Annotated in this window: 55 protein-coding genes and 1 tRNA gene (2 of these 56 cut by a window edge); 22 read left to right on the top strand and 34 right to left on the bottom strand. The window is 62.2% G+C overall.

Translation table 11 applies throughout. The annotated features are described in order from the left end of the window. Together LL253_RS11130 and thyA are read right to left on the bottom strand one after the other, a co-directional pair. On the bottom strand, positions 1 to 1,121 hold the 5' portion of the coding sequence (locus LL253_RS11130) for a 3-methyl-2-oxobutanoate dehydrogenase (2-methylpropanoyl-transferring) subunit alpha (protein WP_228222571.1). Its footprint begins 169 nt before the window's first position; 1,121 of the gene's 1,290 nt are visible here — the first part of the coding sequence; its start codon is at positions 1,119 to 1,121; its stop codon lies off the left edge, out of view. A 120-nt stretch (positions 1,122 to 1,241) separates the two neighbouring features. Further along, positions 1,242 to 2,189: a thymidylate synthase gene (gene thyA, locus LL253_RS11125; RefSeq protein ID WP_228227182.1), complete on the bottom strand. Its 948-nt coding sequence runs from the start codon at positions 2,187 to 2,189 to the stop codon at positions 1,242 to 1,244. Positions 2,190 to 2,350: 161 nt separating this feature from the next. Between thyA and LL253_RS11120 the strand changes: the two genes are divergently transcribed. From LL253_RS11120 to LL253_RS11075, 10 genes are all read left to right on the top strand, one after another. After that, entirely contained in the window at positions 2,351 to 2,650 is a 300-nt protein-coding gene (locus LL253_RS11120; protein WP_228227181.1) for a JAB domain-containing protein, read from the top strand. A 106-nt stretch (positions 2,651 to 2,756) separates the two neighbouring features. Further along, positions 2,757 to 2,833 (top strand) — tRNA-Pro (locus LL253_RS11115). 277 nt (positions 2,834 to 3,110) lie between these two features. Further along, complete coding sequence (locus tag LL253_RS11110; protein WP_037542257.1) at positions 3,111 to 4,745, top strand: TldD/PmbA family protein; 1,635 nt, start codon at positions 3,111 to 3,113, stop codon at positions 4,743 to 4,745. A gap of 21 nt (positions 4,746 to 4,766) precedes the next feature. Beyond that, the gene (locus LL253_RS11105; RefSeq protein ID WP_228227180.1) at positions 4,767 to 6,101 is read left to right on the top strand and encodes a TldD/PmbA family protein; all 1,335 of its coding nucleotides are present in this window, start codon (positions 4,767 to 4,769) and stop codon (positions 6,099 to 6,101) included. A 16-nt stretch (positions 6,102 to 6,117) separates the two neighbouring features. Then, the gene (locus LL253_RS11100; RefSeq protein WP_228222422.1) at positions 6,118 to 6,816 is read left to right on the top strand and encodes a DUF4159 domain-containing protein; all 699 of its coding nucleotides are present in this window, start codon (positions 6,118 to 6,120) and stop codon (positions 6,814 to 6,816) included. Positions 6,817 to 6,943: 127 nt separating this feature from the next. Beyond that, positions 6,944 to 7,933 (top strand): AAA family ATPase, encoded by a 990-nt coding sequence (locus LL253_RS11095; protein ID WP_228227179.1) that lies wholly within the window; start codon positions 6,944 to 6,946, stop codon positions 7,931 to 7,933. A 35-nt stretch (positions 7,934 to 7,968) separates the two neighbouring features. After that, on the top strand, positions 7,969 to 8,832 hold the full coding sequence (locus LL253_RS11090) for a DUF58 domain-containing protein (protein ID WP_228227178.1): 864 nt from the start codon (positions 7,969 to 7,971) through the stop codon (positions 8,830 to 8,832). 5 nt (positions 8,833 to 8,837) lie between these two features. After that, positions 8,838 to 9,986: a BatA domain-containing protein gene (locus tag LL253_RS11085; protein WP_228227177.1), complete on the top strand. Its 1,149-nt coding sequence runs from the start codon at positions 8,838 to 8,840 to the stop codon at positions 9,984 to 9,986. After that, on the top strand, positions 9,983 to 12,082 hold the full coding sequence (locus LL253_RS11080; RefSeq protein ID WP_228227176.1) for a DUF4175 family protein: 2,100 nt from the start codon (positions 9,983 to 9,985) through the stop codon (positions 12,080 to 12,082). Before LL253_RS11085 ends, LL253_RS11080 begins: the two co-directional genes overlap by 4 nt. Continuing rightward, complete coding sequence (locus tag LL253_RS11075; protein ID WP_228227175.1) at positions 12,079 to 13,872, top strand: carboxypeptidase regulatory-like domain-containing protein; 1,794 nt, start codon at positions 12,079 to 12,081, stop codon at positions 13,870 to 13,872. Before LL253_RS11080 ends, LL253_RS11075 begins: the two co-directional genes overlap by 4 nt. On the opposite strand, the gene LL253_RS11070 is transcribed toward LL253_RS11075, so the two are convergent. Continuing rightward, complete coding sequence (locus LL253_RS11070; RefSeq protein ID WP_009821768.1) at positions 13,848 to 14,306, bottom strand: hypothetical protein; 459 nt, start codon at positions 14,304 to 14,306, stop codon at positions 13,848 to 13,850. The genes LL253_RS11075 and LL253_RS11070 overlap by 25 nt on opposite strands. A 170-nt stretch (positions 14,307 to 14,476) precedes the next feature. Between LL253_RS11070 and LL253_RS11065 the strand changes: the two genes are divergently transcribed. The 3 genes from LL253_RS11065 to LL253_RS11055 all read left to right on the top strand — a co-directional run bounded on the left by LL253_RS11065 (position 14,477) and on the right by LL253_RS11055 (position 17,625). Then, positions 14,477 to 15,148 (top strand): spermidine synthase, encoded by a 672-nt coding sequence (locus LL253_RS11065; protein WP_228227174.1) that lies wholly within the window; start codon positions 14,477 to 14,479, stop codon positions 15,146 to 15,148. A gap of 69 nt (positions 15,149 to 15,217) precedes the next feature. Next, a complete protein-coding gene (locus tag LL253_RS11060; protein ID WP_228227173.1) occupies positions 15,218 to 16,846 on the top strand; it encodes an alpha-D-glucose phosphate-specific phosphoglucomutase in 1,629 nt (542 codons plus the stop codon). Between the two features lie 95 nt (positions 16,847 to 16,941). After that, on the top strand, positions 16,942 to 17,625 hold the full coding sequence (locus LL253_RS11055; RefSeq protein ID WP_228227172.1) for a DUF2490 domain-containing protein: 684 nt from the start codon (positions 16,942 to 16,944) through the stop codon (positions 17,623 to 17,625). A 9-nt stretch (positions 17,626 to 17,634) separates the two neighbouring features. On the opposite strand, the gene LL253_RS11050 is transcribed toward LL253_RS11055, so the two are convergent. From LL253_RS11050 to LL253_RS11000, 11 genes are all read right to left on the bottom strand, one after another. Continuing rightward, on the bottom strand, positions 17,635 to 18,426 hold the full coding sequence (locus LL253_RS11050) for a LysR family transcriptional regulator (protein ID WP_228227171.1): 792 nt from the start codon (positions 18,424 to 18,426) through the stop codon (positions 17,635 to 17,637). Further along, on the bottom strand, positions 18,423 to 18,830 hold the full coding sequence (gene apaG / locus LL253_RS11045; RefSeq protein ID WP_228227170.1) for a Co2+/Mg2+ efflux protein ApaG: 408 nt from the start codon (positions 18,828 to 18,830) through the stop codon (positions 18,423 to 18,425). The genes LL253_RS11050 and apaG overlap by 4 nt, the downstream gene beginning before the upstream one ends. Positions 18,831 to 18,861: 31 nt before the next feature. Continuing rightward, positions 18,862 to 20,070 carry a trans-sulfuration enzyme family protein gene (locus LL253_RS11040; RefSeq protein ID WP_228222412.1) on the bottom strand — a complete coding sequence of 403 codons (1,209 nt, stop codon included), beginning with the start codon at positions 20,068 to 20,070 and terminating at the stop codon, positions 18,862 to 18,864. Beyond that, a complete protein-coding gene (locus LL253_RS11035) occupies positions 20,067 to 21,065 on the bottom strand; it encodes a threonine dehydratase (RefSeq protein ID WP_228227169.1) in 999 nt (332 codons plus the stop codon). Before LL253_RS11035 ends, LL253_RS11040 begins: the two co-directional genes overlap by 4 nt. Positions 21,066 to 21,126: 61 nt before the next feature. Next, positions 21,127 to 21,546 (bottom strand): hypothetical protein, encoded by a 420-nt coding sequence (locus LL253_RS11030; protein WP_228227168.1) that lies wholly within the window; start codon positions 21,544 to 21,546, stop codon positions 21,127 to 21,129. An 84-nt stretch (positions 21,547 to 21,630) separates the two neighbouring features. Continuing rightward, entirely contained in the window at positions 21,631 to 22,674 is a 1,044-nt protein-coding gene (gene leuB, locus LL253_RS11025) for a 3-isopropylmalate dehydrogenase (RefSeq protein ID WP_009821778.1), read from the bottom strand. Between the two features lie 50 nt (positions 22,675 to 22,724). Then, positions 22,725 to 23,459 (bottom strand): DNA repair protein RecO, encoded by a 735-nt coding sequence (gene recO, locus LL253_RS11020; RefSeq protein WP_228227167.1) that lies wholly within the window; start codon positions 23,457 to 23,459, stop codon positions 22,725 to 22,727. Positions 23,460 to 23,512: 53 nt separating this feature from the next. After that, the gene (locus tag LL253_RS11015) at positions 23,513 to 24,871 is read right to left on the bottom strand and encodes an NAD-dependent succinate-semialdehyde dehydrogenase (protein ID WP_228227166.1); all 1,359 of its coding nucleotides are present in this window, start codon (positions 24,869 to 24,871) and stop codon (positions 23,513 to 23,515) included. 447 nt (positions 24,872 to 25,318) lie between these two features. Next, positions 25,319 to 25,957, bottom strand: a complete 639-nt coding sequence (locus LL253_RS11010) for a TetR/AcrR family transcriptional regulator (protein WP_083951070.1) — start codon at positions 25,955 to 25,957, stop codon at positions 25,319 to 25,321. A 125-nt stretch (positions 25,958 to 26,082) separates the two neighbouring features. After that, entirely contained in the window at positions 26,083 to 26,925 is an 843-nt protein-coding gene (locus tag LL253_RS11005; protein ID WP_062731359.1) for an NAD(P)-dependent oxidoreductase, read from the bottom strand. Positions 26,926 to 27,053: 128 nt separating this feature from the next. Further along, positions 27,054 to 29,516, bottom strand: a complete 2,463-nt coding sequence (locus LL253_RS11000; protein ID WP_062731360.1) for a TonB-dependent receptor — start codon at positions 29,514 to 29,516, stop codon at positions 27,054 to 27,056. 313 nt (positions 29,517 to 29,829) lie between these two features. Here LL253_RS11000 and LL253_RS10995 point away from each other — a divergent pair, with 313 nt between their 5' ends. Next, on the top strand, positions 29,830 to 30,738 hold the full coding sequence (locus LL253_RS10995) for a helix-turn-helix domain-containing protein (RefSeq protein ID WP_009823696.1): 909 nt from the start codon (positions 29,830 to 29,832) through the stop codon (positions 30,736 to 30,738). A gap of 99 nt (positions 30,739 to 30,837) precedes the next feature. Here the strand turns inward: LL253_RS10995 and LL253_RS10990 are convergent, their stop codons facing one another. Continuing rightward, a complete protein-coding gene (locus LL253_RS10990) occupies positions 30,838 to 32,058 on the bottom strand; it encodes a cytochrome P450 (protein ID WP_228227165.1) in 1,221 nt (406 codons plus the stop codon). Between the two features lie 119 nt (positions 32,059 to 32,177). On the opposite strand from LL253_RS10990, the gene LL253_RS10985 reads away from it, so the two are divergent. Beyond that, positions 32,178 to 32,543 carry a hypothetical protein gene (locus LL253_RS10985; RefSeq protein ID WP_009823698.1) on the top strand — a complete coding sequence of 122 codons (366 nt, stop codon included), beginning with the start codon at positions 32,178 to 32,180 and terminating at the stop codon, positions 32,541 to 32,543. Between the two features lie 36 nt (positions 32,544 to 32,579). Here LL253_RS10985 and LL253_RS10980 read toward each other — a convergent pair whose 3' ends face one another. From LL253_RS10980 to LL253_RS10970, 3 genes are all read right to left on the bottom strand, one after another. Then, positions 32,580 to 33,383 carry an SDR family NAD(P)-dependent oxidoreductase gene (locus tag LL253_RS10980; protein WP_083951073.1) on the bottom strand — a complete coding sequence of 268 codons (804 nt, stop codon included), beginning with the start codon at positions 33,381 to 33,383 and terminating at the stop codon, positions 32,580 to 32,582. 74 nt (positions 33,384 to 33,457) lie between these two features. After that, positions 33,458 to 35,851 carry a TonB-dependent receptor gene (locus LL253_RS10975; RefSeq protein ID WP_062731362.1) on the bottom strand — a complete coding sequence of 798 codons (2,394 nt, stop codon included), beginning with the start codon at positions 35,849 to 35,851 and terminating at the stop codon, positions 33,458 to 33,460. A gap of 147 nt (positions 35,852 to 35,998) precedes the next feature. Further along, positions 35,999 to 36,886, bottom strand: a complete 888-nt coding sequence (locus LL253_RS10970) for a helix-turn-helix domain-containing protein (protein WP_062731363.1) — start codon at positions 36,884 to 36,886, stop codon at positions 35,999 to 36,001. A 174-nt stretch (positions 36,887 to 37,060) separates the two neighbouring features. On the opposite strand from LL253_RS10970, the gene LL253_RS10965 reads away from it, so the two are divergent. Further along, positions 37,061 to 38,407: an MFS transporter gene (locus LL253_RS10965; protein WP_009823702.1), complete on the top strand. Its 1,347-nt coding sequence runs from the start codon at positions 37,061 to 37,063 to the stop codon at positions 38,405 to 38,407. A gap of 53 nt (positions 38,408 to 38,460) precedes the next feature. On the opposite strand, the gene LL253_RS10960 is transcribed toward LL253_RS10965, so the two are convergent. The 3 genes from LL253_RS10960 to LL253_RS10950 form a co-directional block, all read right to left on the bottom strand. Beyond that, a complete protein-coding gene (locus tag LL253_RS10960; protein ID WP_009823703.1) occupies positions 38,461 to 38,853 on the bottom strand; it encodes a carboxymuconolactone decarboxylase family protein in 393 nt (130 codons plus the stop codon). Further along, complete coding sequence (locus LL253_RS10955; RefSeq protein ID WP_062731364.1) at positions 38,850 to 39,701, bottom strand: NAD(P)-dependent oxidoreductase; 852 nt, start codon at positions 39,699 to 39,701, stop codon at positions 38,850 to 38,852. Before LL253_RS10955 ends, LL253_RS10960 begins: the two co-directional genes overlap by 4 nt. Before the next feature lie 128 nt (positions 39,702 to 39,829). Beyond that, the gene (locus LL253_RS10950) at positions 39,830 to 41,158 is read right to left on the bottom strand and encodes a spinster family MFS transporter (RefSeq protein ID WP_009823705.1); all 1,329 of its coding nucleotides are present in this window, start codon (positions 41,156 to 41,158) and stop codon (positions 39,830 to 39,832) included. Between the two features lie 143 nt (positions 41,159 to 41,301). Between LL253_RS10950 and LL253_RS10945 the strand changes: the two genes are divergently transcribed. Beyond that, positions 41,302 to 41,574 (top strand): PRC-barrel domain-containing protein, encoded by a 273-nt coding sequence (locus LL253_RS10945; protein WP_062731365.1) that lies wholly within the window; start codon positions 41,302 to 41,304, stop codon positions 41,572 to 41,574. Between the two features lie 70 nt (positions 41,575 to 41,644). Continuing rightward, positions 41,645 to 42,274 (top strand): TetR/AcrR family transcriptional regulator, encoded by a 630-nt coding sequence (locus LL253_RS10940; protein ID WP_037543843.1) that lies wholly within the window; start codon positions 41,645 to 41,647, stop codon positions 42,272 to 42,274. 27 nt (positions 42,275 to 42,301) lie between these two features. Here the strand turns inward: LL253_RS10940 and LL253_RS10935 are convergent, their stop codons facing one another. The 12 genes from LL253_RS10935 to LL253_RS10880 all read right to left on the bottom strand — a co-directional run bounded on the left by LL253_RS10935 (position 42,302) and on the right by LL253_RS10880 (position 53,390). Continuing rightward, positions 42,302 to 42,835 carry a VOC family protein gene (locus tag LL253_RS10935; protein WP_062731366.1) on the bottom strand — a complete coding sequence of 178 codons (534 nt, stop codon included), beginning with the start codon at positions 42,833 to 42,835 and terminating at the stop codon, positions 42,302 to 42,304. Next, positions 42,832 to 44,100 carry a hypothetical protein gene (locus LL253_RS10930; RefSeq protein ID WP_062731367.1) on the bottom strand — a complete coding sequence of 423 codons (1,269 nt, stop codon included), beginning with the start codon at positions 44,098 to 44,100 and terminating at the stop codon, positions 42,832 to 42,834. The genes LL253_RS10935 and LL253_RS10930 overlap by 4 nt, the downstream gene beginning before the upstream one ends. Beyond that, positions 44,097 to 44,873 (bottom strand): SDR family NAD(P)-dependent oxidoreductase, encoded by a 777-nt coding sequence (locus LL253_RS10925; RefSeq protein WP_009823710.1) that lies wholly within the window; start codon positions 44,871 to 44,873, stop codon positions 44,097 to 44,099. Before LL253_RS10925 ends, LL253_RS10930 begins: the two co-directional genes overlap by 4 nt. 25 nt (positions 44,874 to 44,898) lie before the next feature. After that, complete coding sequence (locus LL253_RS10920) at positions 44,899 to 46,086, bottom strand: sulfotransferase family protein (protein WP_228227164.1); 1,188 nt, start codon at positions 46,084 to 46,086, stop codon at positions 44,899 to 44,901. Between the two features lie 124 nt (positions 46,087 to 46,210). Next, entirely contained in the window at positions 46,211 to 47,341 is a 1,131-nt protein-coding gene (locus LL253_RS10915; protein ID WP_062731369.1) for a phosphotransferase family protein, read from the bottom strand. 2 nt (positions 47,342 to 47,343) lie between these two features. Then, positions 47,344 to 48,426, bottom strand: a complete 1,083-nt coding sequence (locus tag LL253_RS10910) for a TIGR03857 family LLM class F420-dependent oxidoreductase (RefSeq protein WP_009823713.1) — start codon at positions 48,424 to 48,426, stop codon at positions 47,344 to 47,346. Between the two features lie 60 nt (positions 48,427 to 48,486). Continuing rightward, positions 48,487 to 48,942 (bottom strand): nuclear transport factor 2 family protein, encoded by a 456-nt coding sequence (locus tag LL253_RS10905; protein ID WP_062731370.1) that lies wholly within the window; start codon positions 48,940 to 48,942, stop codon positions 48,487 to 48,489. Positions 48,943 to 48,953: 11 nt separating this feature from the next. Beyond that, entirely contained in the window at positions 48,954 to 50,234 is a 1,281-nt protein-coding gene (locus LL253_RS10900) for a DUF1214 domain-containing protein (RefSeq protein ID WP_228227163.1), read from the bottom strand. A gap of 19 nt (positions 50,235 to 50,253) precedes the next feature. Further along, positions 50,254 to 51,018: a tyrosine-protein phosphatase gene (locus LL253_RS10895; protein ID WP_062731371.1), complete on the bottom strand. Its 765-nt coding sequence runs from the start codon at positions 51,016 to 51,018 to the stop codon at positions 50,254 to 50,256. Positions 51,019 to 51,022: 4 nt separating this feature from the next. Continuing rightward, on the bottom strand, positions 51,023 to 51,535 hold the full coding sequence (locus tag LL253_RS10890; RefSeq protein ID WP_062731372.1) for a VOC family protein: 513 nt from the start codon (positions 51,533 to 51,535) through the stop codon (positions 51,023 to 51,025). Between the two features lie 63 nt (positions 51,536 to 51,598). Then, the gene (locus LL253_RS10885) at positions 51,599 to 52,390 is read right to left on the bottom strand and encodes an SDR family NAD(P)-dependent oxidoreductase (protein ID WP_062731373.1); all 792 of its coding nucleotides are present in this window, start codon (positions 52,388 to 52,390) and stop codon (positions 51,599 to 51,601) included. 121 nt (positions 52,391 to 52,511) lie between these two features. Continuing rightward, positions 52,512 to 53,390, bottom strand: a complete 879-nt coding sequence (locus LL253_RS10880; RefSeq protein ID WP_062731506.1) for a helix-turn-helix domain-containing protein — start codon at positions 53,388 to 53,390, stop codon at positions 52,512 to 52,514. Positions 53,391 to 53,541: 151 nt separating this feature from the next. Here LL253_RS10880 and LL253_RS10875 point away from each other — a divergent pair, with 151 nt between their 5' ends. The 3 genes from LL253_RS10875 to LL253_RS10865 all read left to right on the top strand — a co-directional run bounded on the left by LL253_RS10875 (position 53,542) and on the right by LL253_RS10865 (position 55,781). Continuing rightward, positions 53,542 to 54,831: a sulfotransferase family protein gene (locus LL253_RS10875; RefSeq protein WP_062731374.1), complete on the top strand. Its 1,290-nt coding sequence runs from the start codon at positions 53,542 to 53,544 to the stop codon at positions 54,829 to 54,831. A 90-nt stretch (positions 54,832 to 54,921) separates the two neighbouring features. Beyond that, a complete protein-coding gene (locus tag LL253_RS10870; protein ID WP_062731375.1) occupies positions 54,922 to 55,239 on the top strand; it encodes a 2Fe-2S iron-sulfur cluster-binding protein in 318 nt (105 codons plus the stop codon). A 38-nt stretch (positions 55,240 to 55,277) separates the two neighbouring features. After that, positions 55,278 to 55,781, top strand: a complete 504-nt coding sequence (locus tag LL253_RS10865) for an ester cyclase (protein ID WP_062731376.1) — start codon at positions 55,278 to 55,280, stop codon at positions 55,779 to 55,781. Between the two features lie 32 nt (positions 55,782 to 55,813). Here the strand turns inward: LL253_RS10865 and LL253_RS10860 are convergent, their stop codons facing one another. After that, on the bottom strand, positions 55,814 to 56,467 hold the full coding sequence (locus LL253_RS10860) for a TetR/AcrR family transcriptional regulator (RefSeq protein ID WP_228227162.1): 654 nt from the start codon (positions 56,465 to 56,467) through the stop codon (positions 55,814 to 55,816). Positions 56,468 to 56,545: 78 nt separating this feature from the next. Here LL253_RS10860 and LL253_RS10855 point away from each other — a divergent pair, with 78 nt between their 5' ends. Next, on the top strand, positions 56,546 to 56,575 hold the start of the coding sequence (locus LL253_RS10855) for a Rieske (2Fe-2S) protein (protein WP_009823724.1). 909 nt of this gene lie beyond the right edge of the window; only the first 30 of its 939 coding nucleotides appear in the window; the start codon lies at positions 56,546 to 56,548; the stop codon falls past the right edge of the window.

The following is a 56,575-nucleotide window of genomic DNA, read 5'->3' as shown; positions in this document are numbered from 1 at the left end:
GCCAGTTCTTTGTCCATCGCGGCATGGCGGTCTTCGTCCCAGATACCGAGCGCAATGCAGTGCTGCTTCAGCCGCGCAACCGGATCGCCAAGCGGCCATTGGCTGCTTTCCTCGGCCGAGCGGTAGGCACTGGGGTCATCCGACGTGCTGTGGCCCTCGACGCGATAGGTAAAATGTTCGATCAGGGTCGGGCCGGCATTGGCGCGCGCGCGATCGGCCGCCCAGCGCGTTGCGGCATAGACGGCCAGTACGTCATTGCCGTCGACGCGAAGCCCCGCAATGCCATAGCCCACGGCGCGCGCGGCGAAGGTCGTCGCCTCCGCTCCGGCAAATCCTGAAAAGCTGCTGATAGCCCACTGATTATTCACAACATTCATGATGACGGGCGCGCGATAGACGCTGGCGAAGGTGCAGGCCGAATGGAAATCGCCCTCGGCCGTCGATCCCTCGCCGCACCAGGTCGCCGCGATCCGCGTATCCCCCTTCGCAGCGCTCGCCATCGCCCAGCCGACGGCCTGGGGATATTGAGTCGTCAAATTGCCGGAGATCGAGAAGAATCCCGCCTCGCGCGCGGAATACATGATGGGCAACTGGCGGCCCTTCATCCGGTCGCCCTTATTGGAATAAATCTGGTTCATCATGTCGACGAGGGACCAGTCGCGTGCAATCAGGATACCTTGCTGACGATAGCTGGGGAAGCACATGTCGTCGCGCGACAATGCCATCGCTGCGCCGATCGACACCGCTTCCTCGCCCGTCGACTTCATGTAAAAACTGGTCTTGCCTTGCCGCTGGGCGCGAAACATCCGGGCGTCAAATGCGCGGGTCAACGCCATATAGCGCAGCATCTTGAGCAATGTTTCGGCGGGCAGGCGCGGGTCCCAGGGGCCGACGGCCTGTCCATCGTCATCCAGCACACGAACCAGCCCATAGGCCATATCGCGCATGTCTGCCGGCTGAGCCGCCTCATCGGGTCGCGGCTGCGCGCCAGCGGCAGGGATGTCGAAATGGGTGAAGTCCGCCGCCTCACCTGGCCGCGCCGGCGGCTCGGGAACGTGCAACTTTAATGGAGGCAGGTTGCGCCCGGCCTGTCCTTCCACTGATCCAATGGGATCGCTCATCCTGGCTCCTATCGTGCATTGCAATAATATTGCTTTAGGCGGATATTATATTTCAATGCACCGGAAGGCAAGCCTTGCTGACCCAAATTACTCTTTACCTGTCGCTGTCGATGTCGGTTTTCACACGGCGACCGGCGCAGCGATATGGGCTTGCGGGCTGTAATCCAGCACCTCGAAATCTTCGATCCTGTAATCGAAAATGGATGAAGGCTGCCGATTGATCCGTAATGTCGGCGCGCCTTGCGGAATACGCGATAACTGCTCCTCCACCAGCGGTGCGTGGTTGAGATAGAGATGCACGTCCCCGCCCTGCCAAATGACTTCACCCGGCTCCAGATCGCACTGCTGCGCCAGCATCCGAGTGATCATCGTCAGCCCGAAAATGTTGAAGGCGAATCCAAGTCCCAGGTCGCAGCTACGCTGAAAAAGCAGGCCATTGAGCTTTCCGTCCGCGACCTGGAACTGATAGGTCATATGACAGGGGGGAAGCGCCATCTGCGGCACCTCCGCGACATTCCAGCCGGTAAACAGCAATCGGCGCGATCCGGGGGTGGAGCGGATTGCATTGACCAGTTCCGCTATCTGGTTTCGTCCCATCTCGGCTTTGCGATACAGCCCGTCGCCTGCCGGTTCATAGATCGGCCAATTCACCCATTGCGCACCATAAACCGGCCCCAGATCGCCCCATCTCCGGGCAAAATCGGCATCCTCGATGATGCGCGCCTCGAACGAGTCGCGGTCGATCGCCTCACCAGTCGCCCGGCGATAGGCGTCGAGCGGCCAGTCGGTCCAGATATGCACGCCTTGGCGCACCAGTTCGCGAATATTAGTGTCGCCGGTCAGAAACCAGAGCATCTCGCGCGCAGCCACCTTCCAGTAGACCCGCTTGGTAGTCAGCAGCGGCACTGCATCCCCTGCCAGCGAAAAGCGCAGCGTCGCCCCCAATATCGATCGCGTGCCAACGCCAGTCCGATCGATCCGCTCATTACCATGCAACCAGATATGCCGCATCAGGTCGAGATATTGCTGCTCATAATGGGGCGCTGGCGCACCATGTGCCTCGGTCAAAACGACATCCTGTGAAATTGAGTCTCGTTGGGCTCGCTCTATATCAGCGGGGACGCTCCGCCAATGCCGGGTCCGAAACGGATATTATTGGGGCGCGTTACTCCCGAAGTGGATCGGCTTGGGTCTGGCCATGCGCCTCCCGCCGACCCCACAGTCGCGGCATGTCTGGCCCCAGCGCTTTTGCCGTGACGATCCTGGATAATGGGTGGCGCCCCCGGCGCATTCTGCCCGTCCGCCATCACTGGACGGCGGTCCTGCCCGACCTGGTAGTCGACGGCCACCACTGGATTGCCCTCATACAGCGCCGCCCGCCGCATCAGGCCGCGTCGCCAGGACCTGACGACATCACCCTGACCCGCGCGATTATCCGCAGCGTCGGACCACTTGACCTGCGGGTGGCGGATCACCTTATCGCCGCCGGGGATCAGTGGTTCAGCTTTCGCGCCGCCGGTCTCCTCTAAAACGCATAAAAAAAGCGCGCCTGCCCGCTTGCCAGCCCGCAAAGCCGTCTCTATAGGCGCACTCCTGCCTTACGGGGCCGCTTTCGAAAGCGGCTTCGGCATCGGTCGGGGAATAGCTCAGCCTGGTAGAGCACTGTCTTCGGGAGGCAGGGGCCGGAGGTTCGAATCCTCTTTCCCCGACCACATTTCTTTTCGGCAAATGACGCGGAAATCACGGCGGACCGGCTTCTTGCCGTGCCCGCTATTCGCTGTTGGGCGCGCCTTCATCCGGTATAACTGTTTTCGACAGATGACATGTGTCGAAAGCGGCGGAACCAAAGTTGTCCGATCGTAAAAGATGTTTGACCCCGCCTGTCCCGGCGGCAATGATGCCGTCTTATCAAGCCAATACGGCCAGTGGCCAGATATTCGGCATAATCCGACCCGCATCATGCGGGCATGGGCAGGTGGGAGACACATCTTGCATAGACGCGATTTTCTGGCCTTCGGGGCCATGGGCGTGGGCGGCCTCATGCTGCCGGCTGCTTTCGGGCGAGTGATCGCCGCAGAAGCGCTGGATAGCGCCATCGACGTTGCGGTGAAGAAGCAATTGGCGGACGCCGCGATGAATGCGGCCAAGAGCGCCGGCGCCACTTATACCGACGTGCGGATCGGCCGCTATCTCCGCCAATTCGTCATCACGCGCGAACGCAATGTCGAAAACATCGTCAACACCGAATCGACCGGCGTTGGCGTCCGCGTCATCGCTGACGGCGCGTGGGGCTTTGCCGCCACCAACGACATGACCGCTGACGCCGTCGCCAAGGCTGCGCGCGAAGCCGTCGCCATCGCCAAGGCCAATGCGCCGGGTCAAAGCGCGCCGGTTCAACTCGCGCCGGTCAAAGGCGTGGGCGAAGTCAGCTGGCGCACACCGATCGTCAAGAACAGCATGACCGTGCCGATCAAGGACAAGGTCAATTTGTTGATGGGCGTCAATGCAGCCGCGCTCGACGCAGGCGCCAGCTTCATTCGCTCCACGCTGTTCCTCGTCAACGAACAGAAATATTTCGCCAGCACCGATGGCAGCTATATCGACCAGGACGTGCACCGCATCTGGGCGCCGATGGAAGTCACCGCCGTCGATCAGGCAAGCGGCAAATTCCGCACACGTGAAGGCCTGTCCGCCCCCATGGGCCTGGGCTTTGAATATCTGGACGGCGCGGCATCGGGCAAGACCGTGCTGCCCAACGGCGTAACCGTCTACGGCCAGTCCTATGACATGAAGGAAGACGCGATCGCCGCGGCCAAGCAGGCCAAGGCGAAGATTGCCGCACCTTCGGTCAAGCCGGGCAAATATGACCTGGTGCTTGACCCGTCGCACACCTGGCTCACCATCCATGAATCGGTCGGCCATCCGCTCGAACTCGATCGCGTGCTGGGATATGAAGCCAATTATGCCGGCACCAGCTTTGCCACGATGGACAAGATGCAAAGCCATTTCCAATATGGCAGCGACAAGGTGAACATCGTCGCCGACAAGACCCAGCCTGGCAGCCTTGGCGCCGTCGCATATGATGATGAAGGCGTGAAGACCAAGAAGTGGGACCTGATCCGCGACGGCAAGCTGGTCGGCTATCAGGCGATCCGCGATCAGGCGCATATCGAAGGCAAGACGGAATCGGACGGCTGTTGCTATGCCGACAGCTGGTCCAATGTGCAGTTCCAGCGCATGGCCAATGTCAGCCTGGAACCCGGCAAGCAGAAGATGAGCGTTACCGACATGATCGCCGACGTCGAAGACGGCGTCTATATCATCGGCGACGGCAGCTTCTCGATCGACCAGCAGCGTTATAATGCGCAGTTCGGCGGCCAACTCTTCTACGAGATCAAGAATGGCAAGATCGGCCAGCAGATCGAGGATGTCGCCTATCAGATTCGCACGCCCGAATTCTGGAACGCCTGCGCGGGCGTCTGTGACGCCAGCGATTATCGCCTCGGCGGCTCCTTCTTCGATGGCAAGGGCCAGCCCGCGCAGGTGTCCGCCGTATCGCACGGCTCTTCGACCGCGCGCTTCAATGGCATCAACGTCATCAACACCGCGCGTTCGCTCGGCTGATACGCTTTAGGAGATAAACAGATGAGCATCTTTCCCGAAGCGCAGGCTAAGGCGATCCTGACCAAGGTTGTCGGCTTTTCGCAGGCCGACGAATGCACCGCGCAATTAAATGGCGCGACGCGCGGCAATGTCCGCTTCGCCCGCAACGACGTATCGACCGCCGGTGTGACCGATGATATCCAGTTGGCGGTGCAGGTCGCGTTCGGCAAGCGCGTGGGTACCGCCACGATCAACCAGTTTGACGACGCCTCGCTCCAGCGGGTGGTGCGCCGTGCCGAGGAACTGGCGCGACTGGCGCCGGAAAACCCTGAATTCATGCCCGCGGTGCCGCAGCAGACATATCTCAAGACCAACACCTTCAGCGCGCCGACCGCCGCCATCGACCCGGCGTATCGCGCAAAGGTCGCCAGCGATTCGATCGGGCCGTGCCGCGCGGAAAATCTGGTGGCTGCGGGCTATCTGGAAGATCAGGCCGGCTTCGTCGCCTTCATGAACAGCAAGGGCAATTACGGCTATCAGACGTCGACCAGCAGCGACTATACTTGCACGGTGCGCACGCCGGATGGTCGCGGATCTGGCTGGGTCGGCCATAATGTCCAGGACATCGCGCAGTTCAACGCGGGCGAGGACATCCGCGTCGCCATGCGCAAGGCCAGCGCCTCTGCCGGTGCGCAGGCGCTGGAACCGGGCAAATATACCGTCATCCTGGAGCCTGCGGCTGCGGCTGGCCTCGTCGCCTTCATGATGTATTTCTTCGACGCGCGGTCGGCGGACGAAGGGCGCAGCTTCCTGTCGAAAAAGGGCGGCGGCAACAAACTGGGCGAGCAGGTCTACGGCCCGCAGGTGACGATGTTCACCGATCCGGCCTATCCGGGCGCAGCAGTCTACCCCTGGGATGACGAAGGCCTGCCGCGCAAAAAAATGCCCATCATCCAGAACGGCAAGCTCATGAACATGAACTATAGCCGCTATTGGGCGCAAAAGCAGGGTAGGCCCGAACAGGCCGGGTTCGGCAACATCATCATGGAAGGCGGCACAAAGTCGACCGCCGACCTCATTCGCACGACCGAACGCGGCATCCTGGTATCGCGCACCTGGTATATCCGCATGGTCGATCCGCAGACCGTTCTGCTCACCGGCCTGACCCGCGATGGCACATTCTATATTGAAAATGGGCAGATCAAATATCCGGTGAAAAATTTCCGCTTCAATGAAAGCCCGGTGATCATGCTCAACAATGTCGAGGAATTCGGCAAACCGGTCAGGGTGAAGAGCGACGAATCGGATACCACCATGGTTATTCCGCCGATGAAACTACGCGACTTCACCTTCACCTCGCTTTCGGACGCGGTGTAAGGGGGTCGGCCGGAGGATGACGCGCGCCGACTTTCTCCGGTTGATGGCGGGCGGCCTGTCCAGCGCTATGCTGGCCAGGCCGCTGGCCGCGGCAACGGGTGGCTATGATTTCTGGTTCACCCGCCTCCGCTATGATTCGGGCGACTGGGATGTTGATCAGCGCGCGCCGTCCAACATCATCACCTCGCTCATCGACTACACCACCCTGCGCGTCGATCCCAAGGAGCATGTGATCGCGCTGTCTGATCCCAGGATGCTGACCGCGCCCTTCTGTTACATGGCCGGTCACAAGCTGGTGGAATTTTCGCCGGCAGAGCGACGGAATTTCGAACGCTATGTGCGCAGCGGCGGCTTTGTCATGGTCGACGATTGCAATCACGACATTGACGGGCTGTTCGCCCGCTCGTTCGAAGCCCAGATGGCCAAGATTTTCGGCCCCAGGGCCCTTGTCGAACTGCCGGACAGCCACGGCATCTATCGCAGCTTCTTCAAATTCGACGGCCCGCCCAATACCGCGCTCGAACTCAATGGCTGGGGCGACGACCTCGTCCATGAGTATCTCAAGGGCATAGAGGTGAATGGCCGCTTGGGCGTTCTTTACAGCAACAAGGATTATGGCTGCGAATGGGACTATGACTGGCGCAACAAACGCTTCCTGGCCGAGGACAATACGAAATTCGCCGTCAACATCGTGATGTACGCGCTGTCGGTGTGACTTTCCAATCGCACGTCATTCCCGCGGAAGCGGGTACTTACCTTCTGCGCTCTCCATTTCCGCACCTTTCGGAGATGGAATCCTGCTTTCGCGGGGATGACACTGTCAAACAAGGGCCATCACTATCATGACCGACCTTACCGAAGCCGATATCCAGGCTCGCCTCGGGCGCCTGGCCGACTTGCGCGCCGCCATTGGCCAGGCCATCGTCGGACAGGCCGATGTCGTAGAGCAACTACTGATCGGTCTTCTGGCTGGCGGACATTGCCTGCTCGAAGGCGTGCCGGGTCTGGGCAAGACGCTTCTCGTCCGATCCTTGGGCGAAGCGCTCAAACTCGATTTCCGCCGGGTTCAATTCACGCCCGACCTGATGCCAAGCGATATCCTTGGCACCGAATTGCTGGAAGAGGATCATGGCACCGGCCATCGCAGCTTTCGTTTTCAGCAGGGGCCGATCTTCACCAATTTGCTGCTCGCCGACGAACTCAACCGCACGCCGCCCAAAACCCAGGCGGCGTTGCTGGAGGCGATGCAGGAAAAGACCGTTAGCTATGCCGCCGTCACGCATCAGCTTCCCCGCCCTTTCTTTGTGCTTGCGACCCAGAATCCGCTTGAGCAAGCCGGCACCTACCCCCTCCCCGAAGCGCAGCTTGACCGCTTTCTTCTCCATGTCCGCGTGAATTATCCGACTGAGGAGGAAGAACGCGCCATTCTTGCCCAGACTACCGGCGCAGGCGGCGGCATGGTGCCGACGGTCATGCAGGGCGAGGAAGTACTCGCCCTTCAGAAGCTGGTCCGCGATGTCCATTTGAGCGACGATCTTTTGGCTTGGGTCACCCGCCTCGTTCGCGCCAGCCGTCCCGCCGATACCGCGCCGGAAGAGGTTCGCAGATATGTGAAATGGGGCGCGGGCCCGCGCGCCGGACAGGCATTGATCCTCTGCGCCAAGGCGCGGGCTTTGCTGCAAGGGCGGCTCGCCGCTACGCGCGAGGATATCGCCGCGCTCGCCGCGCCGGTCATGCGGCATCGGCTTCTGCTCTCCTTCGCGGCGGAAGCAGAGGGACGCAGCGCTGACGACGTGGTTGCCGCGCTCGTTCGTGCGGTGCCTCTGGCCTGATCCGCGCAGCCATGGCCGACTTCCTCCCCCCAGACGTGCGCAGCCGCCTTCGCGGCCTGCGCCTCGTCACGCGTCGGGCCGTGGGGTCGCACGGCATCGGCCTGCATCAAAGCCATAGCCGGGGCGCGGGCCTCGAATTCGCGCAATATCGCGCTTATGAACCCGGAGACGAATTGCGGCAGATCGACTGGAAGCTCTACGCTCGCTCCGACAAATTCTTCGTGCGCGAAGCGGAACGCGAAAGTCCGGTCGCGATCTGGATCCTGATCGACGCCAGCGCATCGATGGGTCAGAGCGATGCCGCGCGACCCGATTACAGCCGCCTGGATGCCTCCAAGGCGATCGCTGCGGCCATCGGCGAACTCGCGATGCAGCAGGGCGATCGGTTCGGCCTCATCGCGCTGGGTGATTCAGGACTGCGCTTGGTCCCTCCCGCGACGGGATTACGCCAGCGCGACCGAATGATGCTGGAGTTGCTGGACATAGCCGCAGCCCGGACCTTCGCTTCCAACGATCAATTAGGCCCCCTGTGGGAAAGGATCGGCACGCATGATCTCGTGATTATGCTTAGCGACTGTTTCGACAACGGAGCCGTGGCCTTGGTGGAGAAGCTGGCATCGGCAGGGCGCGAAACGCTGGTGATCGAGATGCTGACGGTCGCCGAAAGGGACTTTCCCTTCACGGGGGGCTTTCGATTCCGCGACCCGGAGACCGGCGAGGAACTGCTCGCAGACGGTGCCGCGCTGCGCACAGAGTTCCTTGCCCGCTTTGGCGCTGCGCGGGAAGCGCTGCACGCCAGTCTGGACGCCACCGGTATACGCCACGTGGCGCATGTGCTGGATGAGCCTGTCGATCTGTCCCTGCGTCGCCTGTTTGCGGCGCCTGGCACGGCGGATTGAGCGCGATGGGTTTTGGGCTTCTGTTTCCCGCCGCTCTGGCGGCGCTGGCCGCGCTGATCGTCCCGCTGGTCATTCATATCGCCCGCCGCAGCGAGCAACTGCCCACGGATTTCGCTGCCCTACGCTGGCTGCGCCAGAAGCCACGGCCGCGCTCCCGCTTGCGATTCGACGAATGGCCCCTTTTGCTGGTGCGCTTGCTGCTCCTCGCGTTGCTTGCACTTCTTCTGGCCCGGCCGGTGCTTTGGGGCGCTGCCGATGACCGACCTTATGTTGCGGTTCTTCCCGGCGCGCAATTCGACCCAGCGGCCTATCCCGCCGCCCGGCTTCACTGGCTAGCTCCCGGTTTTCCGAACATCGACGCTCCCGAACCGCACGGTCGCATTCCCGTCGCCAGTCTGATCAGACAGTTGGACGCCGATCTGCCACAGAGCGCGGCCCTGACGATCGTGACGCCACGGATCATCACGGGTGCCGACGCCGACCGCATCCGGCTGTCGCGTTCGGTGAAGTGGGAAATCCAGCCAGGCGCCATGCCACAGCGCTCATCCTCCAAACCGCCTGGGCGATCACTCTCCGTCCGTCATGACGAAGCGCATAAGGACGGCGCGCGCTATCTACGCGCGGTCGCCGACGCATGGCAGCTTGAGAAGCAAAAGGATGCTCCCCCCAGCGCCGACCTGACCGACCCGCTGCCCGATCACCGGCAGAGCCTAGCTTGGCTGGCAGCCGGCAGCGTATCGCAGGCTGTGCGAGACTGGGTATCTCAAGGCGGCACTTTGCTGCTGCCATCCGACGCCCAATTGTCCGAAAGCACTTGCTTCGTTACGGTCTGGCGCGACGAGGACGGCTTGCCGCTGGGCGAAGCGGCACGCCTTGACCAAGGGTACGTGCTTCGCCTGACCCGCCCGCTCCGCCCCGATGCCATGCCGCTGTTGCTCGACGCGGATTTCCCCCTACACCTCCGTGCAGCACTCTACCCTGCATCCCCCCCACCCGATCGTGTTGCTGCTCGCGATTATGCTCCAATGACGGGGGCGCGTGCCTATGACTTGCCGCCACAACCGCTCGCGCCATGGCTCGCCTTGATTATTGCGCTGCTGTTTGGCGTCGAACGCTGGCTTGCGTCCCGACGCAGTCGGAGCATAGCGCCATGAGCGCCGAAAGGTTTTTTTCCCACTGGGTCGCCCCGGCGCGGCGTCGATCCTTCCTCGACACGCTTGGCCTCGCCCTCCCCGTCCTGGCCGCGCTGACGGCTATCGCCTGGCGCATCTCAGGTCTCGCTGCCGCAGCCGCCTTGTTTCTGGCTGGTGGCGTGCTCGCGCTGGTCCTCGCCCGCAGGCGCGCCACGCGCCAGGACCGCGCATGGCTCATTCACCGCCTGGACGCGAGTCGCCCGGAACTGGAGGATAGCAGCGCCCTGCTTTTCTCCCCACCAGCAACGATCACACCGCTTCAGGCGCTACAACGCACGCGTATAGCCGACCGGCTCGATCAGGCCTCACCGCACGACCTTGTCCCCCGCTGGTCGAAGCAATGGCTGCTCGGTCTTTTCTGCGTCGCAGCCGTCATCGTCGCTGGCGCGCTGCTTTGGCCGAGGCCAGGTGAAGGCCCACCACGTCTCGCCCCCAGCCAGGAAGGCATCGCTACCGCGCCCGGTCTCCCGCGTCTCGTCGCACAGAACCTGCGCATATTGCCCCCAGCCTATACGGGGCTGCCCAAGCGCGATTCCGCCAAACTCGACGTGCAGGCGCCGCTTGGCTCGCGCCTTGAATGGACGTTGCGGTTCGATCCGGAAGCGCAAGGCCCGCGCCTGTTGTTGGTAGATGGCAAGCCTCTGCCGCTTCGCCGCGATGGCGACAACTGGGTCGCGGGCCTGACGCTTGACCGCTCATTTCTTTACCGGGTTGATCCCGCAGCTGATCGGGGACCCACCCCGCCGCTCCACCGCATCGATGCGCAGCCCGACAACCCGCCGCAGGTGAAGGCGCTCACCCCTGCGCTGACTGTGGTAAAGGCTGGCCAGCATAGTTGGACCCCCGCCTTTGCTGCAACCGATGATTATGGCGTCGCGTCGTCCGCACGCTTGCGGATCACGCTCGCGATCGGCGAAGGCGAGAATGTGACCTTTTCCGAACGTGAAATTCCTGTCAGCGGTACCGGCGCGGCACAGGACCGGCGGTTCGCCCCTGTTTTGAATTTTTCTTCTTTCGGCTTTTCCGCAGGTGGGGACATGGTGGTCCAACTGATCGTCCACGACAATCGCACCCCTTCACCGCAAGAAGTGCGCGGCCCTAGCCTCATCTTGCGCTGGCCTTCGGCGCGCGTGCCCGAAAGCGGTGGCCTGGAAGGCATGGTCAACACCACTCTCCCGGCCTATTTCCGCAGCCAGCGTCAGATCATCATCGACGCCGAAGCCCTGCTCAAACAAAAGCGCGCCCTGTCGTCCGACCGTTATCTCGCCAAATCCGGCACGATCGGCAACGACCAACAGATACTAAGGGGCCGCTACAGCCAGTTCCTCGGCGGAGAGGAAGAAGGCGAGCCAGAGCTGCCCACTGCCGACGCCGAACATCATTTCGACGGCGATGGCCACGATCACGGGCCGCCTGTCAGGCACAGCCCAGGTTTCGGAGCGCCTGAAGATGTGCTGGCGGAATTTGGCCATGCCCATGATGAATCACCTGCCTCCAGCCTCGACCCGGAAACGCGGGCGATCCTGAAAAAAGCAGTCGACGAAATGTGGGGATCGGAGCGGGAACTCAAACAGGGTCGGCCAGACCTCGCGCTGCCCTATGCAAATCGCGCTCTGCGCTTCATTAAGGAAGTGCAGCAAGCGACCCGCATCTTCCTGTCGCGCGTCGGGCCGGAACTCCCGCCTATCGATCCGACGCGGCGGATGACTGGCGACCGGGAAGGCATTGGCAACCGTACGCTTCAGCTCGCGGGAATCAAACGCAGCGATGGACCGGCCGCGGCAGCATGGCGCGCGCTGGAAAGCGACGCGGTTCCCGACCCGACGGCGCTCGGCAACTGGGTCCGCGCCAACGCGGGGCGGCTCCCCGATCCGCTCGCGCTGACCGCCGCGATCGACGCCGTCCGGCAGCAACCACGTTGCGCAGCCTGCCGCGCTCGCCTGCAAGGCCTCCTCTGGACCGCCATGGAACGGCCGACAGGCCAGCCCATGCCGAGACAGCGGCCCGACGCCATGGGCGCACGCTATTTGCACGCTCTTCAGGGCGGCGGATCATGACGATTGAACATATTAGTGCGGCAATCTTAGTCCTGGCCGTTTTGCTTGCGGCCGTCCGCCTGATCCTGTGGCATCGCGCGTCGCCGCAGCCGCATCGGCCCCGCCTGATCGCGCTGCTTGTCCTGCAACCCGTTTGCGCAGCGTTGCTCTTCCTCACCCTGTATCCTCCGCCCGTTCCCGTTGGCGGCGACGCAATCCGCGTCGCGACGGCCGGTGCGCCGCAACTCGCCGAACCCGCCGGTGCGCCCACCCTGGCGCTCCCCGAAGCCGGCGACATGCAGGGCGCCGAGCATGTTCCCGATCTGGCCACCGCCTTGCGCCGGCATCCGCAGGTCCGGCGCATCACGGTGCTGGGGTCGGGGTTCACCCCGCGCGATATGGACGCTGCGTCCGGGCTCGACGTCGATTTCAATCCGCGACCCCCGCCCGCCGGGATAGTGTCTGTGACACCCCCACCCGTCGCTGCGCCGGGGGAAAGCTTCGGGGTAGGCGGCATGGTCACGCCATCGAGTAACATGGTCGTCGAGTTGCTCGATCCGGCCGGGCGCGTGACGGATGTCACCTCCCCCGACCGGCAGGGGCATGTCCGCCTGACGGGCACGGCCAGGGCGGCCGGAAACAGCCTCTTCACCTTGCGGGTCCGAACCAATGGCCGCACTCTCGCGCAGGCCTTGGTTCCCCTGACCGTGCGCGATCCAAAACCCTTGCGACTCCTGCTCCTCGCCGCCGCTCCGGGACCCGAAATCAAATATCTGCGCCGCTGGGCGACTGACGCCGGGTTCGAAGTTACAAGTCAGATCAATGCAGGCGGAGGCATTTCGTTAGGCGACGCCCCGATCTCGCTCAATCCTGCCACGCTCGCGCGGTTCGACCTCGTGGTGATCGACGATCGCAGCTGGATCGCCCTGGGCGGACGGCGCGCCGCGCTCATGACGGCGGTGCGCAACGGCCTGGGCATGATCCTGCGTCCGACCGGCCCGCTGGATGCCACAACCCGATCGCAGTGGCGAAACCTGGGCTTCGCTCTGACCGGCACCAACAGTATTTCGCCCCTTGTTTTGCCCAAACCCGCTCCCGCTTCGATCGCCCGTACACGCCTTGGCATCGCGACCGAAACGGCGCCGGAAGATATGAGTCTGCCGGCCGATTTCATTCCAGACGTCAGCCGGCTCGCGCTTTCCCCCCTGGGCATGACATCAGCGGCCCTTCTGCAAGATGGGGGCGACGCGCCCATTGCCGCATGGCGAGCGCAGGGCCTGGGACGAGTGGCGCTTTTCACCGGGCTCGACAGCTATGCGCTGGTCCTGACCGGGCGGGCGACGCTGTATGACGATTGGTGGAGAGCGCTGGCCCGCGCTGTCATACGACCGGCGCCAAGCCCCGCCTCGCCCCCTGCGATCAGTTGGGCGGGCGAACGCCTGTCGCTCTGCGGGACAGGGCCTCGCGCATCGGTGCAGCAGCCTGACGGTTCCGCTGTTGCCCTGCAACCTGTCGGGGCGTGCGCCGCTTTCTGGCCGGTCAAAGCGGGGTGGCATCGGCTCATCACCAAGGATGGAAACGCACCCTTTTACGTTCAACCCGCCGACGCGCTGCCGGCCATGCGCAGCGCGCGCGACAGAGACGCAACCCTGCTGCTCCCGAATGCCCCGGCAATCGCCAGCGAAGCGACCCGCAATGCCCCCGGCACGGCGTGGCCCTTTGGCATCGCCTGGTTGTTGGTCAGCGCGCTGCTCTGGTGGCTGGAACGCAGCCGGGTCGGGCGGCCTCAGCCGGCCCGGTCAAGCATGTAAAAGTCACGCAGCGCCCGCGCATCATGCAGCGCATTGTGCGGGACGCGGCTGTTCGCCGCTGCGCTGAAGCCCGCGGCGTTGATCAATTCCAGCTTCAGGCCGAAATCGACCCCGGCCATCCGCCCCGGCCCCGTCACCAACAACGCGCAGAAATGCGCCAGATCCTCCGGCCAGTCCGCGATAATCACCGGATCGGAATCGCCGGCCAGGTAAGTGGCGACAAGGTCGGCCGCCTCGACCCGATCCAGTTCATGGTCGATGCCCGGTGGCACGTGGCGCAAATAGGGAATGACGTGCCCCGCGACCCATGGCTCGATCACCTCTGGCAACGGCAGAGATACATAACATTCCTGATCGCCATGTTCCGGCACCAGGGCCACGCTGATCAGCGTGCCGCCAAAGCCATTGAATTCGGTGTCGAGAAAATAACGCATGAAGAAAAAGGCTGCCTGTGGAGAGTCGGAAACGAGAGGAGACGGCGGATAGCATCGCCGGCGCTGGTCGGCCAACCACCGGCCAGTGCACGCGATCGCCTGTAGCATTTGCGCGACGGAAGCCAAGCTGCCATGCGCACGTCTTGATCTTGGAATGCTAGGACATCGTAATGAAGCCGCGTGAATATCTGGGCTCTGCCACAGTTCCTGGGGGGCAGGAGCTCAAACTCTATCGGCGCGGTGGCGATCATATGATCGTACTCGATCGAAACGAGTTGATGAGCAGCCGCATGAGCGGTTCGGAAAAGCAGCTGGCATTGATGACGATCGAACGAATGCGCGATCGGAAAGCCCCGCATCTCCTGATCGGCGGCTATGGCATGGGATTCACCCTGCGCGCCGCGCTGGGCGCTTTGTCGGCCGACGCACGCATCACCGTGGCCGAACTGGTTCCCGAAATCATCGAATGGGCGCGGGGCCCGATGGCAGACCTTGCGGCAGGATGCCTGGACGATCCGCGCGTACATCTCATGATCGACGATGTCGTGAACGTGATCGCGGATGCGCAGGGCAGCTATGACGCGATCCTGCTCGACGTCGATAATGGTCCCGACGGCCTCACCGCCGCCGCCAATGACCGGCTCTATGATGGCAAGGGGTTACAGGCGTCCCGCGCGGCGCTTCGGCCCGGCGGCATCCTCGCCATCTGGTCGGCCGGGTCTGACGACGCGTTCACGCGACGCCTGCGCACCGCTGGCTTCCACGTCGAGGAAGTGGTTGTCCGCGCCCGGGATAATGGCAAGGGACCGCGCCACGTCATCTGGTTTGCACAAAAAGGCTGAACATGCGCCATTGCAGGACGCAGTTGGTCGCGCGAAAAGGACATATTCAATGATGCAAGGGATGCCGGCGTGATCCAGACCGTTACCACAACCCCCTTCACCGACCAGAAGCCGGGCACTTCGGGCCTGCGCAAGAAAGTGCGTGTCTTTGCGCAGCCCCATTATGCGGAAAATTTCGTGCAGTCGGTGTTTGACAGCCTGGACGGTTTCGAGAGCAAGACGCTGGTTTTGGGGGGGGATGGACGCTATCTCAACCGCGAAGTCATCCAGACCGTGCTCAAGATGGCGGCAGCCAACGGCTTTGGCCGCGTGCTCGTCGGCCGGGAGGGTATCCTTTCCACGCCTGCCGCCTCGCACCTGATCCGGTCGGCGGGCGCCTTTGGTGGCCTCATCCTGTCGGCCAGCCACAATCCTGGCGGTCCGGACGAGGATTTCGGCATCAAATATAATATCGGCAATGGCGGCCCCGCGCCTGAAAAGGTGACAGACGCCATCGCCGCGCGATCGCTAGTCATCGACCGATATAAAATCATTGATGGAGCCGACGTCGACATCGACAAGCTCGGTGTCCGGCAACTCGGCGAAATGGTGGTCGAGGTCGTCGATCCCGTCGCCGCCTATGCCGATCTCATGGAAAGCCTGTTCGACTTCGGGGCTATCCAGGCGCTGATCGCCGGAGGCTTCTCCATGGCGTTCGACTCCATGAGCGCGGTGACCGGACCCTATGCGACCGAGATTTTCGAGCGTCGCCTCGGTGCGCCGGCCGGCACCGTGATGAACGGCACCCCGTTGCCCGACTTTGGTCATCACCATCCCGATCCCAACCTGGTGCATGCCAAAGGGCTCTATGACAGGCTTATGGCGGCGGACGCGCCCGACTTTGGCGCGGCCTCGGACGGAGATGGCGACCGCAACCTCATCATCGGCCGCCATTGCTATGTCACGCCCTCCGACTCCCTCGCCGTCCTCGCCGCCAATGCCCATTTTGCGCCCGGCTATGCGAACGGGCTGAAGGGCATCGCCCGATCCATGCCCACCAGCGGCGCGGCGGATCGCGTGGCGGAAAAGCTCGGCATCGCGCTCTACGAAACGCCCACAGGCTGGAAATTCTTCGGCAATCTGCTCGATGCCGGGATGGCGACGATCTGCGGCGAGGAAAGTGCGGGCACCGGATCCGATCATGTCCGGGAAAAGGACGGCATCTGGGCGGTCCTGCTGTGGCTCAACATCCTCGCCGCGCGCAAACAGAGCGTCGCTGCCATCATGGCGGATCATTGGGCGACCTATGGCCGCAACTATTATGCCCGGCACGATTATGAAGCGATCGCCAAGGACAGGGCCGACGCCTTGATGGCGGCGCTGCGCGACAAGCTGACCACCCTTCCGGGCACCAGCAACAGTGGCGGCACGATCAGCAGCGCTGACGATTTTGCCTATACCGATCCGACCGACAGATCGATCAGCCAAAATCAAGGCATCCGCATCCTGTTTGAGGATGGCTCGCGCATTGTCTTCCGCCTGTCGGGCACCGGCACGGAGGGCGCCACGTTGCGCGTCTATATCGAACGCTATGTTGCCGCGGATGGTGATTTAAGCATGGAAACGGCTGTTGCGCTCGCGCCTCTGATCGCTGCGGCACAGGAGGTCGCCGACATCAGCGGCTTTACCGGCATGGACAGTCCCAGCGTCATCACCTGATCGCTTGGGGACAGTAAGTCACGGCGCAGACATGGCCGGGAAACATCGGGGGGCTAAAGGCTGCTACCTTGTTACCGCCCAGATCCCGGACCATCATGCGCCGTTTGATCCTCTCCCTGTCCGCGCTCGCCTCCTGTCTAGGCGCGCCTGCTCACGCCGAAACCAGTCAGGATGAACAATTCTGGCTGAACCTCACCAGCATGGGCTCGATCAAGGACGACCTCGTCTATTTCGCCGAAATACAGCCGCGCGTCGGCGATGGCATATCGCGGATCGATCAGGCGCTGTTCCGCGGCGCGATTGGCTGGAAATTCTCACCTTCCGTAACGCTCTATCAGGGCTTTGCCCATATTGTGGTGCCGGTCGAAGGCGGCAAGGACGTGAATGAAGAGCGCAGCTTTCAACAGATCAACTGGACGCTCGGCAAGCCGTGGGCAGGCGAATTGTCCTCCCGCACACGCCTCGAGCAGCGATGGCGCTCCGATGGCGATGACATGGGCTGGCGACTGCGGGAAATGCTCCGCTATGAAAAGCCGCTCAAGCCGGGCAGCGATGCGCTCAACGCGCTGGTCTATGCGGAGGGCTTCATCGCGCTGAACGATACCGACTGGGGCGTGCGCGGAGGTTTTGACCAATTGCGCAGCTTCATTGGGGCAGAGGTTGGCCTGCCCGGTGCTTCCACGCTGGAAGTGGGCTATCTCAACCAGGTCATCAACCAGAGCGGTGGCGACACGCGCGTCAATCACGTCGCGTCCGTGACCCTGTTCTTCCGACACTGATGGATCCGGTCAGGCGGTCAGCGCCTCGACCAGCGCCTTGACCTTTTTCTGCCGCCATTGCGGCAGCGGCGCGATCAACCAATAGGCGAGCAGGGTGGGCGATGGATCGCCCACCTGACGCACCCGCCCGGCATCGAGGTCCGCCTGCGCCAGCAGCTGCGGCACCCGTGCGCGTCCGAACCCGTTTGCAGCCGCTTCGATCGCCAAACCGCCATCGGCAACGCGAATGATCGCCGGCCGATCGTCCGTTGGACAGCCCGGCCAGTCGATCCGCAGATCGGGACCACCGGTCGCCGCCTCCACTGTCACATAAGCGGGATCACCGATCTTCACTCCCTCATGCTCGGCGGGACCATCCGCCAGCCGCAGCGCAAGATCCAGATTTGCCTCAGTGAAATCTAGCGCATCGTCCGCAGCGATGAGTTGAAATGTCAGGTCGGGCTGGCTCGCGGCATAGGCGGCAAGGCGCGGTTGCAGCCATTTGGCGGTGATGTCGCGCGGCGCTGCAATGGTGAGCGCGCTGCTGGATTGCCCAGCCTGCATCGCCCGCACAGCTTCTTCAAATTGCAGGAAGCCGGCCCGCAAAGCATCCAGTCCGCCTTCGGTTTCCGGCGTCAGTTCCAGCCCCTTTGGCGTGCGCCGGAACAACACGACGCCCAGCATATCCTCCAGCGCGCGAATCTGCTGCCCGACCGCTGCCGGCGTCACCGCCAGCTCGTCGGCGGCGCGGGTGAAGGACAGATGACGTGCGGCAGCGTCCAGAACGCGTAGGCCATTCAGCGGCAGATGCGTCCGCTTCATTCGGCAATCGCCGGCGCGATCAGCGCGAAATGCGGAATCTTCACCTCGAATATCTCGCCGTCCAGCCCGATCATCCGATAGCTGCCCTTCATCGACCCGGTCGGCGTCGCGAGTGGGCAGCCCGAAACATAATCATAGCTTTTTCCTGGCTGCACCACCGGCTGTTCCCCGACCACGCCATCGCCGTCGACGCGCTGCTGATTGCCGCGTCCGTCGGTGATGATCCAATGGCGGGTCAGCAACTGCGCCGGCTGATCGCCCCTATTCTCGATCCGGATATGATAGGTCCAGAACCAGCGCCCCCTGTCCGGTTCCGACTGTTCGGGCAGATAGGTGACGGCCACGTGCACGCCGATATCGCGCGTCGTCGCGTGGAAGGGGAAGAGCGCAAAGCTGGTCGTCATGGCCGACAGATGCGCCCTGCCCCCCAGAAGGTCAACGACCTATCGCTCGCAGCGCCTGATCGAAGTCGGCGATGACATCATCGGCGTCTTCCAGGCCGACATTCAGGCGCAGCATATCTTCGGTAATGCCGACTTCCAGCCGTGCCTCCTCGGCCATGCCATAATGAGTGGTCGACGCCGGATGCGTCATCAACGACCGGGAATCGCCGATATTGTTGCTTATATCGACCAATTCCAGCGCGTTCAGCAATCCATGGGCCTCGGCCCGGCCACCCCCGACATAGAGCGAGAAGATCGGGCCTGCCGCGTCCATCTGCTGCATCGCCAGGACATGCTGGGGATGGCTTTCCAGCCCCGGATAATTGACCTTCGGCAACCGGCCCTCCAGGAAGCGGGCGACCTTGAGTGCATTATCGCTTTGCCGCCGAATCCGTAGATCCAGCGTTTCCAGTCCCTTGAGCACCACCCAGGCGTTGAACGCGCTCAGCGTCGGCCCGGTATTGCGGTGGAAGGGCAGCAGAACGGAATCGATCCAGTCGCGCGTGCCGCAGATTGCGCCAGCCAGCACGCGACCCTGCCCGTCCATCATCTTGGTCGCGCTATAGGCGACCACATCGGCACCAAATTCCATCGGTCGCTGCAACGCGGGCGATGCAAAGGCATTGTCGACGACGGTCGTAATCCCCCGCGCCTTCGCGATGGCGCACACAGCCGCGATGTCCACCACGTCCATGGTCGGATTGGCGGGTGTCTCGAAAAAGAAGACCTTGGTGTTGGGCTTCGCCGCAGCCTCCCACGCGGCGGTATCGCGCCCGTCGATGGTCGTTGTCGCAATGCCGAATTTAGGCAGCAGCGTGTCGACCAGCCAGCGGCAGGAGCCGAACGCCGCCTTGGCCGCCACGACATGATCGCCCGCCGACAGCTGGCACAGCAGCGCGGCCGTCATCGCGGCCATGCCCGTGGCGGTGGCGCGACAGGCCTCTGCCCCTTCCAGCAGGGCGATGCGCTGTTCCAGCATCTCCACCGTCGGGTTCTGGAGCCGGCTGTAGGTCATCCCAACCTGCTCACCGGCGAAGCGCGCGGCAGCGTCCTCTGCCCGGTCATAGCAATAGCCGCTCGTCAGGAAGAGCGCTTCGGACGTTTCGCCATATTCGCTGCGCGCGGTCCCACCTCGAACCGCCAGCGTCGCCGGCTTCCAGTTCTTGGTAATTTCCGGATTCTGTCCGCTCTTCCGCTTCATATTGCCCTTCGCATATCCTGCTGAACGCACGGCGTCGCGCCGCCCAATATCTCGGCCATCTGGCTCCGGTCGCCATTACCGCCCGACAGGATTACCGCAACCGTCTTGCCGCGCATTCGGTCCTTTTCCTGGATCAGCGCTGCGAGCGCCACCGCGCCAGCCCCTTCGGCCAGATTATGCGTATCTTCCCAGTAAATGCGGATCGCATCGGCGACCTCGTCGTCGCTGACGGCGACGAACCGGTCGGCGCGCGGTCCAAAATAATCAAGCGCTTCCTGTACCGGCGTGCAGACGGCAACGCCATCGGCGAAGGTGTGGGCGGTGGGACTGGCCAACAGCTTCCCGGCCTCGAACGATCGCTTAGCGGCGTCGACATGGGCCGACACGACGCCGACCACTTTCGTTTTCAGCCCCAGCGCGTCCCGCGCCGCGATCGTGCCGCATAAGCCCGATCCGCAGCCCACGGGCACATAAACGGTGTCGATGTCGGGCACCGCGTCGAACAGCTCCAGCCCGTAACTCGCAACCCCGCGCACCAGTTCGCCATGATAGGCCGGCACCATGTAAAGCCCCTGTTCCTCCGACAGCCGCAGCGCCTCCGCCTTGGCGCTGTCGAAGTCATGGCCATGCTCGATCAGCGTTGCGCCCAGTCCGCGCATGGCCGCATTTTTTTCGAGGGCATTACCGTGGGGCACGACAATCGTGATGGACAGCCCCGCCGCACGCGCCGCGCGAACCTGCGCCTGTCCATGATTGCCCCGCGTTGCGGTGATGACGCCAGTGACATCGGGATGCGTGCGCCGCAGCCAGTGGATATAGGGAATGGCGCCGCGAACCTTGAACGCGCCCGTTGGCGTGTGATTCTCATGCTTGATCCACACGTCGCACCCCGTCCGCGCCGCCAGCAATGGCCAGGCATATTGCGGTGTTGGCGGCACCTGTGCATGAACCATGTCGGCGGCGGCGCGAAGCGATGGGAGCGAGAGATCAGTCATTCTATCTCTCTATGCAGTCGCCGTCCCGAAGGACAGGACCGGTATGCCCTGATTGGCCCCGTCAGGCAGCGATTCGATCTTTCGGCATCAGGAGCGGGTGGAGGTGCCGTTCTTCCCATGCCATCTGGTCGCGCAGGCCTTCTTGCAGTTCCAGCACCGCTGCCCGATAGCCTGCCCAGTCCGCTTCGATCTGAGCGGGCGTCCATATCTTGATATGATCGCTGTAGCGTAGAAACAGGGCGACGATAGCGCGGCCGTGTTCGCGCAACGCCTGACTAGCCTCAGGCAGAAGGGGGCGTTTGCGCAATGTCTGCACCATTGCGTCTTCCCGCGCCATATGTTCGCGAAAGCCTTGGGAAAAGGCGATGCGCCGTCGTGCGACGTCGGGCATATCTTTCAGCTGCCCGCTATGCATCATCAGCGCGAAATCGTGCATTATCCGGCGCAGACCGTCATGGTCGCGCCGCAAATCCATCATCATTATCTGCGACCCCATTTTCTCCTTAAATCGGCCTGGCAGCGACGAAGTTAAGCGAACACCCCATATTTGCGGTGAGCCGAGCTATCACAGTGCGGCCAGCACCGCGTCACCCATCTCCACGGTGGTCATTGCGCCGCCCAGATCCGCCGACCTTGCCCCATTGCGCAGCGCCTGCGCGACCGCAGCCTCAACACGGTCCGCCTGCTCGGACAGACCGAGCGAATAACGCAGCATCATTGCGGCGGACAGGATCGTCGCCAGTGGGTTAGCCTTGCCGCTACCAGCGATGTCGGGAGCGGAGCCGTGGATCGGTTCATACAGCCCCTGTCCGCTGCCGTTCAGCGTCGCCGACGCCAGCATCCCGATCGATCCAACGCACATGCTCGCCTGATCCGATAATATGTCACCGAACAGGTTGCCGGTGACGATCACGTCGAACTGACCGGGGTTGCGGACCAATTGCATGGCGGCATTGTCGACATACATGTGGCTGAGCGCCACGTCGGGATAGTCGCTCGCGACCTCGATCACCACATCGCGCCACAACTGGCTGGTTTCCAGCACATTGGCCTTGTCCACCGAACACAGCTTGCCGCGACGGGCACGCGCCGCCTGGAAACCGGCATGGGCGATGCGTCGCACCTCGGCCTCATTGTAGGACATGATGTCATAGCCTTCGCGATGACCCTCCGCCGTCGTGCGGAAACCCTTTTCCCCGAAATAAACGTCGCCATTGGTTTCCCGCACGATCAGCAGGTCGATCGATCCCGCCACTTCAGGCTTCAGCGCGCTTTCATGCGCCAGTTCGGGAAAGACCTTGGCCGGGCGCAAATTGGAAAAAAGACCCAGTTCCTTGCGCAGGCCAAGGATCGCCTGTTCGGGGCGCAGGTGGCGTTCCAGCGCATCACAGTCCGGATCGCCGACCGCGCCGAACAGGATCGCATCGGCGCTTCGCGCGATGTCCAGCGTTTCGCGCGGCAGCGGATGGCCCATCGCCTTGTAGGCCGCGCCGCCCACCAGCCCATCCGCATAGGTCAGTCCGTCGATCGCGAGCGCGTCGAGTACGCGCTTTGCCTCTGCGACGATCTCGGGTCCGATGCCGTCTCCGGGGAACAGGGCGATCAACATGTCCTACACTCCTTATCTTGCGTGGCAGCGCCTTATGGAGACAGGAGGTTTCACGCAACCGCCCTTTTGAGGCGCTCGACCAGTCTTTCCCGCGCCGCCAGCACATCTGTGCGGCGTTCGGTCATGACGGACCGCTCCAGAAAGAAACCGGTGAGGCGCAGCCCGTCCATGATGTCAGCCCAATCTCCCGCGCCGCCGCCGACCAGAAAGGGCGGAAGCGGCAGCAGGCGTTGCTCATATCCCAGCGCCCCGGCCCGGCTGACTGCCGCTGCGCTGCGCGGGCTGACAAAGGCAAGGTCATTGACGTCGCCAAGGGCTGCGCAGCGGCTGAGGTCTAGCCCGAAGCCCAGTTCCGCCAGCATCAGCAGTTCATAGCGCACTAGCGCCACCGCCCAGCCGCGGGCTGCGGGAGCCGCCTCCACTGCGTCGAGCAGGCCAGCGAGCGCCTGATATAGCGCCGGATAGGGCGTGGCTTCAGGCAAGGCCGCGGCCGTCAGTGCGCAGCTCCAATCGATCGCGGCCGCTGGCAGCGGCTCAGCCAGCAGCGGCGCCCGGCTATGTGCCAGCTCGACCGCCAGCCCGGCGAGTTGATCCTCCGTCCGCGCGCGAAAGTCCGCCTTCACCACATTTCCCGGCAGCAGTACCGGCCGCATCGCGCGCGACCGCCCGCCCCGAACATAACCCGCCGTCAGCCCATGACCGGGGGTCAGCAGCCGCGCGATCGCTCCATGTTCGCCATGGGCGCGCACGGCGCAAACGAGGGCAAAGGTGGAGAGGTGGGGCATGGTATCCGTCTCTACCCCGCGATGCCACGCCCCTCAACAACGGGGAACTAACCCTATTTACGATAGACGCTCTTAAGATTCATGAACTCGTGCAGCCCGAACGGCCCAAGCTCGCGGCCATGGCCCGAGCGCTTGACGCCGCCGAAGGGCGCTTCAGGCGCGGAGGCCAGCATCTGGTTCACCGCCGTCATACCGGCCTGCACGTCGCGAACGAACCGTGCCTCCTCGGCCGGATCACTGGTCCAGACCGATGATCCCAGGCCGAAGGGGATGGCGTTAGCGATGGCGAGCGCGTTGTCGATGTCCGACGCCTTGAACAGCATGGCAATCGGCCCGAAAATCTCCTCGCCCATCAAAGTCGGATCAACCGGCACGTCGGTCAGAATGCCCGCCTGCATATAGGCGCCCGGCCCGGTTGCGGCTTCACCGCCGATCAAAGTCGCGCCGGCCGCCTTCATCGTTTCGATCTGGTCCAGCACGCTCTGCCGCTGCTCCGCGCTGGACAGCGGCCCCATGTCGCTGTCCTCTGCGAAGGGATCGCCCGCCTTCACCGCCGCCATCGCGGCGGAATAGCGCTCCAGAAAGGCCTCGTATATGTCGGCATGGACGATCATCCGCTTGCCGCAGATGCAGGACTGGCCCGTATTCTGGATGCGGGCGGTCACGGCCTGCTCGACCGCCGCGTCCAGATCGGCCGAGGGCATGACGATGAACGGGTCGGAGCCGCCCAGCTCCAGCACCACTTTTTTCAACGCCCGGCCCGCCTGCTCGGCCACCGCGCGGCCTGCGCCCTCGCTGCCGGTCAGGGTGACAGCGGCGACCCGGTCATCGGCGATGATGGCAGCCACGGCGTCCGAACGAATAGGCAAGTTCTGGAATAGTCCGTCAGGTGCGCCCGCAGCGCCCATCATCTCCTGCATCAGCGCGGCGACGCCCTGCACATTGCTCGCATGTTTGAGAAGCCCGACATTGCCCGCCAATATGCAGGGCGCGAGAAAACGGACCACCTGCCAATAGGGAAAATTCCACGGCATGACCGCCAGCACCGCGCCAATCGGCAGCCAGACCAGATCGGCCTTGCCGCCCGACGATAGCGTAATGCTGCCGCCCTCCAGCATTGCGGGGCCTTCCTTCGCATAATGACGGAAGGCCGCGACGCATTTGTCGACCTCCGCCAGCGCGGATTTCAGCGTCTTGCCCATTTCCAGTGTCGCCATGCGGGCCAGCCTGTCCCGATTGTCGTGATAGGCGTCGGCCAGCGCGGTGAGCAAGGCGGTCCGATCCTCGATCGGCGTATCGCGCCAGATCGCGAAGGTCGCCTCTGCCCGGTCGAGCGCGGCGTCGATTTGTGCCTGCGTCATCTCCTCATGCGTGGCGATCTCTTCTCCGGTGGCGGGGTTGATGCTCTTCATGCTTGGCTCCGGATAGGGTGATTCGAAAGGGGCACAGCAATGTCCGTGCAGGGGCACAACGAAAACACAGCGGCGAAGTTCACACCGTCGATGCGATGCGCAACCGGCCAGCGGGCAGCCCGACGCGACAGCCAAGCTGTGTTTTGACGGATCAGGGCAAGCCACTCCGATCCAGTGCCCGCCATCATTGATCCGATGGAATTGTGCCTGGGGAGGATTGTGGTGGGCCCGGCATCTCCTTAAAATAACAAATAACCATTTAAAAATATTACATATTATTCATCCCCTTGCCGACGGTACCCCAATGGATACCCCTATCACCACGTGACTGGCTTTAATGCTTTTTTTCATTATGCTTCACTCTTCTCCATTCAGTAAGTACAGCATGGCCAACAAATGGACGTTATACAGGGTGAAGCAATTGAGCATGAGGGTGATGAAGGCCGATTAGTTACGAGCAAAGGCACGGAGGAAAATATCCCGTACCTCATTCACATCAGAATCAATAACTTCATCGCGATAGATTTCGGTTGACCCAGACAGCAAGAAATCCTCGACTTTTGATATGCAAAGACCTCTCAATGCCTGGGCTAATCTTAGCGGGTTGCCTTCGCGTAATGAACCACAGCTCATGGCTTTGGCGAAATAATTGGCGAGTATCTTGTTGGTAACTGACTGTACTCGGGCATGATAAATTTGACCAATCTCCGGAAATCGGGCTCCCTCGCCTACGACCAATCGGTATAAGGATAAGGCATCTGCCGACGTTACCGTTTTCAGGAAATTAAAGCAAAAGCGTTCGACCGCCGTGGCGACATCCTCAGAGGGATCAAGTATCAAGCAAAGCCGTTTGTGATACTCGGAGGTTGCTTGGTCAAGGACGGCGGTAAACAGCTCTTCTTTCGAAGGAAAATAACGCCACAAGGTGCTCTTTGAGCCACCGAGCGTTGCAGCTATTCCTGACATGGTAGTCTGGGCATAGCCATCCTGCAGAAAGGATCGGCGAGCCACGGCAATGATGAACTGCCGTCGATCGGACTGACGCTCTTCCCTTCGAGAAGGCACTCCCTTAATCTTGGACGGCATAACCACAACTACAAGTTCGCCCTGGGATCAGAAAGGATAGGTCGCGGGTAGTAGGATAATCAATACAAAATCGCGCTCGTAAAGCTTTGTCCTCGAAACCTTATTTTCTGCGAATTTTTGACAATCTAGCTCTCACAGATTGCGAGCAGCGTTTTCTTGATCAGCGTCTTGGTATGGCTGGTGATTGGCGACGGGGCATCGGCAACAGCCGCCAGCTCTTCGGCCAGCGCAAGGTCCTTTTCGCCGATGCCGGCCTGGCTGGCGAAAAAGGCGCGACGGGCGGCGTCTCCCGGATTATTGCGAAAATCGATGAAACCCGCCATGGGCGGGGTGAGATTGCCGTTGCGCTTCATCACGGTCAGCAGCTTGTCCATCGGCACGCCGGACGCCTCCGCCACATTGGCGACTTCGACACCTAGCATGATACCACACCAAGATACGAGATTGTTGCAGATCTTGAGGGCCATCGCCGATCCGAGCGGGCCGATATGCATCGTGTTCGTCGAAAAGGCGTCCAGTACAATCTGGACGCGCGCGGCGACGGATTCATCGCCACCCGTCATGCAAAAGACGAACGGGCCGTTCTTGGTCATTTCAGTGCGCGTAACTGGCGCATCGATGACATCGACACCCACGGTGGCAGATCGTTCGGCTATCTGCTGTGCAGTTTTGGGCTTGATCGTGCTGTGGATGAGCAGGCTCGCCCCCCGCTTCATTACAGGCAGCAGCGCATCAACACATTCCAGCACCTGCGTGTCGTCCCGGACACAAATGCCGACGGCGTCGGCGTCCTTGCCTACCTCCGCTATGGAGGCGGCGAGCTTCGCGCGGCCCTCGAATTTCGCCAGCGCATCGGGAAATACATCGTAAACAGTCAGGTCGAGCGGCAATTTGGCCAACTCCCGCGCCTGATCGCCGCCCATGCTGCCGAGGCCGATGAACCCAATTTTCCTGATACTATCTGTCATGAAATATCCCTCAGGCTTCGTCCAAGTTCGCGAATGAGCTAATCACTCCGAACGTCTTTCGTAAATCCCCGACGGGGTCCGCCTGACCGCCAAACCATTGCGGGAGCGCCAAGGCCGACAGGTCACGCCTAGCTTTTCGGCCCGAAACGAAAGGTGGCGCCGATGCCCCATGTGAAGGGATCGCCGATATAGTCGATCGCCGTGCCCAGTGTCGGCAACTGATCGGCGAATGCGCGGGTCACATATTTCTTGCCGCCGATGTTGCGGCCGAATACCGACAACTCAAGATTGGGATCTTCGATCTGCAGCGCGATACGCCCATTAAAGAGCCCGTATCCCGAAATGGTGTTGATCCGGTTGGCGATGGCGACCGCATCACGATAAGCCTGCGGACGACGCGGATCGGCGGTGAACAGACCGAAATTCTGTCGACCGATATAGGCGTAGTTCACGTGGATCGAGAGTTCCCCGACCGAAGTGGCGAGTTTCTGGGTCACCGAGATGCCGAACTGCTTTTTGGGCATCTGCGGCAGAGCCTCGCCGCTGCGGACGACCGAACAGCGGACTGAACCCGCAGCGGTGCCAGCGACGCAATCGGACACATTGGCGCCGGCGACGGGGACGAACTGCTGCTGCTCAACGAAGGTACCGGCGACATATTTGCCGTCGAGCAAGGCAAGATTGCCGGAGACCAGCATTCCTCCCCAAGGAACAGCGCTTATTTCGAGTTCGCCGCCATAGACACGCGCGTTACCCGAGTTGCGGAGGAATTGCGTGGTTGTACAAGCGAGCGCGCCCGGTGGAGTGATGCAATCGGAAGCATTGCGCTGCACCTCAGACTGCCAGGAATGGAAAGCCGCGGCATTGATACGCAAACGGTTATCCGATGTACTGAACTTGACGCCGAGTTCAACGTCCCTGACCTTCTCCGGCTTGAACGGCGGCGTCGCGGCCGAACCATTACGCATGTTGAAGCCGCCGGCCTTCGATGCGGCGCTCGTTTTCACATAAGCAAACAGGCCGTCGGTGATCTCCACATCGATGCCTGCCGTCCAGGCGGGATAATCATATTTGACCGAACGCGGTAGGCTGCAAGGCGCAATGAAATCCGGATTTGAGAGCAGTTCAGGCGCGCAGCTATTAGCGGCCAGATTCGTTCTGTTCAGCAGAACAACCTCTCGCTTATCCCATGTCCAACGGACGCCTCCTGTAAGACGGATCGTATCGGTCAGACGGTAATAGCCCTGGCCGAACAGGCCGACCGAGATATTCTTCACTTTGCCGTAATTCAGGCTGAAACCGAAATTGGGTGCCGGGGCTGCGGGGGTAAAGGAGCCGAACGTCTGCGCCACCGACGATTCACGGCCGCTTTCTGTCGAATAATAGCTGCCGAGAATATAACTGAACCGATCGCCAAGCTCTCCGGACAACTGAAGTTCCTGGGAGTATTGATCGGACTTGTAGGCACTTTCGGCCGCCAGAATCTGAGCAGGCGTACCATCGAGTTCGTTCAGACCTATTGCGTTGCTGTAGCGATAGGCAGAGATGGATTTCACCGTAACAGAACCGATTTCGCCATCTATCGTGAGATTGCCGCCATAAGCTTCCAGCCTGTTATAGGCACTCCGGCTGCCCGCGGTCAGAAACCCATAATTGGACCCGACCGGCGGATTGGTGCTGAATGGAATGCCATAGGCATTATACCAATAGGCTTTGTTGTGCAGATATGCCGCAAGAGGGGTTGCGGCGTTGATCGCGCCGATTGCCGCGCTGGCGCCCGGATTGACCGCTGCGAGGCCGACGAACTGACCATGATCCTTGATGATATTGTAGTCGCCGCTGAGCGTCGCGGACCAGTTGCTGCCGGCGGGCGCCCAACGCAATTTAGCACGGGCATAATGGCTGTTACGGTCCTTCAATTCGCTGTTCGAGGTCACATTGCGGGCGTAGCCGTCGTGATCCACGAAATCATAGACGAAGCGCGCCGCCAATTCATCGCCCACCAATGGTACGTTGAGCACCGCGTCGATATTGCGATAATCATAGTTGCCGCCTTGAATGCGGAACTGTCCTTCGAAATCGCCCGTAGGATTGACCGTGACGATGTTGAGCGCGCCGCCGGTGGTGTTGCGACCGAACAACGTGCCCTGGGGGCCGCGCAGGACCTCGACCCGCTGGAGGTCGATGAGATCGGCCGAACCCTGCGAAGGACGCGGAATATAAACCCCGTCAACATAGGTCGCGACCGAAGGGTCGTTGGCGACGCCCGGGTTCAATGCCGGCATGCCGCGAATGGAGATATAGACGAAACCCGAACCGCCCGGGGCGCCGGTCGCGATCGACAGGCTGGGCGCGGTGCGCTGCAGACCAGCCACATCGCCGACCTGCGCCTGTTTGATCATTTCAGTCGAAAGAGCGGTGACGGCGACCGGCGTCGTCTGGATATTTTCCTCGGTCCGCCGGGCGGTGACCACGATGTCCTCTATTCCCACAGAACCGATCTGATCCGCCGCCACCGCCGGCGCAGCGGCCGTGACAAAAACCGACAAGCTCGCCAAGGCGCTTGTCCGAAACCATTTCTCTGAAGCCATATTATCCCCTCCCAGAGCCATTGCATACGGGCAGGACGTTTTTCTATCTCTACCCATCCCCATCGACGGCTAGCATTGGCAAGGAGCCCGGAAAACCGGCTTCCGCGCCATGTCCTGTCTGCGATCAAACCAATGTCCGCTTCGCGATGCTTTGGAATTTTTCGACCGTCGGGCCATGAACATGATGACGGTTTCGCGATGGGATGTCCGGTTTGCGCAATATGATTGAGCATCGACCTGTTTTGGATGAGGCCCCATAACATCGCTTATAAAAAGGGTCGACAGTAGGCTTTGAAAAGGGGGAGCGGACCCAATGGCGATGGCGAGCGAACGATCCAAAATTCAGCCGACTGGCACCATTCTCCCATGCCAACCGCTCACAACCGCCTATTTCCACGTCGAGGACAGCATCATTGCCAACGGCATTCGGGCCGACATCCGACATTTTGCCTGGGATCGCAGTTGTGACGCCATATTCGAGCCGAACAGTCACTATCTCGACTATTCGCTTGGCCCACGCGCGCGCGGCTCACGCCTGTTCCCCGACGGCCGTCGTCATGCGCCGCCCTTTGGCGAGGTGTCCTATCTGCCCAAGGGGAGCCAATTTGCGGCGCGCTGCGAACCCAGCGAATATCGCATTTTCTGTTTGACGTTTGAAAGCCACGCAGCAGATCAACTCTTCGAGAATGACACGCTACCTTCCTCATTGCCCCCCTGTTTCGATGTGAAGGCACCGTGGATACTGAACGGTATGTCCCGGCTTGCACACGAGGTGCGCCATCCCGGCTTCGCTCCCGCCATCATGGTCGAGACCATTGCGTTGTCACTGGTCATCGACCTCTGTCGACACCTTCAAATTCCACACAAATCCGATGTTGAAACCGATCAACGCATGGCGGACTGGCGCCTGCGCCGTCTTCAGGAACGGATCGAGGCGGAACTGGCGGGACCATTGTCGGTCGTCGACCTTGCGATAGAATGCGGTGTCAGCTCACGGCATCTGGCGCGGATCTTCAAGAACACGGTCGGAAAGACGCTCGGCAGCTACATTGCCGATGCGCGGATTGCGCGGGCCAAACGGGAATTGATGCAGGATGGCGCTCTCATCAAGGTCATCGCGGGCAATTGCGGCTTCCAAAGCGCTGCAGCCTTCAGTGCCGCCTTCCGGAAGGCGACAGGCCTCAGCCCAGGGGCATTCCGGAAGGATATACTATACAGCTAGACCGCACCAGAGCAGGGGCCGACGCCATCGACCCCGCTCCAGATTGCCGTTTCAGGCGCTCACTCCCCATATCGGTGGGCGTGAGAGCCTTGGGAATATTCAGCCCCATTGCAGGTGGAGGTCCGGCACATGCAGGATATTGCCCACATAATATGGCACCCGGAAACCGTCTTTGATCCGGAATTCCGGTATGGCCTTGACGAATTCCTCGACCGCGATCTGCAGTTCCAGCCGTGCCAGGTGCATCCCCAGGCATTTGTGGATGCCACTGCCCAGCGACATGTGCGGCGCCTTGCGATCGAAGCGGATCGCTTGGGGATCTTCATAGAAAGCCGGGTCGCGTCCCACCACGGGGGAACTAAACGCCACATAATCGCCGGGCATTATTTTCTGCCCATGAATCTCGATGACCTTGGTTGCGATACGGAAGGCCGTAACCGGCGCGAAGGCGCGCAGGAATTCTTCGACTGCCAGGACGATCAGCGATGGATCAGCGCGCAGCTCGTTCTGTTTGTCCGGATGCGACGCCAGATAGTTGAAGATGTTGCCGAGCAGGGACGTAACCGTGTCGAGGCCACCAATGTACAGATTGAAGCAATGGCCGAACACCTCGTCATCATTCCACAAACGGCCATCGACCTCGAAGGTCAGCACCTTGCTGATATAGTCGTCGCGCGGCTGCTGGCGACGTGCCTCAATCTCTTCCAGCAGATAATCCTTCACGCAGCGTACGGCGTTACCGCGCACTTGCCAGTCGTTGGAATGGAGCATTTCCTTTTCCCATTTAAGGAATTGCGTCATTCTTTCCTGCGGAAGGCCCAGCAGATCGAGGACGATGAAGATCGGGAATTTTTCCGAAAACTCATCGATGAAATCGCATTGTCCGCGATCCTTGAAGGCATCGATCAAGGCCTGCGCTCGCTCGCGCACCTGTTCCTTCATCGCGAACATCTTCTGGGGTGCGAAATGACTGTTCAGCGCCTTGCGATAGCCGGTGTGGATTGGCGGGTCGGCCTCGGTTGGAATGACCAGCCAGTTCTCGCCGATATTCTGCGCCCATTTGCCCATGCCATTCTTGGTGAAATTGTCGGCATCGCGCAGCATCGCCTGTACATCCTCGGCATTTTTGAGCAGCCAGCCAGGTTGATCGCCCGGGAAGATGTTGGTGACATAGGTGATCGGCGGCAGCTCCGCATGCATCGCGGGGATCAGCACTTCCTGTGGGTTGTCATAGATCACCGTCCGCGAAAAGAGCGGCAGCGCCATCGCCAGTTCGGGCGGCACGTGATCCGGCAGGGGCTGTTGTGCGACTTGGGTCATCATAGTCTCCGAAGCAAAAAGAGATAAATTCCACCCCTGCCAAAGACAGGTGCGATCGTGGGCGTCCGTCTGTGACTGGTGAGCATGCGGACGATCCGCAATGACAGGAGGCGATGCACATGAGTGAGGCAGACGTGCTGGATCTGGAACAGGCGATCCGGGACAATTACCGGCTGTGGAACGAAGGGAAGCGCGACGAACTCGATCGCCTTTTCCGGGCGTTGGGGCCAGAGGGGTTTACGATCGAATATGTCGGATCGCCCGCCGTGGACGGCGACGCCGCGATGGCCGACATGTGGGCGGAATATGGCGGAAAATGCACGACGGAACCGCTCGAAGTGATCGTCAACGGCGCCGAGGGCGCCGCTTATGTTGCCAACCGCCTGCAAACCAAAGATGGCATTGTCACTCTGCCCAGCCTCGAAACCTACAAGGTCGCCGATGGCCGGCTGACGATCCGCTATTTTCATCGAACCGGTCATTAACCTTGCATGTTCCGACGTGCAGGCGCTGGACACGGCTCAGTCCTTCGCCTGCATGAAGGCCAGCAGGTCGGCATAATGGGGTTGGTGGACGAGGCCGCCGCCCGAAATCGAGATATTCTCGCCCGTGATGTAGCGCGCTTCGTCCGAAGCCAGGAACGCGACCAGCGCCGCGATATCATCCGGCGTTCCGAATTCCGGCGTCAATATGTGCCGATGGATGATTTCCTTCAGCCCCGGCACGGTCTTTTCAAGGGCTTCGGTCAGCACGACACCCGGCGCGATACTATTGCAGCGGATATTCTCCCGCCCATGCTGGGTCGCCACATATTTGGTGAGCCCGATGATCGCCGCCTTGGACGAACCATAGGCGATGCGCGCCAGATCCCCTGCACTGCCCGAATTGGATGCGGTGTTGATGATCGAACCGCCGCCGCCCGCGACCATATGCGGGATGGCATATTTGCATCCGAGCAGATAGCCGGTGAGATTGACGTCGAGAATTTCGCGCCAGATGCCGATCGGGATATCGACGGCTGTGGTATCCTGCGGGCTTTTGTCCGGATCGGTCATTGCCGCGTTGTTGTGCAATATGTCCAGCCTGCCGAAATGGTCTACGGTGCGATCGACCATCGCCTTTACCGATTGCGGATCGGCAGCATCGAACTGTACCGGCAGTGCGTTGTCGCCCAGCGGTTCCGCCGCGCAAACGGCGGCAGCCTCGAACAGGTCGGCGATCACGACGCGCGCGCCCTCCGCGACCAGACGTCGGGCGACCGCGGTACCGATACCGCCGCCGCCGCCCGTGACGATCCCTACCCTGTCTACCAACCTCGTCATCATGCGCCCGTCCCCGGTGATGGCTGGCGAGAGAAAGCTGCATCGATTGCAGATTGTCCCGCCAGCCACTTATCCGATCAGAATTTAAACGTTGTTTCAACGCCATAGGTAGCCGGCTGGCCAACATAGGCGGCTGCAATTCCCAATGTCCGATAGAGATCGGGGAAGCGGCGCAGCAGATATTTCTTGTTCGTGATGTTGCGGCCATAGACCGCCACTTCGACATTGGGATTTTCAAGCTGGAACGCGATACGCCCGTTGAAAATGCCATAGCCAGGTACGAAGCCGAGGCGGTTTTCCGTCTCGTAGGCCGCCTTTGTCGCCGCCGACGCCTGATCCGCCGCCCGGACCGCATCGAAATGCTGACCCCCGACATAGGAATAGGCGCCAGTGACGGCGAGCGTGCCGCCGCCGACAGGAATCTTCTGCGTGGCGCTGACGTTAAGCTGCTTCTTGGGCAATTGCAGCAGCGGCAAGCCGCTCAGATCGACGACGCAGCCGTTGGCGACCCCGGCGCTGTTGGTGCAGCCGCTGCCGGCCACCACCTGGATTTCGCTGAAGCTGCCCTTCGCATATTTGCCATCCTGCAGCGAGCCGTTGACGCTGAGCGTCATGCCTTCCCAGGGCACGGCGGTGATTTCATTTTCTATGCCCCAGATGCGGACCTTGCCGTTGTTCTGGATATATTGGGTAACACCGATACCGGTCACGAAGCTGTTGACGATCGCCTGATTGTCATCCTTCCAGGTATGGAAGACCGCCGAGTTGAAGCGCAGGCGTCGGTCGAAGAGATCGACCTTCAGACCGGCCTCCACATCCTTCACCTTTTCAGGAGAGAAGGCAGGCAGGCCGCCTGCACGCAGGTTCCAGCCGCCGGCCTTCGCCGCGCCGCGGGTCGCAGCATAGAGGAAGATATTGTCGCTAGCCTGCCAGTCGATGCCCAGGTTCCAGGCCGGATAATTGAATTTGGCATTCTGCTCCTGATTGCAGGTGGTCGCCGTCACGGGGCTGGTTGGCGTCACGGTGCAGTTGATGCCAGTCGGCGTACCCGCCACGGCGACGTTATAGGGCAAACCATATACCTGCGCATTATGCAGCACGCTGTCGCGGGTGTCCCATGTATAACGGAAGCCGCCGACCGCACGCAGCTTCGGGGTCAGTTCATAATAGGCCTGCGCGAACAAACCGAAGGTCTTGTTGGTGACGTCGGCGTTGGAATCGCGGATGAGTCCGCCAAAAATCTGCGAGCGGCTGAATTCATAGCCGCTTTCCTTGCCGGCATAAGCGCCCGTGATGAAGCTGAGGCTGTCGGTAATATTGCCGGAAAGCTGGAATTCCTGAGAAATATAATAGGATCCAGACCCTGCAAAAGTCGCCAGCAACGGGACGGCCGTACCGTCCGTATCATTCTGGCCATAGTTCATCGAATGGCGATAGCCCGTGATCGACTTGAAGTTCAGGCCACCCAGTTCGACGTTGAGCGTACCGGAAAACCCATATACTTCGAGCGTATTGAATGGCTTCACACCGTAGAGAGCCTGCGCTTCCGGGGTCAGCGCACCGATCGTGGCCGGGGTCGATGTCCCGGTCGCGGTGTTGCCCCACCAATGATCCTTGGTCAGCAGACCGGCCGTGAGGCCCGGCTGGAAGGCGGCGGGGACGATCGCCGGATTGAAGGCCCAGAGCGCGATCTGCTGACCATGGTTGGACTGGCGGTTCCAGTCGGCCGAAAGCGTCAGGTCCCAGCCATTGCCTTCATATTTGAGCTTGCCGCGTAAGAATTTGCTGTTGTTATCGGAAAAGTCGCGATTGGTGGCGAGATTGTCGCCATAGCCGTCCCGCTCGTTGATCGCGCCGCTCAGGCGGATCGCGAGCCCCTCTGCGAGCGGTACATTGATATTGGCCTGCGCACCCAACGTGCTGTAATTGCCAAACTCCGCCTTGAAGGTGCCGCTGAGCTCGTCGTTCGGATCGTTGGTGACGATGTTGATCGCGCCACCGGTCGTGTTGCGACCAAAGAGCGTACCCTGCGGCCCGCGCAGAACCTCCAGCCGCTGAACGTCCTGAATATCGGTCATGCCCGTTGAGGGACGAGGGATATATATCCCGTCAATATAGGTGGCCACGGCCGGATCGTTGGCAAGGATCGGCTGGAGATTGCCCTGGCCACGAATGGCCACGAAGACGATGCCGTCGCCCCCCGCCGAACCGCGGCCGATGACCAGGCCCGGCGCGGTGCGCTGAAGATCGACGACATTTTCCACCTTGGCCGTCGCCAATGCTTCGGGCGTGAGCGCCGTGACAGCGATCGGGGTCGTCTGAAGACTTTCTTCAGTGCGGCGCGCAGTGACGACAATATCCTGAATGCCTTCGCTTGCACCCGATTGCGCCTGCTGCGCAAAAGCGGGCTGCGCCAGAGCGACGACGAGCGCGCCCATGCCGATCGCGCCCATGGTGACGGCCTTATCCATGTCTTCCTCCCCTAGATTTAATCATATGTCGATTTGACGTATGGAATATGTTTAGCTTGGAGCCGATTTGCGCCATAGTGGCCGAGCCCGGATTGACTGCGCGGCGATAGAATTTGGCCGCTCACCGACAGTTTCCTGCTGCCGCGGTCAGTGGACCTGCGTCGGATGGCAACGGAAATCCTTCGGCGTCTGGCCGGTCGCTGATCGGAAGGCGGCGGAGAAGGCGGACGTGCTGTTGAAGCCACATCGCCAGCTGATTTCCTTTATGCGGGAGTTGTCGCTGCGTAGCAATTCCTTTGCCAGGGCGATCCGGCTGCGCGCGACGAATTCACCCAGGCTGCAGCCCGTTCCCTCCTTGAAGACGCGTGCGACATGCCGCACGCTCATGTTGCAGTCGCGTGCGATATCGGCGACGCCGAGCGGCGCGGAGAGATTCTCCATCACATAATCAATGATGTTCTGGACCTGTCGCGTGCTGCGCGAGTGCAGGCCGCGCCGTTCGCAAGGGCCCATGTGCCGGGTGAGTTCGACCGCAAGACCCATCAGCATCGATTCGACGAGCGTCTGGCTGGCAAATCCGGGCGTCCGCAGTTCCGCAGCCAGTCCCGCAAAGAGCCGGCGCATGGAAATATTCTGGACGTCGGCGCAAGGCTCCACCTTGTTCAGCGGCTGCTCTCCGTCGAACAACTCCTCCAAAAATTCGTCTCCGAGCGCCACGCAGACGAGATGGCGCTCCTGGAGCGCAGGCTCGCCGAAATATTGGCGATGCGGCGGCATGTAGAGGATGTCCCCCGACGCGGCGCGCCGGTCCGGGCGGCCCATGCTGACCATGCTGACCATGCTGCGCCGCGGCTGACCATCGAGCGAATAGTCGAGATAGTGTTTCTCGGGACTGAAAACGCCGCTGCTGGGCTGGACCCAGTCGAAATGCCGCACGTCCACATGTGCGTCGCGAACGGTGGCCGCCGCTTCGATGTAGAAATTCTGGACGCCAAGCCTTCCTTGGCCGGTCCAATCGCTCTCCGGACGAAACATCTCTACCTCTGCCATTTTATATTTGTCTGCGAGCCAGATAGGCGCGCCACCCGCTTTTTACCTCTATCTTCGGATAGGTGGTCAAGACCCCGCCTACAGGCACATCCATGGCGCGTGCCCGATCGAGGCGCGGCATGGGAGCATGGGCGATATACTTGTCGTGCCCCCGTTTCTATGTTCAAACAGGAGGCGCTCAATGTCCATCGCACCGCTCTTGCAGCAGCGGACGCCATGAGAGCGCCATCGGACAAACCTGCCGCCGCCAGCCATTATCCCTGGTATGTACTGGGCATATTGACGCTGGCACAGACCTGCCATGGCATAGACCGCGCCATCATCGGGCTGGTGTTGGCGCCGGTCGGACATGAATTTGCGCTCTCCGACGGACAGTTGGGGATATTGGCGGGTTTCGCCTATGGCATATTCTTCGCGCTCGCCGCCCTGCCCTTCGGCGTGGCCGTGGATAGCTGGAACCGGCGCAACCTGATGACCGCGGCGCTGACATTGTGGAGCGGCGCGACCGCCTTGTGCAGCCTCGCGACAGGATTCTGGACGTTGCTCATCGGCCGGGCCGCGGTAGGGACCGCCGAAGCGGGGGGATCGCCGACCGGCATGTCGCTGCTGAGCGATTATTTCGGCGAAGACCGGCGCGCAACCGCCATCGGCATCTGGTATCTGAGTTCGGGAATCGGGCTCGCCATCGCCTTCATCGTGGGCGGCGCAATCGTGCAGAGCGCCGGATGGCGCTGGGCGTTTGTGGCCGCCGGCGTGCCGGGACTGGTGCTGGCGCCGCTGCTGCTGCTCACGGTCAGGGAACCCGTGCGCGGGGCACATGACGGGCCGGCCCCGCAGCAGGAGGAAACGCTGAGGCTGGTGCAACGCATCCGCTTGCTCGCGGCGCGGCCGGGACTGCTGTACTGCATCTTTGCCATCGTCCTGATCGCGGCCGGCATCTACGGCATGAGCACATGGCTCACCACTTTCCTGATCCGGGTCCATGGCATGCCCATTGCGAAGGCGGGCATCCTCATCGCCATTGCCTATGGCGGTCTCGGTTCGCTGGGCGGATTCCTCGCGGGCTGGGTGATCGACCGCGTCAATCGGCGGCGGGGTGGCTTCGATCCGGCAAGGACATCCCTGTTCGGCGCGGTGATACCCTTGCTGACGGCCGTGACCGGGGTCGGTACGGTCCTGTTCCACGACGTCGATCTAATGCTGGCGCTGCTGATGGCCTGCGGCTTCCTCAGCGCGTCCTATAATGGTCCGATCTACGCCGTCATCGTGACAATCGCCGGACCGCGCCTGCGGGGCCTTGCGGTATCGCTGGTGCAGTTGGGCGCGAACCTGATCGGCGTGGGCGCGGGCACCTATCTGATCGGCGCGGTCAGCGACTTTGTCGGGGGAACGGCCGGTGTCGCCTGGGGAATCGGCACCGCCATGCTGTTCACATTCGCCGGGGGCATAATGCTGCTGCTGGCGTCGCGCGCGATCCGCCGCGCCAAGGCTAGCGGCGACGCATAAGAAAAGGGCGGCCTGATCTTTCAACCAGGCCGCCCTTCATCCTGCACGTCCCATCACTTCGCGGCGTTGCGTTCCTTGCGCCGTGCCTTGGCGGCTTCGATCCCCCGGAATACGGTGGTCGTATTGCCCGCCCCGGCATAGAAGAGCACGAAGAGCGGCAGGAAATCCAGCTCCTCATCGGTGAATTCTTCGTTGATGAGGGCGCCGTTCATCTGGATCTCGACCAGATCGGCGCGGCCCAGCATGGCCGTGGCGCCCAGCACCAGCAAGCGCTTCTCTCGCATCGAGAAAATGTCGCTCGCCCACAGATTGGCGAACTGATTACCGACGATTTCCTGGTTGAAGGACGATTCCCGATACGGGAGCGTCATTTCCGACGATCCCGGTCCGTAGACCTTGTCGAAGACTTCCAGCCCCTTCTGCCACTGCGCTTCGTCGATGCTCATGCCTTTTCTCCCATTACATTTTCCAAGCCCACGACCGTCTGATCGGTTCGGCGCGTCAATTCGACCAAGGGCAGCGCGATGCCGTAGCTGCGCGCCAGATCGATGGCGGCATCCAGATCCTTGACCATCAGGCTGCGGGTATATTCGCGCACTGCCGCTTCCTGCTCGCTGGACGACGGATCGTCGCGCACCGCCAACATCAACGGTCCGCCGACGCTGTCCGAACTGGCGTCGATCACTTCCGCGAGCTGGCGGATATCCACACCGGCATTGCGACACAGGACGGACGCTTCATAACCGGCGCGAAGGCAGCCGAAGACGATGACGTTGCGGGCGATCTTCGCGGCCATGCCCGCGCCGGGGCCACCCATATGCGCCACCAGCTTGGCAAAGCCGTCCAGCACCGGACGCACCTTTGCGATTGTTTCATCCGTACCGCCGACGAGGCAAACGAGGCCATGCTCGCGGGATTTAGGGCCGCCCGTCACGCCGCAATCGACCAGTTCCACGCCTGCCGCGTCGGTCAGGGCGCGAATGGCGTCCAGATCCTCGATCGAGACGGTCGCGACCAGCACCACGATCATGCCCGGTCGCGCGCGCGACAGCACGCCGTCGGGGCCTGACAGCACATCAATCGTCTGCTTTGCGTTGACGACGGCGATGATTACGACATCGGACTGCGCGGCCAGTTCCGCTGGACTGGCGACGACGGACGGCACGCCTTCCAGCATGTCGGCAGCGTCCGCGCGAATGTCGTAAACCGCAGCCAACTGCTGCGTCCGCGCAAGGCATATGGCGACGCCCGCGCCGATCTGCCCCAAGCCGATAACGCCTGCTCTTTCTTCCATCCTCACGATCCTTTCCGCCGCTTGGTTCGCGGTCCTGTCATATCCAGACCGCAAGGGTGGCATAGCCGGGGATGCGCCGTCATCCCGTCAACTGCTGCGTGGCCGAACCTCGACAGATTCACCGTCTTTCACGACGCATTTGTTTCCAGCGGCAGATTTTTTGCGGCCAGGCAATAATGGAGAACCGCGATCAGGAGCACGGATGCCGACAATTGCATACTCAGTTGCAGGCCGCTTGCCGATGCCGAGAGACAGGCGGGTGGCAGCGATGCCTTGCCCGAAACGAGGCAGTCGGCGGCATAATTGCCCTTATAGAGAAAGACAGCGAGGCGATCGCTGAGATAGCCCAACACCACCGATCCCAACCCCAGCCCGGCGACGGTCTGGCCGAAGGCATGAAGCGCCGCAGCCGACGCCCGCATGCGCGGTTCGACCAGCGATTGGGTGATGGTCATGATCGCAGGCGTGAAGGCGTAAAGCAGGGTGGTGGCGACAAAGAGAAAGGCGACCAGCAACCGCCAGTCCGATTGATGGATCGCCAGCAGATAGAAGGGCAGGGCCAGCCCCACCGCGATGGCAGGCGCCCACCCGCCCCAGCGTATGTCCCGCTGGATAAGCCGTCCGATCAGATAGCCGCCACTGACCTGTCCGACCATCGTCGCCAAACTGAACGACAGCGCGAACACGAGGCCCGCATGCGCCAGCGGGAGATCGAACCGGCGAACCAGCAAGGGGATTAGGAACAGATTGGTGCCGAACCCCACCAGCCCGACGAAGCCGCTGCCAAAGGTCAGGTGCAGGAAGGCAGGCGAACGGGCGAGCCGCCGAAGCACCATGGCGAAGGGGGGCGTATCCGCACTCTGCCCGGCATCCTTCCGTTCAGGTTCGGGAATGGTCGCAACCAGTAGCAGCGCCAGCAGCAGGCCGGGCGCACCAACCGCCACGAGCGCAAGACGCCAGCCGAACGCCTGCGCCACTGCGCCGCCCGCGATCGCGGCGACGGCGCCGCCCAGTGGTACGCCTATCGCGATCAGCGAAAAGACGACCGCGCGGCGCCCGGCATCGAACCGGTCGGAAATCATGGAAACGAGCGCTGGCGTGAAGCCCGCTTCGCCTATGCCGACGCCCATGCGGCAGAGCAGCAGCTGGACATAGCTCCCCGCCGCGCCGGACAACGCGGTCATCAGCGACCAGAGCATGGTCACCACGGCAATGATCCGAACCCGGCTGTAGCGTTCGGCCAGCCGCGCCAGCGGGATGCCGAGCACGGCATAGAAGATGGAGAAGGCCAGCCCACCCAGCATGCCAAGCTGAAGATCGCTCAGGCGCAGGTCGTGGCGAATCGATTCGCCGACCACGGCGATGATCGTGCGATCGATGAAATTGAACATGTAGATCGCGCCCAGCAGCAGCAGGAACCATCTGTCGTGCGGCCGAAACCCGCCTGCGTCCTTCATTCTCTCTCCCTCGCATCTGGCGGCTTTCATTCCATATGTGGGACAGATAGAACAGATTCTTTTCGATATGTATCGGTTTTCTCTTGAAACCATAGTGGTACTGCGCCAACAGATCGCCATCTTCGATAAGGGAGTTTCAGCATATGAAGACGATCATCATTGCGCTGGCCGGCCTGGGCCTGACCGCCCCTGCATTTGCCCAAGCGCCTGCGGTGAATCGCAACGAAGCGATCTACTCCGCCGACGGCACCAAAATCGGCAAGGTGGATCGCGTGCTGACGGCTGCCGACGGCGCCGTATCCGCCGTTCGCGTCATCTATCGTGGCAAGTTCATCTCGATCCCCGCCACCACATTGACCGCAGGCGAGAAGGGCGTGACGACCAGCCTGTCGAATGCCGAGCTGAAGAAGCTGTGACTCCTTTCCCTGCGGTCTTGACGGGCCGCGGGGCATGGACCCAAGACGCGCCTCCGCTTAAAGCGGAGGCATGAGCGCAAACCAGCAACAGCCTGCACGGACTTCACGGCGGGGTCGGCCACCACGATCCGAAGGCCCCGCGCTTGACCGCGCGCGGCTGATCGCAACGCTGCTGGATATGGCGCGGTCCGACGGGATCGAGGCGCTCAACATCCGACCTGTCGCGCAGCGGCTGGGTGTGTCCCCGCGCCTGCTCTACCATCATGTCCGCGACAAGGAGGCGATGCTCGCCCTGCTGACAGACGAGATATTGCGCGGCCGGATGCCTGACCTGTCGGCGCCCGACTGGGAAAGCCGCCTGCGCAGCATCGCCCGTGCGGTGCACATGGCCTATCGGGATTTTCCGGGCTCCGCCGCCTTCATCCTGTCACGCAGCGCGAACCGGCTGGAGCAGCCCAATGCGCTGACGATCCGCCGCGCCATATTCGAGGCGCTGGCCGAGGCCGGGCTGACGCAACAGCAAAGCGACGAGATGCTGGTGATCTTCTCCGTCATCGTGCTGGGGAACGTCGTCGTGTCGGAAAGCCTGGATGACAATGACGACCGGCTGGCGATGCAGCGCAATGTCGTGGAAGCCGCCCTCACCCGCGCGACCGACATGCTGCTCACCGCGATCCGTACCGTCGCGGGAGCAGCCTGAGCTCCAGCCCCAGATTCAGCCCCAGATTCAGCCGAGGTCGGCGATGGACCGGACGGGGCGATCGATCCCGTCCCACGCGCAATGAGCGGCGTGCATCCGGTCGAGCGATGCCTCCATTGCGGTAGAAATCTCCATCAGTTCGACATAGCCGCCATTGCCTTCGCGGGTATCGAACAACGCGAAACGCTCGCCCGACGGCATCCGGCCGCTGAAGGCCATGGCATAGCCCTCGCCGGACAGCCGCGCCACGCCGTCGTCATAGGGAATGCGCAGCATGACATGATGATAGCCCTCACCATAACGGTCGAGCATTTCGGTGAAGACCGAAGGTCCGTCATTGGTCTGCTGGAGCAGTTCGATCAGCAATCCGCCGGAAAAGCCGAACGCGACCTTCATCGCCACCTGCGTTGGCGCGCCGCGATAGATCTGGCCCGGCAGCACGGGCACGTCGAACACGAAAAACGGCCCCGCGCCCATGACCCGCGTCCAGTGATCCAAGGCAAGCTCCATGTCGCGCACCACCTGGCACAATTCCAGTATAGAGCCCTTGGGCTGCATCATGCATCTCCCCAGCTCGCGCCATGGGTTCGCAGGCCATGCTGGCGCGCGCGGTCCCGCAACTGCTGTCCCCGCGCGGCGATGTCGACCCGGGGCACCCTTGCGTCCAAGTCGCGATCAATGGCCACAAGATCGATGACGCGCACGTCGCGGATGAAGCGGGCGGGATCGGCGCCGTCGGGTACGCCCTGCCAGCGCAGAAGCACCCAACCTTCTTCAAGGCCTGCCGTATCGATCCAGTTGGCGATGCCTGGATCGACGCCCGCCACCACATAGCTGATCATGCCATCGGTCGCTGGCGTGACCTGAGCGCTGTTGAGGCTGACCAGGCGCAGCATCGGATCGGGGGAGATGGTCCACGGATCGGCAATCTGGATGCCGGTATAATAGCTGCCCGCCGGATCGATCGTCACCAGCAACCCCTGCCCTTCCCCAAGGGCGAAACGCCCGCCAGCCAGATAGCCCCAGCCCCCGTCGCGGCCATTGGGTCCGATCAGCCGGTTGGGTTCGGGATGACCGAGAAAATCATTCTTGAACCCCGACCAGAAGGCGACCCAGGCTGGCAGGTCGGCGACGACGGTCCGGGCGATCTCCTCCTCGTCGCGCGGACGCATGTCGGCTGGCGGATCGAGGCGACGGACGCTGACCTGCGCCGGCACCTGCCGCCAGTCGCGCTGACTGTCGCGAGTATAGACCTGGATTCGTGCGCCCGGCTCGGTCCGTAAATGAGTCGCGCCGCCCTCCTGCGGGCCGACCGTCACAGTCACCTGCCCGTCGGCATCGCAGAAGGGCTTGAGTTGCTGGAGCGTCAGCGCGCCCAGATTGCGTCCCAGTCCCGCATGATGCGCCGGTTCGACCTCGGCCACGATGCTGAACTGCGGTGGATCGGCGGAAAAGCGGATGTCGACGGCATAGCGCCCGTCGCCGTCGATTGGAATCTCGCGGTTGAAATTGTCGGGATTGTCGATCGCCACCGCCGCGCCCGGATAGATATGGCCGAACCAGCGCCGCGGGGCATTGCTGATATTCCACACGACCCTGGGATCGGCGGGATCGCCATTGGCTTCGCGCATGGCCAGTCCCAGCACCCACTGATCAAGCGCCCGATCCAGCCCCAACCGTCCGTCGAGCGCGCCTGCGAGCGGGTCCGCGAGCAGCATGAGGCGCGCTTCTTCGCGCGCGGCACGGATGTCAGGCCGTTCGATGAGGCGCAGCGCCAGCTTTTCCGCCGCTGCCTGATCGTCGGTCCAGAGAGGGTTCGCGGTCATGAAATGGTCCCCACCCGGCCGCCTTCGGTGAAGATGGTGCTGCCGGTCGTGTAGCTGGAACCATCCCCCGCCAGCAAGATCGCTGCGCCGACCGCCTCGTCCGCCGCGCCGAAACGCTTGATCGCGTTGCGCTCGGCAAGGCCCAGCCCTTTGTGGATCGCGGCCTCTTGCCCGTCCGGGCTCATCGATCCGACGCACAGGCAATTGATCCTGGTGTGCGGCGCCTGCGTCTTAGCCAACTCGCGCACCAGGAAAAGCAGCGCCGCCTTCGACACGCCATAGGCGACGGCGGGCGGGATCGGCGTGAAGCCGCCGCAGCTCTGGACCGAAATGATGCTGCCCTTGCCATGCGCCTTCATATCGGCCTCCGTCAGTTCGGTCAGACGCCAGGTCGCCATGACGTTGACGTCCATCGCTGTCTTCCAGACTTCATCCGTGTTCGCCCAGAGCCCGCCATCTGCGGCATAGACGACGCCCGCCGCCGCATTGTTGAACACGATATGGATGGGACCGAAGGCGGCGCGCGCGCCCGCCACCAGCCGTTCAAGATCGCCCTTCTCGCCCGCGTCGGCGGCGATGGCGATCGCCCGGCCGCCGTCGCGAGCGTTGATCTCTGCCGCAATCCGGTCGAGCCGGTCCTGCGAGCGGGCCGAGAGAACCACGTTGGCGCCCAATTCGGCATAGGCCTTGGCGACATGTTCGCCGACGCCCGGCCCGACCCCGGTCAGGATGGCCGTGCGCCCGTCGAGGCGGAAACGGTCGAGAACACTCATGCTGGATACTCCAGAAGATAGGGGGTCAGGCGCGGTCGAACAGATGGCCGTAGCGCGCATAATAGTCGGCGAGCCGTCCATGCACCTCGCCCGGATCGATGCCGAACTGGTCGGGGCTGTGTCTGTGCTTACCGAGGCGGCTGGCGGCAGGATTGTTCGTCAGGAACTCCACGATGCGGTCACGATGGGGGTCGGTGAATGGCAGGCCGAACCGGTCGTAGATGCGCTCAATGGTCGCCATCGGGTCAGCGACGATATCGCGGTGGGCGAGGTCCAGGATGCGGCCCTCGATCGCTGCATCGTTGGCACGGGCCTGCGTCGCTCGCGCCAACCCCGCGCACCAGGTATCGACGACCGAGCGGCCGATCGCCTGAAGATCATTGGCGCCGCCGACCGCGGCCAAGAAGCCGGCGATCATGCTCGACAGCGAAGAAAGGGTCAGCACCGGATCGCGATGCGTCCACACCAGCATCGCGCCCGGATAGGTTTCCACCAGGCCCGGCAGGTCCATGAGATGCTGCGGCGATTTCAGCGTCCAACGGCCCCTTGGCCCTTTCCACTGGAAGTGCTGGAGAATCCGCTTGTGGGTGCGATATTGCCCTTCTGGCACGACGTCCTGCAGCCATCGGGCAAAGGCGGGCACGCCCAGTTCGGCCGGGAAATTGGTGCTGGCGAAATGCAGCATCATGCCATGGTTGCACTCGCCCGGCTGGGTGCAATCCATCCGCTGGATGTCGGCCAGTTGCGGCGCGTGCTTCAGCCAGTTTTCATAGATGGCCTGCACCTGCGCTATGCGCGGATCGCTGTCGAAACTGGATATTTCCGGCGCCGGCCAGGGGATATACCATTCCCATTCGCGCGGCGCCCGGGCCGCCGGATCGAGGCAAAGCAGGTCGTATGTGATCGTCGTCCCGGTGCGCGGCAGGCCGCAGACGATCAGCGGGTCGCCCACATCCTGCGCCACGATGTCAGGATGCAGCCGTTCGTCTTCGGCGAAGCGCAGTCGGGTCGCGAGCAGGCCGACGATTTTGTGATGCGCGGTGTCGCGTAACTGGGCGGACGGGTCCATCGCCTCGACTGCATCGACCAGCCGACGAAAGCCGGTCATGAAGGACAGGTCCGATCCAAAGTCCGACAGTCCGGTCACGGCGCGCGCTTCCGCGATCAGTGCATCGGCGGAAAGCGGCGCGCGCTCTGCGACAGCGCTTTTCATGAATGCCCTTCGACCGGCCGCTGCCGCATGACTCACCTCTCCATTTTATTATTCCACACTGTATATTTATTGATTGGGGCATCGGTCAAGCGGGCAATTCGCTTTTACACGCAGCGGCCCGTTTTCAGGCCGCCTTGTCTTCCACCGGCGTTAGATTCTTCATGAAGGCTACGAAATCCGGTCCGAGTTCGGGGATAGGCAGCCCCAGCTTTTCAGCCAGATACAGGGTCATGAAATTGTCGTTAAGCGATTTGTTGGTCGCGGGGATATTGCCGATGCCGACCTGCCGGTCGAAGGCGCCCACGGCGACCAGCGCCATACGGAGCGCCGCAACGATGTCATAGTAATCGAGATGCCCGGCCTTCTGGCCGCTTGCCGCTTCCCAGATGGCGATCGTCTCGTCCCTGGTCGGCAGGCCTTCCAGCCGAGTGATGCCGAAGCGACGGCCGAACAGATCGTCGAAATAGAGCCACCAGGCGAGGTCAAGCTCGGCCGGTCCCAGCGCCGCGAGTTCCCAGTCGATCAGCGCGTTGACCTGACCATCGGCGGAAAACATCACGTTCGATGGCGTGGGATCGCCCCACAGCACATTCACCCCCGCAACGGCCGGCATGTTGGCGCGCACATAGGCCATGGCTGCATCCACGATGGGCATGGCGCGGCCTCGGCCGGCCGCCTTGTGCCACGCTTCGAGCGCGCCGACATATTGATCAAGCCCTGGCTGCCCATTTTCAGGCTGGGCGAGAAATTCAAAGCCATCGCGCCAGTCGATCTTCGCCAGGCTGGCAAAGGCGTTGATGGCGTTCGTGAAGCTTTGCCGTCGCTGCGCCGGGCTCATCTCGACCAGCCAGCCCTCCAAATTATAGTTGGGCTTCTGCTTGGCGCATTCCCCTTCCACCTTGCCCATAACGAGGAAAGGCAGGCCGAGAATATCGGGGTCGAGATGCATGCCGATCCAGGGCGGGACGGGCAGGTCGCCCCGCGCATCGAGCGCCGCCATCATCTTGCCCTGTAGCGCCAGGCTGCTGCCGAACACCACTTCCAGGTCCATCGGTTGACGGCGAACCACGAGCGTCTGGCTCTGGGGACCGGCCGGATCGACATAGTCGACGTCGACGAAAAAGATGTCCGCCGAAAAGCCTGCGCCCAGCGTCACATCGAGCGGGCGAACGCGAATGTCGTGCCATTCGGGCTTTTCGCCCGCCAGCCAGTCTTGTAACTGGACGGTGAGACGATCGGGGGTCAGCAATTCCATGATTACAGCCCCTTCCCCGCCAGCGCGCGCTTCAGTTCTGTGGTGAGCGGCCCCATATCCTTGGGCGACGAGCCGTGCAGCAGGATTTCATCGGCGCCCGCGTCCAGAAAGGCCATTAGCTGGTCGGCGCACTGGGCTGCGGTCCCCACGGCAGCGCCTTCATCCAGCCATTGCTGCGGAATGAGACGACTGACATCGACCAGTTCCTGCCGTGTATAGGCCTGATCCGCCGGCTTGCCGTTGAGGCCGGCGATTTTGGGATGGGCGCGGATATCCTCCAGCACCTTCGTGTCCCATCCATTGATGTCGACGATCAGGTCGCCAAAGCCGGGCAGTTCGAAATAAGTGATGGCGCGGCCGCCGACGACGGCCTCCTCCTCCTCCTTGGGCAGGTCCGGGGCGACGATGATATTGTGATAGATGCGCACGGACATGGGATCACGGCCGGCCTTTTCGGCCGCGTCGCGGACAATCTTCGCGCTGTTCTTCACCCCCTGCGCCGACACGAAGGGATGCAGCAGCACGCCGTCGCAATGTTCGCCGGCAAATTCCAGGCTCTTGGGACCGATCGCGGTAAAGATGATCGGCGGCGGCGTGCCGCCATGACGATCGGTGAGGCTGATGGCGGGGAATTTGCCCAGCACGCCCTCATAATTGATCTTCTCGCCCGCCCAGAGACGCCGACAGATCGAGATCAGATCGGCCAGCCGTTCCATGGTGATCGGCGGCGAACCGAGCATTTTCATATAGGCCGGCACGGCCCGCGCGAACATCAGGCGGAACCGATCCCCGCTCATCGCCTGCATCATGTCGGCAACGCTGGCGGTGACGAGCGGATGGCGCATCGTCGCATACATGGTGCCGGTGATGCGAATCTTCGACGTGGCCTCGGCCACCGCGCCCGCCAGCACCGCCGGCTCCTTGAGCGCATAGCGTTCGGAAATCCACACGCAACCAAGGCCGATGCGCTCCGCTTCCTTCGCTTCGTCGATGCCGCGACGCGGATCGTTCACGCGGCCGGGCAGGATATAGGTGCCGAACTTATCGAAAAGTGCCCGTGCGCCCGGTTCCACCGCTTCCGTCATTCCCTTGTCCTCTCAAATATATGCCACTGCATTGCCGTTGGGAGGAGCATTGGCAACCTGTCAAACGGCAGGTCCGGGATGCACCTCGACATAGAGGCGGGCGAGCTTGAGCGCCGCGATTTTCCACTGTCCGTCCCGACGCACATAGCGTTCGGTATAATGGCCGAAACCGGTGATCGACTGGCCGCCGGGGATAGGGCATTTGCCCGGCGCCCAGACCACCCGGTCCTGCATCGCCGTGATCATGTCCGCCTCATCGCCGCGCAGGTCGATCTCCGACGAGTGGATCTGATGCGCCGACCGCGCATCGATGACCGCAGAGCGCACCTGCTCCAATATGGCGGCATGTCCGCTCATCGGCGGGTTGCCGGTATCCTCCTCGACATCCAGCACCGCATCGGGCGTGAACAGGGAGAGAAAGCCGTCCCAGTCCTTCGTGTCGAGAAAGCGGCAATAGCGCGCCTTCACGTTGCGGATCGCCTCATAGTCGAGCAGCCTGGCCAGATCGTCGCTCATTTAATCCTCCATCACCAGATGATACGCGTGTGCGCGCGGAGCGTACGTTCGCGGATCGCTTGCGCGCGCGCATCCGGTGTCACCAGCACGGTGTCAGCGGGTAGATGGCTGCGCACGTCGGCCAGCTTGACCTTCTTCGTCGTCGGCGTGGGCCGCTCGTCGGTGTTGAACCAGCGCCCCTGCACCGCGCCGCTGGCATAGCCCGACGTGTCGAGCCAGTTGTGGACGCCCGGGTCGCGCGCGGAAATGACGGCGCGGAAATAGCCGTCGCCGTCGAGCACGGCCTGCGCCGCGTTGAGACTGGACTGGTTATGATACCAGTCGGTCGTCTCATAAAGTTCGTTGGTCAGGATCAGTGACCAGTAGTCGACTTCCTTCGGGATCTGCACCTCGGTAATCAACGCCTCGTCATCAGCCAGCTCGTAGGCGCCCTCATAATAGGACTGCCGGGCAAGACCGGTCATCTGCGAGAAGTCGACGACTTTCAGCGTATTGATCAGCCCTTCGTCGCGCAGCTTCTGCACCTTGTCGGGGAACGCCAGCGCGCAGACGGTCGCGGTGGCCGGAATCTCGGCGAAACGGTGCGCCAGTTGCGCCAGCGTGGGGCGCCCCTTAGCGGCGTGATCTGTGTCCAAACGTACGATGCCGAAGCGTGGCTCGCGCTCGACGCCCCAGTCGCAGGCGACGATCCGCACCATCAGCTTCTCGGTCGCGGGTTTCAGTTCCCACCAGTCGCCTTCATAGCCGGTAGGCCGGGTCGGCGAGAGGATGGCATCGAAGGTTCCGTCAGCACCGATGTGCAGGTCGTCGAAATCATTTGCGTCCTGCGCGGGATGATGCTGCCCGGTGCGCAGCGTGTCCGGGCCGAGCTGTGCCAGGATCATCATCCGCGTAGTGCCGCGATCCCCCCGGATGCGATAGGTCCCGCCCCTTTCGATCAGCGCCGCCTTGTAGATAGTGTCCGCATTGGGCTGAAAGATATTCTGACAGATGTTAAGTTCGGGCACGAAGATCGGGTGACTGCGATCATGCATGATCGCGTCATTGGTCGTGCGCAGCACGCCCGACAGCAACAGCCGCACCGATTCCTGCATGACGCGGGGATCGCTGCGCAGCCTTTCCGGGATACGATCGCGCATCAACTGGCCCAGCGGACGAAGCTGGTCGAGCAGATCTTCCCATTCGAAAATGCCGTTGTCGCTCATCTCATTCTCCACCATATTCTTCCGGTTGACGGCCGACGCCCGGGCGATCCCGCCCGGCAGCAGAAGCCCGGCGAGGACGGCTGGCACGCCCGCGCAGATTTCCCGCCTAGTCTGTGGCAAGCAATTGCCTCAGCGCAGTACGCCGCTCCGCGTCGACGCCTGCCGCCTCGAAATACCCTTCAATCCCGCCCCATCGCGTCGCGACCATGTCGAGCGCGCTCAGGAGGAAATCATCCTGTACGCCGATCAGGATGGCCACCATGTCGTCGGGCGGCACAAAGCCGAAGGTTTTTTGCAGATCGCCCTTGAGATGACCCGACACGCGCAGATTCTGGCCGAATATATCGGATTTGCGATAATCCTCCATGATCACGGGACGCGGCACTGTGAGCAGCTCCAGGAACAGGGCGACGACGACGCCGGTTCGATCCTTGCCGGCGGTGCAATGGACCAGCATCGGCGTGTCCTGCGCCAGCAGCGCATCGACCATCCGCGACAGGTGCGGCAGAAAGGCCTGCGGCATGAGGCCGTAATTATGCGACATCACCTCGACGGCGTGCGCGGCGGTCGGCTCGCGACCGAGCGACAGCCACATGTCCTCCCCCTGCGCGCGCAGGTCGGTGTTCATGTCGAGGTCGAGAATCCGGCAATCCGGGCCGCACCAGCCATGCGGCGCCGCGTCCCTTTCGATCGTCGATCGGAGGTCCGCCACCGAGCGGAAGCCCAGGTCCGATAGCTCCGCATGATGATCCTCGAAGAAACTCGCCGGCCCTTCGGAGCGGAACAGGATGCCGGACCGGACCTGCCCTCCACCCGCAGTCGGCAGACCGCCTATGTCGCGGAAATTGAGGCGGGACAGGGCGATGGTCATGCAGTCAGTCCTTCACAGGCGGATAGGTAGGGACGACGGCACGCATCTGCGCCAGAAGGTCGGGCGCCATCCAGACATGCTCAACATAATGGCCCAGCGTCGCGCGCTCGTCGGTGTAGATATAGCGCAGCGAGTCGCCCAGCGCGCCTTCGAACACGACCGGGTGCCGCGTGAGGTCGAGCGAAGCGACATGGGCGTCCCAATGGGCAAGCGGTCCGTCAATCCGGGTCGCGACATGATGAAAGCGAATGGCCAGATCATCGCCCTCGGGCAGAAAATCGCTGAACAAGGGGGCCGTGTCACCCACCGGCTCGATCAGTTCGACCTCGACGCCGCCGACCACTGCTAGCGCGATCTTGAGCACCGGCTTGCCGGTCGGATCTTCGCCGGGCTGGATGTTCGATAATTCGAAGAAGCCAGGCGTGCCATAAGCGTCCTTGAGCGCGGCCATCGCCGCGTCGAGATCGTTGGTGACATAGGCGACCTGGCAATGCTGGCTGTTGGGCCGGGCGAACATGGATATCTCCTGCTAATATCGACAATCAGGCCGTAAAAGCCCGGCGCGGCACCTGCCGCTCGGTCAGTTGGCGGACATCTTGCCGCCGTCCACGACCAGCGTGTCGCCGGTGTGGTAGGCCGCCATATCGCTCGCGAGATAGACGACCGCGCCTTCCAGATCGGACGGCTTGCCCGCCCGCCCGAGCGGGGCCTTCGCTGCGACCACGTCTGCGATCATCCTGCCGACCTCCGGATCGGCAAATGTCATTTCGGTTTCGATGAAACCCGGCGCGATGACGTTGCAGCGCACGCCGATCGGACCGAGTTCGGCCGCCAGCGCCTTGCCAAGGGCGTTGAGCGCGCCCTTGGCAATGCCGTAATGGGCCATGGTCGGCACACCCTGGAAGATCGAGCCGCTGCCGCAGATGATCAACGAACCGCCCGGGTCGCCGGCTTCCGCGCGCGCCTTCATGTGCCGCGCACCCTCCCGCAGGGTGAAGACGGCGCCATCGAGATTGACGTCGATCAGCTTGCGATAGGTGGCGACGTCCATGTCGGTGAACGGCACCCGGCTGGCGACGCCGGCATTGGCGACCACCGTGTCGACCCGGCCCATTGCATCGAGCGCGCGGGCGAAGCCGGCGACGATCGCGGGCTCGCTGGACACATCGACGACATCGGCGAAGACCCGCACCCCATGCGCGCGCAATGCGGCCGCCGCCTCTTCATTCCTGTCGGCGCGCCGCCCCCAGAGGACGACGTCGCTGCCGGCACGGGCAAGACCGCGGGCAAAGCCGAAACCCAGCCCCGAATTGGCGCCCGTGACCAGCGCCACCTTGCCGCTCAGATCGAACAGATTTTCCGGCACGTCCATTCTCCCGATGGCCGCTCGAACGGCGGCGGCGCTTTGGCGCAACATTGCTGGCGACCGGGCCGATGAACAAGCGGCCCCAGTTTCGCGATCGTGCCAATGCCATCGCGAAACGGCCCTGGCTTCAATGCATCACGCCCTCTCGGAATTGCCGCGGCGTCAGTCCGGTCGCCTTGCGGAAGGCCGCCGAAAAGGCGGCCGCGCTGTCGAAGCCGCAATCCCAGGCGATGACCTTGATCGCCGGACCGGCCCGACGCAGCAACTGCTTCGCCCGGTCGATCTTGCGGTCGGCGACGTAGCGCGTGAGCGTCTGCCCAGTGGCGATCTTGAACTGGCGGAAGAAATGGCGGGTGGAAAGGCCGCATTCGGCCGCCAGTTCGGCGACGGACGGGGGTTTCCCCGGCTGTTCGACGCGATCCTCGATGCGTTGAAGCTGGGTTCGGGACATGCCGCCTCCTCCCGTTCCGCCATCGCGCGCCGAACCACGCAGATAGCGCTGCAATTCGATCGCAGCCTGAAGCCATATCGCCTGCGTTAGCATCTCGCTGCAAAAGCCGGGTTGCGCAATCTCGCCGGCGATACGCCGCAGCGCCTCGCGCACAGTCGGACTGCGCACGTCGAGCGAAGCCTGCAACGCGTCGCTCGACAGGTCCGGCCCGTCATGGTCGAACCCCATGCCGTCGAAGCCGCAGCATATCGACGTCTGTTCGCCCTCTCCCCATTCGGTATGCAATTCGTTTCGCGCCGGGACGAACAATATGTCGCCCAAGGCGCAGGCCCCGCCCTGCTGGATACCGCCATAACCGCCCCAGGGGCGACCGGGCCGGGGGGACAGCGCCAGATCGAGAAAACTGCGCGGCGATGAAAAGACCCCGCCCTGCTGGCCGCGAAATCGGTAATGATGCAATTCCATCACCACGCCGGGCAGCGCGATCCGACCCCGGACCGTGCAGTCCATCGTCGGCGTTACGGGCACGTCGTAGACCTGGGAAACAGCGTTCATCCAACCCCTCCGGACAGTTTCGCGCTCTGCGACATATTCGCCGCGCAGCATGGCGCTTTTGCCGGATATTTGGCGCGACGGCGATGGCTGGGCACCTTGCGAAAGAGAGGGCGGGCGCATTTAGATGTCGCATCGAAAAAAGGAGAGAAAGATGGGCAGTGCCGTGCAGGAAGAGGCCACGCGCCGTAACATCATCGACATCACCGACCTGCACCACCCTGCGCTGACCGATGTCCAGAAGCAGGTATTGGCGGGGGCAGAGGCTGCGGCAGATCAGATCATCCTGAAGCCCGAGGTCATATTGGCTGCGGCGCAGGCGCAGACAGGGCTGTCGGATTTCGGCGCGGACGATTTTCGCGAACGTCTGGCCGTCTGGTGCCAGGCAGTGGACGAAGATGCGAACGCTTCGGCGGTCACGCGGGCCAACCTGTTCCAGATGATGATCCGCCTTGCCGCGACTCGGCTGCGGATAGAAGACTTGGTCAGACGCCACCCGGAGATCTTGGACATCCAGATTGACCGGCCGATCATCGTCGCGGGCCTGCCGCGATCGGGCACCACGCATCTGCTGGGCCTGCTGTCGGCTGACCGCCGTTTCCGGTCGCTGCCATGGTGGGAAGCCATCGCGCCTGTCCCCGCGCCCGACGAAACCCCGACGGAAGAGGACAGCAATCCGCGCTGGACCAAGGCGGAACAGGGCTGGCGAACGATGGAATCGATCCTGCCCTATATGGCGATCATGCACGAATTTTCGCCCGATCATATCAGCGAGGATATCGAATTGCAGGCGGTCGATTTCTCCTCCTATCTGATCGAGTGGCTGGCGCATGTGCCGCGCTGGCGCGATTATTATCTGAACCACGACCAGTCTGGCACCTATGCCTATCTGAAAAAAGGGCTCCAGATCCTGACCTTCCTGAAAGGACCGAACCGATGGGTCATCAAATGCCCGCAACATATGGAGCAGTTGCCTGCTCTCTATAAGACTTTTCCCGATGCCACTTTCGTCCTGACCCATCGCGATCCGGTCGGGTCGATCCGGTCGCAGCTCACCATGTACAGCTATGCGGCGCGCATGTTGCGCAAATCGGTCGATATTCAGGAGCCTCTGGGCTACTGGCCCGACCGCTATGAAAAGCTGCTTCGCGCCTGCGTGCGCGATCGCGACATCCTGCCCCCCAAACAGACAATCGACGTCTATTTTCACGACTGGATCAAAAATCCCGATCCGATCCTGAAGGAAATCTATCGCATTGCCGATATCCCACTGACCGACGAGGCGCTGGCCGATCTGCACGCCTATCTGGCCGAGCATGGCGAGCAGGCCAAGGGCAAGATCGTCTACGATCTGGAGCGTGATTTCCATGTCACCGGGGAGGAATTGCGCCGCCCCTTTGCATTCTATTTTGATAGGTTCCCAGTAGAGGTCGAAGTGAAATAGCCTGTCTCAATACCTGTCTTTCGACAGGACGGAAAGCTGCGCGCGCTCACTAGGACGGGGCATCGCCTTCGATTGCACCAAAGGAATGCCATGCCGGAATTGAATGTCATCACCCGTGACGGCGCACAGCAGACGATCGACGCATCCGCCGACAGCTCGGTGATGGAAGCCATCCGCGACGCGGGCTTTGATGAGCTGCTGGCGCTTTGTGGCGGATGCTGCTCCTGCGCGACATGTCATGTCTATGTCGATCCGGCCTTCGCGCAGGCCCTACCCCCGGTATCGGAAGACGAAAGCGATCTGTTGGACGGATCGCCCCACCGCAACGACTATTCGCGCCTGTCCTGTCAGGTCATGATGACGGAAGCCCTGTCGGGACTTACGGTCACCATCGCACCTGAAGACTGAGCATAACCCCAATCCTGAATCAATGAGAGAGGATTATCGTGGCCTGGAAAGAAGAAATTCGTGAACAGCTGGACGTGTCGGGTTCGACCGTACTGACCGACAAGCAGAAGAAGATGGTCAAGCATTGGACCGATCTTCAGGAAACCCTGAACGCCGGCGATTTTGACGCCATGGACCGGTTTTTCCATCCCGATTTCCGCTATGGCAACCCCAACCGCCCCGACCTGGGCACCTATGAACAGTGGAAGACCTCGCCGGTCGCACTCTATAAGACCTTTTTCCCTGCCGCCTACAAGACCATCGACGCGGTCGGTAAGGGTGACGACGAAATCTGGATCTACGCGACCCACTACTGCAAGCATGTCGGCGGACCCTATATGGGCGTACAGCCGACCGGCAACGAGTTTCAGGTCAACTGGTTCTCCATCGTCAAGTTCAAGGACGACAAGATCGTCAGCATCTTCAGCATTTCCGACGTGTTGACCATGTTGAAGGACATTGGCGTGGTGGAAGTGCCCCAGCCGGTCGATCCCTACAAGTAAGCGACTGCGCCGCTGCCCTTCTTCCGCTTCGGTTAGGCGACCGGCGGCAGCAGGGCAGCGAGCAGGAACGTGGCCAGCCTGTCGGCATGTTCGACCGCGTGGACGTCATCGACCTCCTGCCCCGCCCCCAGCCGCTGCTGCATCGGCACGGCGCAGAAATAATAGCCGACCCCCTGGACCAGCAGCGCCATAAGCGCCGCAGTCGACAGACCGTGCACCGGCCGCTGGAGCCGTACCGCGTCAAGCAGGCCGTCGAGCCGCCGCTGGAACGGCAGCACGAAATGTTCGACGATATGATCCAGCCGCCAAGTCGAACGGCAACCTTCCACATTGGTCAGCGAAACGATGTCGCCATTGTTCGTCGCCCAAAGGCAGAAGCGCTGGATCAGATGGCGCAGCCGAACCTCCGGATCGGCCGGTTCATCAAAGGCGGCTTCGACGAAGGGCGAGGCCTGCGCCATCCGCCAGTCGACCGCGCGTACCCACAAATCTTCCTTCCGGCCAAATCGGACATTCAGGAGATTGTGACTGACCCCAAGCCGCTTCGACAGATCACGCAGCGTCGTGCCCTCATAGCCGCGTTCCGCGAAGGTCGCGAAGGCCAGACCCAGTAGCTTGTCCTCGTCCACGGCCTGGGCGGCATTGAGCGCGGGGCGACCGCGTGTGCGCTGGGGGCGATCGAGCATCAGCAAATCCATAGCGAAAAGACGTTGACATATAAATTGTCATCCGTCAATTTAATCGAAAGGAGAGTGGATAGCGCTATGAGTCTCGATTCTGATCTTTGGTGGGCT

It is taken from the genome of Sphingobium soli, from assembly GCF_020782245.1.
GTDB lineage: Bacteria > Pseudomonadota > Alphaproteobacteria > Sphingomonadales > Sphingomonadaceae > Sphingobium > Sphingobium soli.
This window is presented reverse-complemented; position numbering and strand designations above follow the sequence as displayed.

Bases quoted from the DNA above. Each gene is read 5' to 3' on its own strand.
- LL253_RS11120 (WP_228227181.1), top strand. From the start codon at position 2,351: ATGTCTGGCCCCAGCGCTTTTGCCGTGACGATCCTGGATAATGGGTGG.
- LL253_RS11105 (WP_228227180.1), top strand. From the start codon at position 4,767: ATGAGCATCTTTCCCGAAGCGCAGGCTAAGGCGATCCTGACCAAGGTT.
- LL253_RS11100 (WP_228222422.1), top strand. From the start codon at position 6,118: ATGACGCGCGCCGACTTTCTCCGGTTGATGGCGGGCGGCCTGTCCAGC.
- LL253_RS11095 (WP_228227179.1), top strand. From the start codon at position 6,944: ATGACCGACCTTACCGAAGCCGATATCCAGGCTCGCCTCGGGCGCCTG.
- LL253_RS11085 (WP_228227177.1), top strand. From the start codon at position 8,838: ATGGGTTTTGGGCTTCTGTTTCCCGCCGCTCTGGCGGCGCTGGCCGCG.
- LL253_RS11080 (WP_228227176.1), top strand. From the start codon at position 9,983: ATGAGCGCCGAAAGGTTTTTTTCCCACTGGGTCGCCCCGGCGCGGCGT.
- LL253_RS11075 (WP_228227175.1), top strand. From the start codon at position 12,079: ATGACGATTGAACATATTAGTGCGGCAATCTTAGTCCTGGCCGTTTTG.
- LL253_RS11070 (WP_009821768.1), bottom strand. From the start codon at position 14,306: ATGCGTTATTTTCTCGACACCGAATTCAATGGCTTTGGCGGCACGCTG.
- LL253_RS11065 (WP_228227174.1), top strand. From the start codon at position 14,477: ATGAAGCCGCGTGAATATCTGGGCTCTGCCACAGTTCCTGGGGGGCAG.
- LL253_RS11055 (WP_228227172.1), top strand. From the start codon at position 16,942: ATGCGCCGTTTGATCCTCTCCCTGTCCGCGCTCGCCTCCTGTCTAGGC.
- LL253_RS11050 (WP_228227171.1), bottom strand. From the start codon at position 18,426: ATGAAGCGGACGCATCTGCCGCTGAATGGCCTACGCGTTCTGGACGCT.
- apaG (WP_228227170.1), bottom strand. From the start codon at position 18,830: ATGACGACCAGCTTTGCGCTCTTCCCCTTCCACGCGACGACGCGCGAT.
- LL253_RS11040 (WP_228222412.1), bottom strand. From the start codon at position 20,070: ATGAAGCGGAAGAGCGGACAGAATCCGGAAATTACCAAGAACTGGAAG.
- LL253_RS11035 (WP_228227169.1), bottom strand. From the start codon at position 21,065: ATGACTGATCTCTCGCTCCCATCGCTTCGCGCCGCCGCCGACATGGTT.
- LL253_RS11030 (WP_228227168.1), bottom strand. From the start codon at position 21,546: ATGATGATGGATTTGCGGCGCGACCATGACGGTCTGCGCCGGATAATG.
- leuB (WP_009821778.1), bottom strand. From the start codon at position 22,674: ATGTTGATCGCCCTGTTCCCCGGAGACGGCATCGGACCCGAGATCGTC.
- recO (WP_228227167.1), bottom strand. From the start codon at position 23,459: ATGCCCCACCTCTCCACCTTTGCCCTCGTTTGCGCCGTGCGCGCCCAT.
- LL253_RS11015 (WP_228227166.1), bottom strand. From the start codon at position 24,871: ATGAAGAGCATCAACCCCGCCACCGGAGAAGAGATCGCCACGCATGAG.
- LL253_RS11010 (WP_083951070.1), bottom strand. From the start codon at position 25,957: ATGCCGTCCAAGATTAAGGGAGTGCCTTCTCGAAGGGAAGAGCGTCAG.
- LL253_RS11005 (WP_062731359.1), bottom strand. From the start codon at position 26,925: ATGACAGATAGTATCAGGAAAATTGGGTTCATCGGCCTCGGCAGCATG.
- LL253_RS11000 (WP_062731360.1), bottom strand. From the start codon at position 29,516: ATGGCTTCAGAGAAATGGTTTCGGACAAGCGCCTTGGCGAGCTTGTCG.
- LL253_RS10995 (WP_009823696.1), top strand. From the start codon at position 29,830: ATGGCGATGGCGAGCGAACGATCCAAAATTCAGCCGACTGGCACCATT.
- LL253_RS10990 (WP_228227165.1), bottom strand. From the start codon at position 32,058: ATGACCCAAGTCGCACAACAGCCCCTGCCGGATCACGTGCCGCCCGAA.
- LL253_RS10985 (WP_009823698.1), top strand. From the start codon at position 32,178: ATGAGTGAGGCAGACGTGCTGGATCTGGAACAGGCGATCCGGGACAAT.
- LL253_RS10980 (WP_083951073.1), bottom strand. From the start codon at position 33,383: ATGATGACGAGGTTGGTAGACAGGGTAGGGATCGTCACGGGCGGCGGC.
- LL253_RS10975 (WP_062731362.1), bottom strand. From the start codon at position 35,851: ATGGATAAGGCCGTCACCATGGGCGCGATCGGCATGGGCGCGCTCGTC.
- LL253_RS10970 (WP_062731363.1), bottom strand. From the start codon at position 36,886: ATGTTTCGTCCGGAGAGCGATTGGACCGGCCAAGGAAGGCTTGGCGTC.
- LL253_RS10965 (WP_009823702.1), top strand. From the start codon at position 37,061: ATGTTCAAACAGGAGGCGCTCAATGTCCATCGCACCGCTCTTGCAGCA.
- LL253_RS10960 (WP_009823703.1), bottom strand. From the start codon at position 38,853: ATGAGCATCGACGAAGCGCAGTGGCAGAAGGGGCTGGAAGTCTTCGAC.
- LL253_RS10955 (WP_062731364.1), bottom strand. From the start codon at position 39,701: ATGGAAGAAAGAGCAGGCGTTATCGGCTTGGGGCAGATCGGCGCGGGC.
- LL253_RS10950 (WP_009823705.1), bottom strand. From the start codon at position 41,158: ATGAAGGACGCAGGCGGGTTTCGGCCGCACGACAGATGGTTCCTGCTG.
- LL253_RS10945 (WP_062731365.1), top strand. From the start codon at position 41,302: ATGAAGACGATCATCATTGCGCTGGCCGGCCTGGGCCTGACCGCCCCT.
- LL253_RS10940 (WP_037543843.1), top strand. From the start codon at position 41,645: ATGAGCGCAAACCAGCAACAGCCTGCACGGACTTCACGGCGGGGTCGG.
- LL253_RS10935 (WP_062731366.1), bottom strand. From the start codon at position 42,835: ATGATGCAGCCCAAGGGCTCTATACTGGAATTGTGCCAGGTGGTGCGC.
- LL253_RS10930 (WP_062731367.1), bottom strand. From the start codon at position 44,100: ATGACCGCGAACCCTCTCTGGACCGACGATCAGGCAGCGGCGGAAAAG.
- LL253_RS10925 (WP_009823710.1), bottom strand. From the start codon at position 44,873: ATGAGTGTTCTCGACCGTTTCCGCCTCGACGGGCGCACGGCCATCCTG.
- LL253_RS10920 (WP_228227164.1), bottom strand. From the start codon at position 46,086: ATGAAAAGCGCTGTCGCAGAGCGCGCGCCGCTTTCCGCCGATGCACTG.
- LL253_RS10915 (WP_062731369.1), bottom strand. From the start codon at position 47,341: ATGGAATTGCTGACCCCCGATCGTCTCACCGTCCAGTTACAAGACTGG.
- LL253_RS10910 (WP_009823713.1), bottom strand. From the start codon at position 48,426: ATGACGGAAGCGGTGGAACCGGGCGCACGGGCACTTTTCGATAAGTTC.
- LL253_RS10905 (WP_062731370.1), bottom strand. From the start codon at position 48,942: ATGAGCGACGATCTGGCCAGGCTGCTCGACTATGAGGCGATCCGCAAC.
- LL253_RS10895 (WP_062731371.1), bottom strand. From the start codon at position 51,018: ATGACCATCGCCCTGTCCCGCCTCAATTTCCGCGACATAGGCGGTCTG.
- LL253_RS10890 (WP_062731372.1), bottom strand. From the start codon at position 51,535: ATGTTCGCCCGGCCCAACAGCCAGCATTGCCAGGTCGCCTATGTCACC.
- LL253_RS10885 (WP_062731373.1), bottom strand. From the start codon at position 52,390: ATGGACGTGCCGGAAAATCTGTTCGATCTGAGCGGCAAGGTGGCGCTG.
- LL253_RS10880 (WP_062731506.1), bottom strand. From the start codon at position 53,390: ATGAACGCTGTTTCCCAGGTCTACGACGTGCCCGTAACGCCGACGATG.
- LL253_RS10875 (WP_062731374.1), top strand. From the start codon at position 53,542: ATGGGCAGTGCCGTGCAGGAAGAGGCCACGCGCCGTAACATCATCGAC.
- LL253_RS10870 (WP_062731375.1), top strand. From the start codon at position 54,922: ATGCCGGAATTGAATGTCATCACCCGTGACGGCGCACAGCAGACGATC.
- LL253_RS10860 (WP_228227162.1), bottom strand. From the start codon at position 56,467: ATGCTCGATCGCCCCCAGCGCACACGCGGTCGCCCCGCGCTCAATGCC.